At 64.2% G+C, this 56197-nt stretch carries 59 protein-coding genes and 1 rRNA gene (1 of these 60 cut by a window edge); 25 read left to right on the top strand and 35 right to left on the bottom strand.

Annotation, left to right across the window (positions count from 1 at the left end):
• A protein-coding gene (gene radA / locus C443_RS11695) for a DNA repair and recombination protein RadA (RefSeq protein WP_049944036.1) crosses the window boundary here: on the top strand, positions 1–730 show its 3' portion. It extends 320 nt beyond the left edge of the window; 730 of the gene's 1050 nt are visible here — the last part of the coding sequence; its start codon lies beyond the left edge, outside the window; its stop codon occupies positions 728–730.
• Positions 731–1152: 422 nt separating this feature from the next.
• Here radA and C443_RS11690 read toward each other — a convergent pair whose 3' ends face one another.
• Together C443_RS11690 and C443_RS11685 are read right to left on the bottom strand one after the other, a co-directional pair.
• Positions 1153–2205: an aldo/keto reductase gene (locus C443_RS11690; RefSeq protein ID WP_005536561.1), complete on the bottom strand. Its 1053-nt coding sequence runs from the start codon at positions 2203–2205 to the stop codon at positions 1153–1155.
• A 24-nt stretch (positions 2206–2229) separates the two neighbouring features.
• Positions 2230–3243 carry a CPBP family intramembrane glutamic endopeptidase gene (locus C443_RS11685; protein ID WP_005536560.1) on the bottom strand — a complete coding sequence of 338 codons (1014 nt, stop codon included), beginning with the start codon at positions 3241–3243 and terminating at the stop codon, positions 2230–2232.
• A 138-nt stretch (positions 3244–3381) separates the two neighbouring features.
• Here C443_RS11685 and C443_RS11680 point away from each other — a divergent pair, with 138 nt between their 5' ends.
• The 4 genes from C443_RS11680 to C443_RS11665 all read left to right on the top strand — a co-directional run bounded on the left by C443_RS11680 (position 3382) and on the right by C443_RS11665 (position 6212).
• Positions 3382–4287 carry an acyltransferase gene (locus C443_RS11680; protein ID WP_005536559.1) on the top strand — a complete coding sequence of 302 codons (906 nt, stop codon included), beginning with the start codon at positions 3382–3384 and terminating at the stop codon, positions 4285–4287.
• A gap of 50 nt (positions 4288–4337) precedes the next feature.
• Entirely contained in the window at positions 4338–5045 is a 708-nt protein-coding gene (locus C443_RS11675; RefSeq protein WP_005536558.1) for an Nmad3 family putative nucleotide modification protein, read from the top strand.
• Between the two features lie 73 nt (positions 5046–5118).
• On the top strand, positions 5119–5805 hold the full coding sequence (locus C443_RS11670; protein ID WP_004960255.1) for an RAD55 family ATPase: 687 nt from the start codon (positions 5119–5121) through the stop codon (positions 5803–5805).
• On the top strand, positions 5802–6212 hold the full coding sequence (locus C443_RS11665; protein WP_005536557.1) for a hypothetical protein: 411 nt from the start codon (positions 5802–5804) through the stop codon (positions 6210–6212). Before C443_RS11670 ends, C443_RS11665 begins: the two co-directional genes overlap by 4 nt.
• 117 nt (positions 6213–6329) lie before the next feature.
• On the opposite strand, the gene C443_RS11660 is transcribed toward C443_RS11665, so the two are convergent.
• Positions 6330–6617, bottom strand: coding sequence for a DUF5789 family protein (locus tag C443_RS11660; RefSeq protein WP_004516454.1), 288 nt, complete (start codon positions 6615–6617; stop codon positions 6330–6332).
• A 146-nt stretch (positions 6618–6763) separates the two neighbouring features.
• Here C443_RS11660 and C443_RS11655 point away from each other — a divergent pair, with 146 nt between their 5' ends.
• The 3 genes from C443_RS11655 to C443_RS11650 all read left to right on the top strand — a co-directional run bounded on the left by C443_RS11655 (position 6764) and on the right by C443_RS11650 (position 8329).
• Entirely contained in the window at positions 6764–7540 is a 777-nt protein-coding gene (locus C443_RS11655; protein WP_005536556.1) for a PHP domain-containing protein, read from the top strand.
• A gap of 54 nt (positions 7541–7594) precedes the next feature.
• A complete protein-coding gene (locus C443_RS21715; RefSeq protein WP_004516452.1) occupies positions 7595–7759 on the top strand; it encodes a DUF6757 family protein in 165 nt (54 codons plus the stop codon).
• A gap of 102 nt (positions 7760–7861) precedes the next feature.
• On the top strand, positions 7862–8329 hold the full coding sequence (locus C443_RS11650) for a cupin domain-containing protein (RefSeq protein WP_005536555.1): 468 nt from the start codon (positions 7862–7864) through the stop codon (positions 8327–8329).
• A gap of 28 nt (positions 8330–8357) precedes the next feature.
• Here C443_RS11650 and C443_RS11645 read toward each other — a convergent pair whose 3' ends face one another.
• The 7 genes from C443_RS11645 to C443_RS11620 all read right to left on the bottom strand — a co-directional run bounded on the left by C443_RS11645 (position 8358) and on the right by C443_RS11620 (position 13288).
• Positions 8358–9095: a type 1 glutamine amidotransferase gene (locus C443_RS11645; protein WP_005536554.1), complete on the bottom strand. Its 738-nt coding sequence runs from the start codon at positions 9093–9095 to the stop codon at positions 8358–8360.
• A gap of 170 nt (positions 9096–9265) precedes the next feature.
• Entirely contained in the window at positions 9266–9403 is a 138-nt protein-coding gene (locus C443_RS21710; RefSeq protein WP_004516449.1) for a hypothetical protein, read from the bottom strand.
• Positions 9404–9477: 74 nt separating this feature from the next.
• Complete coding sequence (locus C443_RS11640) at positions 9478–9663, bottom strand: hypothetical protein (RefSeq protein ID WP_005536551.1); 186 nt, start codon at positions 9661–9663, stop codon at positions 9478–9480.
• A gap of 6 nt (positions 9664–9669) precedes the next feature.
• Entirely contained in the window at positions 9670–10464 is a 795-nt protein-coding gene (locus tag C443_RS11635; RefSeq protein ID WP_049944035.1) for an aldo/keto reductase, read from the bottom strand.
• A gap of 117 nt (positions 10465–10581) precedes the next feature.
• Positions 10582–11565, bottom strand: coding sequence for a Gfo/Idh/MocA family protein (locus C443_RS11630; RefSeq protein WP_005536548.1), 984 nt, complete (start codon positions 11563–11565; stop codon positions 10582–10584).
• A gap of 30 nt (positions 11566–11595) precedes the next feature.
• On the bottom strand, positions 11596–12891 hold the full coding sequence (locus C443_RS11625) for a hypothetical protein (RefSeq protein WP_005536547.1): 1296 nt from the start codon (positions 12889–12891) through the stop codon (positions 11596–11598).
• A 109-nt stretch (positions 12892–13000) separates the two neighbouring features.
• Positions 13001–13288, bottom strand: coding sequence for a DUF7577 domain-containing protein (locus C443_RS11620; protein WP_005536546.1), 288 nt, complete (start codon positions 13286–13288; stop codon positions 13001–13003).
• Between the two features lie 185 nt (positions 13289–13473).
• Here C443_RS11620 and C443_RS11615 point away from each other — a divergent pair, with 185 nt between their 5' ends.
• Both C443_RS11615 and nucS read left to right on the top strand, forming a co-directional pair.
• A complete protein-coding gene (locus C443_RS11615; protein WP_005536545.1) occupies positions 13474–13911 on the top strand; it encodes a DUF6735 family protein in 438 nt (145 codons plus the stop codon).
• A gap of 9 nt (positions 13912–13920) precedes the next feature.
• Entirely contained in the window at positions 13921–14640 is a 720-nt protein-coding gene (gene nucS, locus C443_RS11610) for an endonuclease NucS (RefSeq protein ID WP_005536544.1), read from the top strand.
• A 79-nt stretch (positions 14641–14719) separates the two neighbouring features.
• On the opposite strand, the gene C443_RS11605 is transcribed toward nucS, so the two are convergent.
• A complete protein-coding gene (locus C443_RS11605; RefSeq protein WP_049944030.1) occupies positions 14720–14968 on the bottom strand; it encodes a HalOD1 output domain-containing protein in 249 nt (82 codons plus the stop codon).
• Positions 14969–15088: 120 nt separating this feature from the next.
• Between C443_RS11605 and C443_RS11600 the strand changes: the two genes are divergently transcribed.
• Positions 15089–15805: a helix-turn-helix domain-containing protein gene (locus tag C443_RS11600; protein WP_080505478.1), complete on the top strand. Its 717-nt coding sequence runs from the start codon at positions 15089–15091 to the stop codon at positions 15803–15805.
• Between the two features lie 9 nt (positions 15806–15814).
• Here C443_RS11600 and mutS read toward each other — a convergent pair whose 3' ends face one another.
• Complete coding sequence (gene mutS, locus C443_RS11595; RefSeq protein WP_005536541.1) at positions 15815–18625, bottom strand: DNA mismatch repair protein MutS; 2811 nt, start codon at positions 18623–18625, stop codon at positions 15815–15817.
• A gap of 117 nt (positions 18626–18742) precedes the next feature.
• On the opposite strand from mutS, the gene C443_RS11590 reads away from it, so the two are divergent.
• Together C443_RS11590 and thsB are read left to right on the top strand one after the other, a co-directional pair.
• Positions 18743–19132 carry a DUF7383 domain-containing protein gene (locus C443_RS11590; protein ID WP_005536540.1) on the top strand — a complete coding sequence of 130 codons (390 nt, stop codon included), beginning with the start codon at positions 18743–18745 and terminating at the stop codon, positions 19130–19132.
• A 174-nt stretch (positions 19133–19306) separates the two neighbouring features.
• A complete protein-coding gene (thsB, locus tag C443_RS11585) occupies positions 19307–20986 on the top strand; it encodes a thermosome subunit beta (protein ID WP_049944029.1) in 1680 nt (559 codons plus the stop codon).
• A 353-nt stretch (positions 20987–21339) separates the two neighbouring features.
• Here the strand turns inward: thsB and C443_RS11580 are convergent, their stop codons facing one another.
• Positions 21340–22203 (bottom strand): hypothetical protein, encoded by an 864-nt coding sequence (locus tag C443_RS11580; RefSeq protein ID WP_005536536.1) that lies wholly within the window; start codon positions 22201–22203, stop codon positions 21340–21342.
• Between the two features lie 76 nt (positions 22204–22279).
• Here C443_RS11580 and C443_RS11575 point away from each other — a divergent pair, with 76 nt between their 5' ends.
• A complete protein-coding gene (locus C443_RS11575) occupies positions 22280–23275 on the top strand; it encodes an alanine dehydrogenase (protein ID WP_005536535.1) in 996 nt (331 codons plus the stop codon).
• Here the strand turns inward: C443_RS11575 and C443_RS11570 are convergent, their stop codons facing one another.
• From C443_RS11570 to C443_RS11565, 3 genes are read right to left on the bottom strand one after another with little or no spacing between them, the layout of a single operon-like run.
• Positions 23276–23497 carry a DUF7535 family protein gene (locus C443_RS11570; RefSeq protein WP_005536533.1) on the bottom strand — a complete coding sequence of 74 codons (222 nt, stop codon included), beginning with the start codon at positions 23495–23497 and terminating at the stop codon, positions 23276–23278. It lies immediately after the preceding gene.
• Between the two features lie 43 nt (positions 23498–23540).
• Positions 23541–23708, bottom strand: coding sequence for a hypothetical protein (locus C443_RS21705; protein ID WP_005536532.1), 168 nt, complete (start codon positions 23706–23708; stop codon positions 23541–23543).
• Positions 23708–23893 carry a hypothetical protein gene (locus tag C443_RS11565; protein ID WP_005536530.1) on the bottom strand — a complete coding sequence of 62 codons (186 nt, stop codon included), beginning with the start codon at positions 23891–23893 and terminating at the stop codon, positions 23708–23710. Before C443_RS11565 ends, C443_RS21705 begins: the two co-directional genes overlap by 1 nt.
• A gap of 145 nt (positions 23894–24038) precedes the next feature.
• On the opposite strand from C443_RS11565, the gene C443_RS11560 reads away from it, so the two are divergent.
• A complete protein-coding gene (locus C443_RS11560; protein WP_005536528.1) occupies positions 24039–25430 on the top strand; it encodes a sensor histidine kinase in 1392 nt (463 codons plus the stop codon).
• 153 nt (positions 25431–25583) lie between these two features.
• Positions 25584–28271 (top strand): leucine--tRNA ligase, encoded by a 2688-nt coding sequence (gene leuS, locus C443_RS11555; protein ID WP_005536527.1) that lies wholly within the window; start codon positions 25584–25586, stop codon positions 28269–28271.
• Between the two features lie 32 nt (positions 28272–28303).
• Here the strand turns inward: leuS and C443_RS11550 are convergent, their stop codons facing one another.
• The 15 genes from C443_RS11550 to C443_RS11480 form a co-directional block, all read right to left on the bottom strand.
• Complete coding sequence (locus C443_RS11550) at positions 28304–28756, bottom strand: peroxiredoxin (RefSeq protein WP_005536526.1); 453 nt, start codon at positions 28754–28756, stop codon at positions 28304–28306.
• A 2-nt stretch (positions 28757–28758) separates the two neighbouring features.
• Entirely contained in the window at positions 28759–29166 is a 408-nt protein-coding gene (locus tag C443_RS11545) for an Hsp20/alpha crystallin family protein (RefSeq protein WP_005536525.1), read from the bottom strand.
• 62 nt (positions 29167–29228) lie between these two features.
• Positions 29229–30044: a prephenate dehydratase gene (pheA, locus tag C443_RS11540; protein WP_005536524.1), complete on the bottom strand. Its 816-nt coding sequence runs from the start codon at positions 30042–30044 to the stop codon at positions 29229–29231.
• Between the two features lie 104 nt (positions 30045–30148).
• Positions 30149–30988, bottom strand: coding sequence for an aldo/keto reductase (locus C443_RS11535; RefSeq protein WP_005536522.1), 840 nt, complete (start codon positions 30986–30988; stop codon positions 30149–30151).
• Between the two features lie 85 nt (positions 30989–31073).
• Positions 31074–31703, bottom strand: a complete 630-nt coding sequence (locus C443_RS11530; protein ID WP_005536521.1) for a hypothetical protein — start codon at positions 31701–31703, stop codon at positions 31074–31076.
• A gap of 140 nt (positions 31704–31843) precedes the next feature.
• The gene (lpdA, locus tag C443_RS11525) at positions 31844–33262 is read right to left on the bottom strand and encodes a dihydrolipoyl dehydrogenase (RefSeq protein ID WP_005536520.1); all 1419 of its coding nucleotides are present in this window, start codon (positions 33260–33262) and stop codon (positions 31844–31846) included.
• Positions 33263–33301: 39 nt separating this feature from the next.
• Positions 33302–33610: a hypothetical protein gene (locus tag C443_RS11520; RefSeq protein ID WP_005536512.1), complete on the bottom strand. Its 309-nt coding sequence runs from the start codon at positions 33608–33610 to the stop codon at positions 33302–33304.
• A 145-nt stretch (positions 33611–33755) separates the two neighbouring features.
• Complete coding sequence (locus C443_RS11515; protein ID WP_005536510.1) at positions 33756–35399, bottom strand: dihydrolipoamide acetyltransferase family protein; 1644 nt, start codon at positions 35397–35399, stop codon at positions 33756–33758.
• A 3-nt stretch (positions 35400–35402) separates the two neighbouring features.
• Positions 35403–36401, bottom strand: coding sequence for an alpha-ketoacid dehydrogenase subunit beta (locus C443_RS11510; RefSeq protein ID WP_005536508.1), 999 nt, complete (start codon positions 36399–36401; stop codon positions 35403–35405).
• A complete protein-coding gene (pdhA, locus tag C443_RS11505; protein WP_005536507.1) occupies positions 36398–37504 on the bottom strand; it encodes a pyruvate dehydrogenase (acetyl-transferring) E1 component subunit alpha in 1107 nt (368 codons plus the stop codon). The genes C443_RS11510 and pdhA overlap by 4 nt, the downstream gene beginning before the upstream one ends.
• A 172-nt stretch (positions 37505–37676) precedes the next feature.
• Positions 37677–38015, bottom strand: coding sequence for a DUF7521 family protein (locus C443_RS11500; protein WP_005536505.1), 339 nt, complete (start codon positions 38013–38015; stop codon positions 37677–37679).
• Position 38016: 1 nt separating this feature from the next.
• Complete coding sequence (locus C443_RS11495) at positions 38017–38385, bottom strand: helix-turn-helix domain-containing protein (RefSeq protein ID WP_049944034.1); 369 nt, start codon at positions 38383–38385, stop codon at positions 38017–38019.
• A 98-nt stretch (positions 38386–38483) separates the two neighbouring features.
• Positions 38484–39749, bottom strand: a complete 1266-nt coding sequence (locus C443_RS11490) for a hypothetical protein (protein ID WP_005536501.1) — start codon at positions 39747–39749, stop codon at positions 38484–38486.
• Between the two features lie 117 nt (positions 39750–39866).
• Positions 39867–40796 (bottom strand): lipoyl synthase, encoded by a 930-nt coding sequence (gene lipA / locus C443_RS11485; protein WP_080505477.1) that lies wholly within the window; start codon positions 40794–40796, stop codon positions 39867–39869.
• Positions 40797–40950: 154 nt separating this feature from the next.
• Positions 40951–41784 carry a class I SAM-dependent methyltransferase gene (locus tag C443_RS11480; RefSeq protein WP_005536499.1) on the bottom strand — a complete coding sequence of 278 codons (834 nt, stop codon included), beginning with the start codon at positions 41782–41784 and terminating at the stop codon, positions 40951–40953.
• Positions 41785–41972: 188 nt separating this feature from the next.
• Between C443_RS11480 and C443_RS11475 the strand changes: the two genes are divergently transcribed.
• Together C443_RS11475 and C443_RS11470 are read left to right on the top strand one after the other, a co-directional pair.
• A complete protein-coding gene (locus tag C443_RS11475; protein WP_005536498.1) occupies positions 41973–44342 on the top strand; it encodes a DEAD/DEAH box helicase in 2370 nt (789 codons plus the stop codon).
• 205 nt (positions 44343–44547) lie between these two features.
• Positions 44548–44787: a hypothetical protein gene (locus C443_RS11470; protein ID WP_005536497.1), complete on the top strand. Its 240-nt coding sequence runs from the start codon at positions 44548–44550 to the stop codon at positions 44785–44787.
• A 207-nt stretch (positions 44788–44994) separates the two neighbouring features.
• Here the strand turns inward: C443_RS11470 and C443_RS11465 are convergent, their stop codons facing one another.
• Positions 44995–45651, bottom strand: a complete 657-nt coding sequence (locus C443_RS11465; protein ID WP_005536495.1) for an HAD family hydrolase — start codon at positions 45649–45651, stop codon at positions 44995–44997.
• Positions 45652–45768: 117 nt separating this feature from the next.
• Between C443_RS11465 and C443_RS11460 the strand changes: the two genes are divergently transcribed.
• The 5 genes from C443_RS11460 (at position 45769) to pheT (ending at position 52899) form a co-directional block, all read left to right on the top strand.
• On the top strand, positions 45769–46491 hold the full coding sequence (locus C443_RS11460; RefSeq protein WP_049944028.1) for a topoisomerase DNA-binding C4 zinc finger domain-containing protein: 723 nt from the start codon (positions 45769–45771) through the stop codon (positions 46489–46491).
• An 87-nt stretch (positions 46492–46578) separates the two neighbouring features.
• Complete coding sequence (gene endA, locus C443_RS11455; RefSeq protein WP_005536492.1) at positions 46579–47589, top strand: tRNA-intron lyase; 1011 nt, start codon at positions 46579–46581, stop codon at positions 47587–47589.
• 131 nt (positions 47590–47720) lie between these two features.
• Positions 47721–49370, top strand: coding sequence for a tryptophan--tRNA ligase (locus tag C443_RS11450; protein ID WP_005536491.1), 1650 nt, complete (start codon positions 47721–47723; stop codon positions 49368–49370).
• A gap of 275 nt (positions 49371–49645) precedes the next feature.
• Positions 49646–51157, top strand: coding sequence for a phenylalanine--tRNA ligase subunit alpha (gene pheS / locus C443_RS11445; protein ID WP_005536490.1), 1512 nt, complete (start codon positions 49646–49648; stop codon positions 51155–51157).
• The gene (pheT, locus tag C443_RS11440; protein ID WP_005536487.1) at positions 51157–52899 is read left to right on the top strand and encodes a phenylalanine--tRNA ligase subunit beta; all 1743 of its coding nucleotides are present in this window, start codon (positions 51157–51159) and stop codon (positions 52897–52899) included. Before pheS ends, pheT begins: the two co-directional genes overlap by 1 nt.
• Before the next feature lie 33 nt (positions 52900–52932).
• On the opposite strand, the gene C443_RS11435 is transcribed toward pheT, so the two are convergent.
• From C443_RS11435 to C443_RS11425, 3 genes are all read right to left on the bottom strand, one after another.
• Complete coding sequence (locus tag C443_RS11435) at positions 52933–53412, bottom strand: RDD family protein (protein ID WP_005536485.1); 480 nt, start codon at positions 53410–53412, stop codon at positions 52933–52935.
• A gap of 39 nt (positions 53413–53451) precedes the next feature.
• Positions 53452–54504: a quinone-dependent dihydroorotate dehydrogenase gene (locus tag C443_RS11430; RefSeq protein ID WP_005536483.1), complete on the bottom strand. Its 1053-nt coding sequence runs from the start codon at positions 54502–54504 to the stop codon at positions 53452–53454.
• 104 nt (positions 54505–54608) lie between these two features.
• Positions 54609–54806 carry a hypothetical protein gene (locus C443_RS11425; RefSeq protein ID WP_004516407.1) on the bottom strand — a complete coding sequence of 66 codons (198 nt, stop codon included), beginning with the start codon at positions 54804–54806 and terminating at the stop codon, positions 54609–54611.
• A gap of 248 nt (positions 54807–55054) precedes the next feature.
• Here C443_RS11425 and C443_RS11420 point away from each other — a divergent pair, with 248 nt between their 5' ends.
• Together C443_RS11420 and C443_RS11415 are read left to right on the top strand one after the other, a co-directional pair.
• Entirely contained in the window at positions 55055–55363 is a 309-nt protein-coding gene (locus tag C443_RS11420) for a non-histone chromosomal MC1 family protein (RefSeq protein WP_004516406.1), read from the top strand.
• A gap of 669 nt (positions 55364–56032) precedes the next feature.
• Positions 56033–56197: ribosomal RNA gene (locus C443_RS11415) — 16S ribosomal RNA — on the top strand; the annotation flags it as partial.

Raw genomic sequence — 56197 nt, 5'->3', positions numbered from 1 at the left:
CGGTGAGTTCGGGGCCGGGAAGTCTCAGGTAACGCACCAGCTCTCGGTCAACGTCCAGTTGCCGGCCGAACACGGCGGGCTGGAAGGCAGCGCTATCTTCGTCGACTCAGAGGATACGTTCCGACCCGAGCGTATCGAACAGATGGTCAAGGGTCTCGACGACGAGGTACTGGCGGACACGATGGTCCTCCACGGCATCGTCGAGGAGGAGGCCGATGCAGATCCAACTGACGAGGATCTGCTTGATGACCTCGTCGCCTCCGTGCTGGAGAAGATCCACGTCGCGAAGGCGTTCAACTCCAACCACCAGATCCTGCTGGCCGAGAAGGCACAGGAGATCGCCAGCGAGAGCCAGGAAGAGGAGTTCCCCGTTCGCCTGCTCGCCGTCGACTCGTTGACCGCCCACTTCCGAGCTGAGTACGTCGGCCGTGGCGAACTCGCCGACCGCCAGCAGAAGCTCAACAAGCACCTCCACGACCTGATGCGGGTCGGCGACCTCAACAACACCGCCGTCGTCGTCACGAACCAGGTCGCCTCCAACCCTGACTCCTTCTTCGGCGACCCGACCCAGCCCATCGGTGGCAACATCCTCGGCCACACCTCCACGTTCCGGATGTACCTCCGGAAGTCCAAGGGGAACAAGCGTATCGTCAAGCTCGTCGACGCGCCGAACCTCCCGGACGGCGAGGGTGTCATGCGTGTCGAAGAAGACGGCCTGCTGAACGAGTAGTCGGGCTCTAGCAGTAGCGGCTAGCCGTCCCGCTCGATTACAGACCGCTTTCTCCGACAGTTTTGACACCTGCTACAGCTTCTGTTGGGACTGGTATGTGGACTGCTCCCGCACCTCGAACCCCTTCGTTTCATCTCGAACCGGCTCCCGTCTGGCGTCTTGCGCTCGTCAGACGCACCGTGGTGAATGTGAAACTCCGCCACCCCAATCGCAAGACGGCGGGACATCTCCTGTTGAAACAAGGGGGTGGCAGCCGAGAACCGACAGACGGCTGTCTGGTTGTCGGTGTCCTTCGGGGGTAAACTGTCGACTGGAGATTTCAGTGCCAAACCGTCGTTGTTCGGACGGTACGAAAAGCAGGTGAGTAGCGGTAGAATCAGTCGCCTGCTTGGTCTGTGCGTCGGCGCTCCAACGCCTCGCTGTCAGTCCCCAGCAGATTTCATCCCGGTGTCTTCGAGGTCCGCACCGCCGACCGACGAGCGCAGGGCGTCCATTCCGTCGTCGCGGTCGATACCGAAGTTGTCCCGGTACAGTTCCTGCACGCGGCCGTACTCCTCGTCGCTGAGCGGCGGCGTGTCGGGTGCGCCGCCCCACTCGTCGATATCGGCGTTCGTCCGGAACGTCGGAGTGACCGACGCCACCTCGTCGTTGTAGAGGAGCCACTGGATGGCGGCCTGGCCCATCGTTCGTGCTCCGTCACGCTCTAAGAACCGGATTTCTTCGACCTTCTCCCAGCCGGTCTCGTACCACTCGGTCGGTCGGTGCGAGCGGTGGTCGCCTTTACCGAGTTCCGTTTCCGGCGTCACCTGCTCGTTCAGCAGGCCCGAAGAATGTGGGACGCGAGCGAGCACCGACGTATCGGCGTTTTGCTCGCGGATGGTGTCGATGAAGTGCTGGCCGGGAGTCTGTTCGAAGAGGTTGAAGACGGTCTGGAGTGCGTCGAACTCGTTTGCGACCGCGGCGTCGCCCTCAGCGAGCCAGCCGATCGACGGGCCGAGCGCCCAGCCGATGGCGTCGACTTTCCCCTCTTCGCGGAGTTCATCGAGCGCTTCCAACACGTCCTCATCGACCTCGTCGACGTTGGCGTTGTGGAGCATCAGGAGTTCGACGTGGTCCATGCCGAGACGGTCGAGTGAGCGGTCGAAGGCGGTGTGGACCCACTCGGGCGTGATTTTCTTCGGGAGTTCGCCGTGGCCGGCCTGTGGGTTGTTGTAGAAGTCGTAGCCGATTTTCGTCGAGACGGTAACTTCGTCGCGGTGTTCCGCTAGCGCCTCGCCGATGATCTCCTCGCTGTCGCCGTGGCCGTACACGTCGCCGGTGTCGAAGAACGTCACGTCCTGGTCGAGCGCGTGCTGGACCATGTCGATAGCATCGTCGTGAGTACGGTCGCCCCACCAGTCCGTGCCGACGACCCAGGCACCGAATCCGACTTCCGAGACCTCGACGCCGGAGTTTCCGAGTGTCGCGTATTCCATACCCGATTTAGCGGCGCTGTCCACTTAGCCGTCTTGGTTTGTGGTGTCGGACCGCGTCCGGACGCGGAGGTCGGGGATGGCGATGTCCTCCAGCAGTGCCACTGCGCCGTACTCGCGGCGGACCCACCAGTACAGCGCGGCTCCGCCGACGGCGAGCAGCGGAAGGGCGACGAGTCCTCCTTCGGGGCCGAACTCGCCGCCGGTCACTACTGTGGGACCAGTCGCATCAGTAGAGAGCAAGGCGACACCCATCCGGAGGCCGCTGACGGGGAAGCCAAGCAGTGCCAGCGTGTAGTTCCAGGCGACGTGGAAACCGCTGGCGACCCCGAGTCGCCCGGTCAGGACGTAACACGCACCGAGCAGGAGCCCATAAAGGGTGATGTTGGTCACGCTGAGCAGCGACGCGCTGGGGTTCGTCCAGTGGAGGACGCCGAACAGTGCGCCCGTCAGCCCCGTTGCGGCGATGATTGCGCCCCGCTTGCCGACCCACCCGGCGAGCCCCTCAGCCGTGTTTGTCAGGAGGTATCCACGGACGAGTACCTCCTCGGTAGTTGCCTGGACGAGGAAGAACGCTCCCAGAAGGAGGACGGCGACCGGCGGTCCGAACGCGGTCAGCGGGAGCGGCCCGCTATCGATAGTTGCGAGGGCGACGCTGACCTCGATGAAGCCGACGGCCATCTCGACGAGCAGGACGAGCGTGGGAAGCCCCACCCCGAGCACGAGGCCGAAAGCCGCGTCGCGCCACCACTGGCGGTCGAATCCCAGTCCGTAATCCGGGAGCGTCCGCCGATCGAGCAGATAGCCGATCCCGACGGCGACGACGGTTCCGGCAGCAAAAATCGCGATCTGGCGCACGACAGCGACCGTCGGCGTCATGCGCACTACCGACGATGTCACTGCGATCACCCCCGAGAGGAGGACGAGGCCGAACCCGGCAAGAAATACCCAGAGCGTGACTCGCCACGGCGCCCGCAGCCGGCGCTCCCCGGGATTGACAATGTAGCGCCGTATCTCCATGATGAAGTCCGACCTGACCATGTCGTGGTCTGGAACGGCGGCGTCTTAACTGTGGCTTGCTCGCCATGCGCTATGATAGACAGTGTCGTGACACGAGTGTTACTGGGTAGGTTTCACGTAACGGAAACCCCTATCTGCCCGCGAAGCCACGTACTCGACATGACGAAGCGTCACGTGTCGCTGCCACCGCTCGCCGAGGAGGGGCTCAGGGCGTTCATCGACGAGGTCGACGAACGCCTCTCCGGCGACGAGGACACCTGCGATGTTGTCACTGACGTGCTGGTCGATCTCCACGGCGACCGGGACGCCTACGAGCGCTGGCAGGACGGCGCGGATATTTCCCCGGCCGAGCGGGTCCGGCTCCAGGGGTATGACCCCTGTAACACGACCCTCGAAAGCGAGTACTACGCCGAGAAAGACGAGGAGCGGTTCAAACGCTCGAAGCATCTCCAGTGGCTCTGGCGGCAGTTCGACGCGACGCCGATGGCGGACAACGTCGAATTCGCGCTCCGGTTCCGACGGATGCTCGCCGACCACCTCTTCGAGTCCTGTGGCGAGGGCTGTCGCTTCTTCAAGGGCATCTCGTTTACGTACGGCCACAACATCGAGATCGGCGACAACGTCGTCGTTCACGACGATGTCCACCTCGACGACCGCGGGAAGCTGACGATCGGCGACCGCGTCTCCATCTCCGACGACACTCACGTCTACAGTCACGACCACGACGCCGTCGACCAGACTCACGTAGATCTCTACCACACTATCATCGAAGACGACGTTCGCCTGACCTACGATTCGATGGTTCGAGCGGGCGTGAAGGTGGGGGAAAACGCCATCCTCGCCGCGAAGTCTATCGCCGGCAAGGACATCCCCTCCCACCACATCGCCGCCGGTACGCCGGCGAAATCCCTGACCGTCAAGGACGGCTGGGAGTCCGTTGCAGAACCGACCGAGGGGGCGAACGTCGACCGCCGCGCCGAGCGGCAACTGTCGTATGACCTCCCCGACGACCTCGACCAGTTCGACGAGTTCCAGCGCGACCTCTCGCTGCCCGACCGCCAGTAGTTGGCGGGACGCGTCGTCACTCCTTTGCTTGCACCCGCCGACGGTCACATATGCGAAGCGTCGCCATCAACGTCGGAGCCAACACGAACGAGCCCGGCTTTCGCGGCCCGCTGTTTCCCGACGGCTCGTTCGAGTACATCCCGATCCCCGAGTCGAAGCCAACCAGCGCGCCCGTACCGACCTACGGTGACCTCGACCTGCGGACCGACGTGTCCGCGGTGGCCGACCAGCCGGTCCACTTCGACCCGGAGTTTCCGGAGGCCGGCGGGGACCGCTACACGTACGGGGACGAACACGGCGTGAAGGCCGGCCCGCTGTCGGATCTGTCGGCCGGCGACTACCTCTTTTTCTACGCGACGCTATCGGTGGCTGGCGAGTGCCCGGGCTGGGCGTCACCGAAGTGGGGTGCCCACGTCATCGGTCACTTCCAGCTCGCCCGCGACGCGGTCTCTGGTGAGGAGTATCGCACTCTCTCGAGTGAAGAACAGGCCCAGTTCGCCTCGAATGCCCACGTGAAACGCGACCCATTCGACGCTCGCGTTCTCATTCGCGGCAACGCTGACGAGTCACAGCTGTACGATACAGTGGTCCCGCTGTCGGCACCGAGCGGGGGCACCGACGCGAACGAACTGGTCACCGAACTGTCGTCCGACTCGGGGAAGGGCCCGTGGTGGCGACGACCGATGCGGTTCGACGAGGCCGGTACGGAGCGACTGCTCGAACTGGCCGATAGCCACCCCAGCGCTATCGAACGCTGACGCAGCCGAATGAGTTATCACCGGTGAAAATAGAATGTGAAAGCATATGTCCAGACGGACTCAGATAGCTGATATGCGTCTCTCTAGTGGGGTCCCCGGCTTCGACGAACTCATTGAGGGGGGGTTACTCCCGAATCGTCTTTACGTGGTCAGCGGCCCGCCGGGCAGCGGGAAGACAACCTTCTGTTCACAGTTCATTACACAGGGCGTCAAGGAGGGCGAGACGTGCCTGTACGTGACGATGCACGAGACCAAGACGGAGCTGATGCAGGACATGGCCGGCTACGACTTCGGCTTCGACCGGGCCATGCAGTCTGATGCCATCCAGTTCCTCAACCTCGTCACCGAGAGCGGGAAGCGAACTATCACGCAGTTCGGCAACGAGGGCGGCCTGACGAATCGACTCGTCGCTTACATTAGACAGAACGACATCCAGCGGGTCGTCATCGACTCGACGATGCTGTTACAGCATTTCATGGCCGACGTTGAAGACGAGATTACGGGCTTTCTTTCTGCGCTGAAACAGACCGACGCGACGACACTGCTCATTTCCGAGATGACTGACCCGTCCTCCTACAGCGACGAGCACTACCTCGCCCACGGCGTCGTCTTCTTCCACAACTTCCTCGAAAACGGGAGCATGACCCGTGGCGTTCAGGTTATCAAGATGCGGGGCACCGCTATCGACTGTGACATCCGCGAAATCTCCTTTTCTGACGCCGGACTGCAGGTTCACACTGACCGGAAAGTGGAGACATGAGTCGCTACGAGCGTGAGTTTGGCACCGGCTGGGACACTCTCGACAAAGACGAGGCTACCGACCGGGCCTACGCCATCGGTGTCGCCGAGCGCCTCGGGGAGTACAACCGTGAGGAACTCGAAGCCATCTACGCCGAGATGAACTCGGCGTATCACAAGAGCATGGTCGAACTCGCGTACGACGAAGGGCGTAATGAAGCAAAGGAAGCGGCGGAGACGACCAACGCCGACCGGGACGCCCTCTGGGCTGACCTGATCAACGGCGAGAAGACGTACATCGACGAAGGAGAGGTGCCGACCGGCGGCCGTGACGGCCTGCCGTCGGCGCTTGATTCCTCGGAGCTGCTGGACAGGCAGTCAGTCGACAGCACTGACGCCGTCGACAGACCGGACTTTCTCGACCGATAGCTGCTCTATACGTGCGTGCGCTGACCGCCACAAACAGCGCTGTTGCTCGTCTGTGTAAAAACGATGGAGACGGGGAACCCGTCCAGAGCTGGGGTGACTGCAGGCCGTTCTGGGCCGTTAGAAGGAAACTTGGTCCGGCCCGTCTTCGCCCATGCAGATCGGGTCGCGGTCGGAGTAGCCTTTCCGGCCGATGGCCTTGCTCGACACGCCCGAGAACGCCGCGAACTCGGCGTCTTCCGCGCTTTCGAAGGTTTCCGGGGCCGACCGACTGAGTGCATCGCCCAGCCGCTCGGTGCCGTTTGGCAGTTCGAGTTCCATGTCGCCGTCACCCTCGATGATTTCTTCGGCGGAAACCGGGTAGTCGTATGATTGGAAAGCGTCCGTTGCGTTGCTTAGCATTCGCATGTCTATCGAAAGTTCATGGTTCCTAATAAATCTTCACTATAGATAATCATAATGTCCCTTAATGCGTATAAGGAACCCACGTTCCGTGTGTCCACGACTCATGACCTGACCAGAAGCGGCTTCCTGCTGGGAGATGTGGAAGTGGTATGGTCGTCGCTGACTTGCACGTACACACGACCCGCTCCGACGGGACACTCACGCTCGATGCGGTCCCGGCCGCCGCGAGACAAGCGGGCGTCGAGGTCGTCGCCGTCACGGACCACGACCGTCTCCAGCCTGAAATCGACGGCTCTGTCACCGAGCGCGACGGTGTGACGCTTCTCCACGGCATCGAACTCCGCGTCGAGACCGGGACCCAGCGACTGGATCTGCTGGGCTACGGCGTCGACCCGACCGAGGAACTCCGGGCCGAGTGTGCGCGCATCCAGCGGAACCGCCGTGAGCGCGGCGCGCGCATCATCGAGTGTGTCGAGGACCGCTTGGGCGCCTCGCTGCCCGTCGAGTCGCGCGACGGCCTTGGTCGCCCCCACATCGCCCGCGGGATCGCCGAGGTGTCGGACTACACCTTTCAGGGGGCGTTCGATGAACTCATCGGCGATGACTGCCCCTGTTACGTCCCGCGGGAGGTCCCGTCCTTCGAGCGTGGCTGTGCTGTCCTCTCAGACGCGTGCGGGCTGGTCGGCCTCGCGCACCCGTTCAGATACCCTGATACGGCGGCCGCGCTGTCCAAGTGTGCGTCGCTCGATGCCGTCGAACGGTGGTACCCGTACGGCCGCGCTGTCGACGACAGCCTCGTCGACGATGCTATCGAGCGGTACGACCTCGCCTCGACGGGCGGCAGCGATGCTCACGGCGAGACGCTGGGTGACACCGGCCTGGACGCCGCCGCCTGGGACCGAGTCGAAACGGCGCTCAACGTCTGACAACCGGCAGACGGAACCCGAGGGTTCAATGTCATCCGGGTCTACTATTCAGGTATGCAGTGTCACTACTGCGACCGTGAAGCCGACATCGCCGTCGAGAACGACGGCGTCAAGGTCGGTGTCTGCAAAACACACTTCCGTGAACAGATGGCGGAACTGGAGGATGCCGACTGGCTTGAAGACCTCGACGAGGAACTCGATATCGACCGACGCGAGTGAGCGCCGCTCCGTTTCTCTGCTTTTGTTGTGGCGTGTCCGTCGCGTCACCGCTGTGACCCGCTCTGACTAACCGTTAAGGACTGCCCGCCGTACATGGCAAGTATGGAGAAAGTCAACATCGACGCCGTCGAATCGCGGATGGGGCCGGCGTCGGTCAAGCGGGCGCTCGCTGGACCGCTCGGCACCGACGACATCGCGCTGAACTACTACGAACTGGCACCGGGCGAGTCCTTCGGCTTCGGCTACCACCGCCACCCGAATCAGGAGGAGGTGTTTCTCGTCCAGTCGGGCACAGCGACGTTCGAGACGGAGGACGGCGACGTGCGCGTCGGAGCCGGCCAGGCCATCCGCTTTGCTCCTGGCGAGTGGCAACGCGGTCGCAACGAGGGCGACGAGCGGGTCGTCGCGCTTGCGCTCGGCGCACCACAGGAAATGGGCGACACGGATATGCTTCGACACTGCGAGGACTGTGGCGGTCGCACGCACAACTATGTCGAGATGACGGACGACCGCGACGCGCTCGTGACACGCTGTGCGGAATGTGACGCCGAGACCGGCCGGTTCACCTGACGTCCGTAGACGCACCGCACCGACAGAATCAGTCGTCGGCAGCGGCGGAGGTGCCGGCGTCATCGGCAATGGCGCCGGTCGCGTCACCCGCGTGACGCGTGGCGAACTGCGTGAAGTTGTCGAACAGCCGCTTGGCCTCGCAGGCGGCGCGGTAGTTCTCGTCGGTGACGCCGTCCAGCACCGCTTCGATGCGCTCGTCGGAGAGTTGCTCGTCTTTGCCCTTCGTCACCGTCTCGGCCGTCTCAGGATCGTACTCGGGGTGGAACTGCACCGAGAAGACGTTCTCTTTCCGGAACCCGTGGACGCCGTAGTCGTTCTCGGCGAACTTCGTCGCACCCGGCGGCACCTCGGCGACATGGTCCGAGTGCGTCGTGAAGACGGTGAACGACTCGTCGACGCCGGCGAGCAACTCGTTCTCGCCGTCGTGTTCGACCGTCCGATAGCCGATCTCGTACTCGCCCATCGGCTCGACGGTCCCGTCGAGTGCGTGTGCGAGCAACTGGTGGCCGAAACAGACGCCCAGGAACGTGATGTCGCGGTCGATTGCGTCCCTGACCCAGGATTCGAGGTCCCGGATCCAGGGCTCGTCCCAGTAGACGGACGCGCGACTGCCCGTGACCAGACAGCCGTCGAACGCGAATGTGTCGGGCAGTTCGCGCTCGGTCACGTCGTATTCCACGAGGTCGGCGTCGAGTTCCCGCCGGAAGTTCCGGCGGTTGTCGTCGCCGTCGTGGGCCGCGTTCAGCAGGGCGATTCGTGGCCTCATTACCAATACGCAGCGGCTCAAATGGTAAAAACGTACGTACCGACGGCAGTGATTGCCGCTCGCAGTGACGGGGACGCCGGCGACGATGCGATCGCTGGAACAGCGGCTATCGGAAACGACTGGCCATTCAGAACTGTCTCGCTACGGGTCGTCGACGACTGGGATACGTGTTACGTCTGGTCCGCTTCCGGGTTGTTCGTCCGCCGATAGGAGCCCACCATCTTCCACAGCGTGTCGTTGAAGTCGTCGTTGTTGGCTTCGCTCTCGATCTGCCGGTACAGGTTTTCCGAGACTTCGATACGGGGCATCGAGTGTATATAGAGAGCGGGAGTAAATAAATCTCCGCTGACACGGAATCGAGTAAAAGCTTCAACGCCCCTCTCTAGGGGCCGTATAACCATTTGGCACCGAAAGAGACGAACCAGGCCATCCAGATGCAGAAGACGACCAGCCACGTCCCGTACTGGACTGTCGGGTCCGGAACCAGAACGTACGCCACGACAAGCAAAACCACGATGCTCGCCGTGGCCGTGGCGTCCCAGCGGTCCAGTGCGGGCGGGTCGACCATCTGGGGTTACTGCGAGATGCCGTAGGTGTCGTTGTCCCAGTCGTTGATGCCGGTGTCGTAGACCGCCTGCTCGCGCTCGATGTCGTCGATGCGCTTGCGGTCGGCATCGTCGAGGTCCCAGTCGAACAACGCGAGGTTCTGCCGGACGTGGTCGGGCGAGGACGACTTCGGTAGCACCACCACGTCGTTCTCGACTGCCCACTTCAGGATAATTTGGGCCGGTGACTTGTCGTATTTCGCTGCCAGGTCCTGAATGACGTCGTCGGCGAACACCTCGGTCCGACCCAGCGGCGCGGCCGCCTCGACGACAGTATCGGTGTCGCGGCAGAACTCGACGACCTGGTCCTGTGTGTTCCAAGGGTGGTACTCGATCTGGTTGACCGCGATGGGCACGTCGGCGACGTGCTGGGCGGCCCCGAGCTGGTACGCGCTGAAGTTCGAGACGCCGACGTTGCGGATCTGTCCTTGATCGCGGAGCGTGGCCATCGCGTTCATCGTCTCACGGATGGAGGTCGCAGGGTTGGGCCAGTGGACGAGATACAGGTCGAGATAGTCAGTTCCGAGACGGTCGAGCGACGCCTCACAGGCCTCAATGACCGATTCGTAGTCGAGGTGTTTCGGCAGTACCTTGGAGGTGAGGAAGATGTCTTCGCGGTCGTAGTCAGCGAGGGCCTCGCCGATTTCGGCCTCGTTCGTGTAGCCCTCTGCGGTGTCGACGTGGGCGTAGCCTACATCGAGTCCGGCCCGAACGGACTCCTGAACGGTGTCGCCGTCGATGTCCCACGTCCCGACGCCGACCATCGGCAGTTCGTCGCCACTCGGGAGTGTCACTGTTGGGGGTGTCACAGTACGTGTCTCACTCGCGGCAGTCAAAACCGTTTCGCGCTCGTCGCGGGACGGTACACATCCGGTCGTCTCTCACTCGGGACTGGCGACCTCAACTGGTTCGCCGGTGTCCGCGCTCCGGGCCAGCGCGTCCATGGCGCGCATGTTCCCAAACGTTTCAGCCTGGTCGACGAGTGGCGTCTCCCCGCTCTCGATGGCGTCCGCGAACGCCTCGACCTGCAACTGGTAGTGGTCGACCGGTTCGAACGTCTCGGTGACCTCGCGGCCGTCGACGCTGTACGTCAGCGAGACGGACTGGTCGTGGTCCGGGCCGAAGCAGTCCTTCGCTTCGAGCCAGCCGTCGTCTGCCTCGACCCGGTAGGACTCCCGTCTCGGACCGTCGAACCCACAGGAAATCGAGGCGACCTGCCCGTCGTCGTACGAGAGGATGCCGCTAAGGTTTGTGTCAACGCCGCTGTCTCGGGAGTCCCGGGCATGCGCAAACGCCCGGTCCGGCTCGCCGAGGAAGCCCCGGGCCGCGCTGACGGCGTAACAGCCCACGTCCATCAGGCTCCCACCAGCCAGCTCCGGGTCCAGTCGGATGTCCTCGTGGTCCGAGAGAGCGAACTTGAACGACGCGTCGACGGTGTGTACCTCGCCCAGTTCGTTTTCGACGATCTCCCTGGCCCGGCGGGTCCGTGGGTGGAACTGGTACATGAACGCCTCCATCAGCGTGACGCCCTGTTCGGCACAGTAGTCGAAGAGGTCCACTGCCTCGGCGGTGTCGACGGCCAGTGGCTTCTCACAGAGCACGTCGAGCCCGTGGTCGGCGGCCCGCTGACTCCATTCGGCGTGGAGCGCGTTCGGAAGCGGGTTGTACACCACGTCGATGTCTGCCTCGGCGAACATCGTCTCGTAGTCGCCGAAGGCACCATCGATACCCAGCGTTTCAGCCACCTCGCTGGCACGATCTCGGCTTCTGGAGCTGATTGCCGCGACCGTGTGGTCCGACCTCTGGATACCCGGAATCACGTCCTCGCGTGCTATTTTTGCCGTTGAAATAATCCCAAAGCGCATACCGATACCCGACGCCCCGCTGGTAAACAATTACCGACCTTTCGGCTCTGTCTCGACGCTGACTCCCTGTTCGGACGCGGCGGCCAGTTCGTCCGCCGGTGGCTCGCGTCTGTCGGGCACGAGCTCGGTGGCAACCTCGCGTGCGCGCTCGAAGTGGGCTGCTGCACTATCACACGCGGGCCCGGAACCGTCTTGCTTTGACTCGTCGTCAACCTCCCGTAGCGCCTGCCGCCCCGCCTGACGATGTGCATCGACCAGTTCGACGGCGATGTCTGCGAGCGCTTGTCGGAGCGACGCCCGGTCACCGTCGAAGCGGCGGTCACGGCCCCAGTCCAGTTCGTACGCCGTCCGGTAGCGGTCGAGGGCGTCTTCCCAGTGTGTGGCCCGCGCTGCCGGGTCTGCCGCGGCTCTGGCCGCGCTCGCAGCCACCTGTGCCGCGTCGACCGGGGCCGACAGGAGTTCAGTGTACTCTGCCTCGACTGCGTTTCGAGCGTCCGTGATGACTTCTGTGGGCGGCTCCGATGCCGGTACGGCGAGCGCTCGTTCGTACTCGGCCTTGGCCCGTGCGTACGCATCTGCAGCCCGCTCGTACGTCCGGTTCTCCCATGCGCGCCGGGCCGTGTCACGGTACTCGTCGCCCGCGCTGACATGGCGTCGGCGTTGACAGGTGTCGATCCGTGCTTGCGTTGACCGGAGGCGTCCATCGATGGCCGCTCTCGCCCCTTCCTCCAGCGCTTCGATGCATTTTCGCCCGTTGTCGAGCGCCTCCTGTGCGGCCGTGATATGCGTGGCTGCTGTATCGAGGTCTGTCGCATCCAGTGCTGTCACAGCAGCCTCGACCTGGGACTCTGCCCGATCAAGCTCGGTTAGCGTGCGCGTCCAGACCTGTGTGGCTTCGTCGACGAACTCCCGAACCGGCGTCAGGTCGCCCTTGCACTCGAACGCCCAGTGGTCTTCGTCGACGGTGACGATTTCGAGCGTCGACGTGCGGAGTTCCGACGTACAGCGTACGGCCACGATGTCTTCGTAGGGGAGCGAGATGCTCCGGTCACCGTCGTCGTCGCCGACGATGAACATGACACGGACGTTGGTTGCGAGCAGATACGCGCGGTAGTCGTCAGTCGGCGTGAGCGACTCGTTGTTCCCCTGGGCAGCGACAACGCCGGACCGATCGTTGTACGCGAGATAATGCGGCGTCTCTGTCTCCTCTAAGTACTGCCCCAGCGGCTGCTGAAGACGGCGCTTGCGCCCGAACAGCCCGTCGGCGTTCGCCCGGTCGAATCTCTCCGGTCGACCCGAGGAACGTACGTCGATAACAGTTTCCACAGTTGACCCCGTTCGTGACAGTATATTCAAATATCTCGTCGGAGAAATAAATTCTTTGGCCGACAACAGCGCTCAAGCCGGCTGGTTCGACCCCAGCCTTGCGACGGTGTCAGTACGGCTGGCTTCGGTCCGTCGGCTGGCGCTGCGGGCTACCGCTCGTCAGGTCGGCGGTGCACTGCCGGCAGAACTGGTAGTCCTGCTCGTTCCTCGCCCCGCAGTGGGGACAGTCGATGGATTCAGTGCTGTCGTCGGTGGCGCTGCCACGGCGCGGTTCAGTATCGCCCTGACCGGTCGCACCGGCTGGGTCACCCCGGTGCCGGTACGCGTACAGCATAGTCAGGACGTGGAGCCCCACGAGAAGCGCGATTGCGCCGTAGAGCCACTCGCTCACCATCATATGTAACGATACGTGAACGTACTACTTGAGGGTTGTGCCGAGTTACCAAAGGTCGACGATTTTGGCGAGTTCGGAAACGTATCTTGTGACTACCTGATGGGCAGACGCTGCGCTGTGGGCTAGCGTTCAAATACGACCACGCAGCCAAGGGGACCCATGCCCGCTCACACGCTCGGTGGTCCCTGATGGGTCGCCGAACGCTCGTGGCTGTCGCCCGTCCCGACGGCCGTTACGACTGCCGAAGTGCACACTGGGGGGTCGACGCCGACCCGGTGGTTCAGTCTCGTCCGCTCGGCACCGGGCTGACAGCGTCGGCTTTCCTCACTGCTATCGACGCCACCTACGAGCAGTTGGTCGTGCTCGACGGGTCGGTTCGGACCTACGCCGTCTGCTGGCTCGATCCGACGCTGTCGGACCTCGACGACATCGTCCTCGCCCGTACTGCCGACCCCGATACGTTCCGTCGGTGGTGGGTCGACCGCAAGGACGAGGCTTGTCGCGTCCTCGACAGCGATGGCTGTGGCCCGGAGACCGTCCGGCGTGCCCTGCTCGCGTCACTCCGAGACCGCGCTTCGTCCGTGCACTGCCCTGACGACGCGTCCTTTTTACGCGGGGACCGCTAATCGCCATCCGTGACTGCCGTCGAGACGCTGACCTACCCCGACCCCGCCGACGCGCTAGACCTCGCGTCGCGCAACGCCGACCGCGGCGCGCTGGTGACGCTCGTCGGTACCTGTACGGTCGAATACGAAGGACGAGCGGCCAGTTCGCTGGGGCTTGGCGACCGCCACGTGATGCTCAAGCCCGATGGGGCCGCGCTGGTCCACACCGACGAGGGCCAACAGCCGGTGAACTGGCAGCCGCCGGGCTGTGAGCACAGTATCAGCGTCGACGACGGTTCGCTGGTCGTCCGCTCCACGCGGTCGTCCCCCGAGGAGTTGCTCGAAGTGACCTTCGAGACAGTCGCCCACGCCGCCGCCTTCGACGTGACCGACTCCAAAGACCTCGCGCTCACGGGGACGGAAGCCGACCTCAAAGACCGTATCCTCGACGAACCGGCGCTGGTCGAGTCGGGCTTTACGCCGCTTGCGACCGAACGCGAGACTCCCGCCGGTGCGGTCGACATCTATGGCGAGGACGCCGACGGCCGGACGACGATACTCGAACTCAAGCGCCGGCGTGTGGGTCCCGACGCCGTCGGCCAACTGGGCCGGTACGTCGACGCGTTAGAACGCGACCTGCACGCCGACACTGAAGTCCGGGGTATCCTCGTGGCTCCGTCGGTGACTGACCGGGCGCGTCAACTGCTCGCCGAGAAAGGACTGGAGTTCGTCTCGCTGGAGCCACCGTAACTGACATTCGATCTTGGCCCGCGCGTCCGTCCTGCAACTGTACTGACTGCCGCAGTCGCCACACAGCCAGATAGCGGAGCTACTCTACAGTGACTGTTCCATCGGTATCGACGACCACGCGGTAGCCACTGTAGTCGAACGCTACGTGCCCGCTGGTGTTCGAATCGGTGATGCACGCCGTCAGTGCATCCGGATTGATAGTGTCAGCCAGTGGCGGGAGCGTCTCGACCGGCTGTCTCTCCGCGGTTGCCACGGCACGAACGACTGCGGTGATGATAGACTGATCGGTGCCGTGGACTTCTATAACAGTTGGTGATCTTCCAGACACGGTTCGCTGACCTCATGCCGAATTTATTCTGCAGATGTAAAGTTCAGTGTGGCTAGCATAGTAAACGCCGAACCACGATGCATGCCAACACTCTTCACGGGATGCCGACTACACCTGTGTATGTCCCGACAGCTTGGCGACAGCCGGGCGGTAACCCGTGTGGAGTTTGCCCTCTCTGATGGGTCGTATCCCTTTGTGTCGGTGTCTAAAACCGAATCGTGTGCAGTGATTCTTGAAAAATGCCTTCCGCAGACGGACGACATGTACGCGGAGTTTTTTTCAGTCGAGGGTGCTCGCCCCAGCCGGCTTGTCGAGCGCATCGAAGACGCCAATGGCGGTGAGGCGCGGGTGCTTGAACGCACTAGCGACGGTGGGCTCGTCGAAATCGACGTGCGAAATAACTGTCCCGTTGTCTCGCTTGCGGATGTCGGGGCGGTACCACAGACCGTCCGGAGTGTCGATGGTGAAGGGACTGTCGTAGCTGATGTCCCGGGTCAAATCGAGACGGGGTCGGTTATCGATTCGTTCCTGACGGCCCATCCGGAGGCCGAACTCGCGGCGAAGAAACAGCGTGAGTCTATCGTCCCACTGTTCGGGTTCCAGAACTACGCGTCCCACATCGAGTCACTGACTGACCGCCAGCAGGAGGTTCTCTCGACGGCCCACGAAGCGGGCTACTACAGCTGGCCCCGCGAGGCGACGGCCGCGGACCTGGCTGAAATCCTTGACATCTCGGAGCCAACGCTCCACAAGCATCTGCGGGCTGCCGAACAGAAACTCGTCGCGACCATGTTCGCCTGCCCGCACGACGAACGGGCCGCTGACGGAGATAGCTGACTGCTGCTGTTATTCGAGTCGGTCCTGTAGCTCGGCGAGTACGTTCATCGCCTCTATCGGCGTCATCGTCGCGACATCGAGCGAGGCCAACTGCTGTACAACTGATTCCGGGAACTCCTCCTCGACGGCGGCCCCGTTCGTCCGAAGCGTCTCCTGCGTGTGGCCGTCCGCTCCACCCTCTCTGGTCGAGGCCGACGCTGTTCCGTTCTCCGTCGGGCCAGTCGTCTCCGTGGCGGCGGAATCCGCGTCGGAGTCAGCCGCCTCGGCATCCACCAGAAGGTCCCGCGACCGTTCGACGACGGATTCGGGCACGCCGGCCATGCTCGCCACCTCGACGCCGTAGGAGGCCGCCGCGGGCCCGGGCGCGAGTTCGTGGTCGAAGCGAACGTCGCTGTCCTCGCGGCTGGTCTCGAAGTGGCGGTTGGTCGCGCCGGGCAGCGCCGCGGCGACGGCAGTTAGGTCGTGGTGGTGCGTCGCAAACAGCGTGTACGCGCCGATCTCGTCGTGGAGATGTTCGGTGACGGCGCGGGCGATAGCAAGCCCGTCAGCCGTCGACGTGCCGCGGCCGACCTCGTCTAGCAGCACCAGCGAGTCGGCGGTCGCCGCGTCGAGAATCGTCGCCAGCTCGGTCATCTCGATCATGAACGTCGAGCGGCCACCGGCGATGTCGTCGCTGGCTCCAACGCGGGTAAACACGCGGTCGAGAATCGGGAGGGCGGCCGCATTCGCGGGAACGAAGCCACCCGCCTGTGCGAGCAAGCAAATGAGTGCGACCTGCCGCATATACGTCGACTTCCCGCTCATGTTCGGTCCCGTAACGACGGCGAGGAACGGGTCTTGGATGTCAGGGGCTTCACCCTCGCTCTGTTCGTCGGTTGCCGTGTCACCCTCGTCCGGCTCCGAGTCGCCGCTTTCCCGAAGCGGACCGCTCCCCAGATGCGTGTCGTTGGGGACGAAGGCGTCCTCGGTCCGCTCAACGACCGGGTGGCGGCCGGCGGTGATGTCGATGCCGTCGCTGCCGACGGTGGGTCGGCAGTAGTCGTACTGCGCTGCGACTTCGGCGAATGAGACCAGTACGTCGAGGCGGGCGAGGCGGTCGGCCAGTGCTTGCACGCGCTCGGCCTCGTCGGCTACCTCGTCCCGGACCGCACAGAACAGGTCGTACTCCAGGTCGTCGGCCGCGCTCTCGGCGCGTAAGATCTCCTCTTCGCGCTCCTTGAGCTCCGGCGTGTAGTAGCGCTCGCTGTTTTTCAGCGTCTGGCGGCGCTGGTAGTCCTCGGGGACGGAATCGAGGTTGGCGTTGGTCACCTCGATGTAGTAGCCGTGAACGGAGTTGTGACCGACCTTCAGCGAGTCGATGCCGGTCCGCTCGCGCTCGCTCGCTTCCAGTTCGTCGATCCACGCCTTGCCGGACTGCTCGGTCGAGCGCAGCCGGTCCAGTTCCTCGTCGTAGCCCTCGCGGACGACGCCGCCCTCGGTCACCTGCTGTGGCGGGTCCGGGCGAATCGCCGCCTCAATTTCCTCGCGGGTCTCGGTCAGTGGATCGAGCGTCGCGTGCAGGTCCGCAAGCAGGCGGGCGTCGGCGTCGGCGAGCTGGTCGCGAATTTCGGGGACGACGGATAACGTTGCCGCCAGCGACCGGAGGTCACGGGCGTTCGCCCGGCCACGCGAGACACGTGAAATGAGTCGTTCGAGGTCGTACACCTCCGCGAGCAGGCCCGAGAGTGCCTCTCTGGTGGCGGGGTCGCGCTGGAGTTCCGCGACCGCGCCGTGGCGGGCCTCGATGCGGTCGGCGTCGAGCAGCGGCCGCCGGAGCCAGTCGGTCAGTTTCCGCCGTCCCAGCGCACACGCCGTCTCGTCGACTGTATCGACGAGCGTGCGGTTTTCGTGGCCCCGGACCGAGCGCCGCTCGAACAGTTCGAGACTTTCGACGGCCACGGCGTCCAGCAGCATGTACTCCCGCGGGTCGTACCGCGTAAGGTGGTTGAGGTAGTCGAGCGTGCCGGCCGGGTCCACGTCCGGGTCGACCGGCTCGCCGTCCGGGCCGACTGCGCCGCTGCTGCCGCGGGTGTACTCCGCATAGGCCAGCAGACCGCCACAGGCCCGGATCTCGGCGCCGCCGGCGAGCAGGCGCTCCGGCGGGCCGAAGTACTGCCCCACGCGGTCCTCGGCGCGGTCCCGGGCGAAGGCGTCCGCGTCGTAGCGCGTCACCAGACAGGCCGGCCCGAAGACGGCGTCCCGGTCCACGTCGATGTCTGGCCCGACGATGGCTTCTGCCGGGCCAAACCGGCTGAGTTCGTCGGCGACAGCGCTTTCGGAACCGACACTGGTCGCGTAGCAGTCTCCGGTCGAGATATCCAGTAATGCCAGCCCGTACCGCTCACCGGCGGTCAGAGCCGCGACGTAGTTGTTGTCCGCCCCGCCCAGCAGTTCGCTCTCCGTGAGCGTGCCGGGAGTGACGATTCGCGTCACTGCTCGCTCGACCACGCCGCTGACCTCGTCGGGGTCCTCGACCTGATCGGCGATGGCGACCCGGTAGCCCGCGTCCAGCAATGTCTCGACGTACGACTCGGCGTTGTCGATGGGGATGCCGGCCATCGGGTACTCGCCTGTCGAGTCCTCGCGCTGGGTCAGCGTGATCTCACACAGCCGTGCGACCCGTTTCGCGGCCGCACAGAAGGCCTCGTAGAAGTCCCCGACCTGAAAGAGGACCAGCGCGTCGTCGTACTGCCGGCACAGCTCGTAGTACTGTGCCATCATCGGCGTCAGGTCCTCTTCGAGCTCGGCCATCTTCTCGGGCGGGCCAAGCGCAGCGTCCATACCGGAGGCAACAGCCGGCCACTCATAGGCGCTCCGCTCTCTTGCCCGTGCCGCGATTGCGCGGAGTAGAGCGCGACCGGCCACTGATTTTTATGCCGCCCGGGAGACGTAGGCTGTATGTCACGTCGCGCCAACTACGCGCTCTGTCAGTTCCAGCAGCACCTCGGTCCGTCGGCGGACTCGCTCGACGTTCCGTGGGCCGAGTACACCGGTGATTCGACCGATCCGGTTTCCTTCGACATCCCCACCTCGTCGGCGGCGGACCCGTACGTCGAGATGCAGGTCTACGATGTCGAGGACTTCGACCACGAAATCGTCGTCAACGGTGAACCGCTGTCGGGGTTCGACATCGCGCTAGGTGAGGGGTGGCAGCTCTGGATGGACACGATCGCGCCCGAGCAACTGCACCTCGGCGAGAACACGATTCAGTTCCGCCGGGACACCGATTCGAAGGACGCATTCGTCGTCGGATCGGTCACGGTCCACTGGACGGAACCCATCGAGTGAATATATAAACAGGTCGCCGTCGTTCTGATGTGGCGTGCCAACAGCTACCACTACTAACAGCCAGTACCACCTCTGTCGGGTGATTTCACCCGTTCTAGCTTGGGCAACCGGTGACCGCTGAGCGCCCTATAACCCCTACTTTTATATAGAACCACATGCAATCTTCGCTTGATTATGAGCCAACGCCAGATGCAGGGCCAGCCGATGATCATCCTGGGAGAGGACTCCCAGCGGATGAAGGACAAGTCTGCACAGGAACACAACATCTCGGCCGCTCGCGCGGTCGCCGAGTCGGTACGCTCGACGCTCGGCCCGAAGGGGATGGACAAGATGCTCGTCTCCTCGATGGGTGACGTCACCGTCACGAACGACGGCGTCACTATCCTCTCGGAGATGGACATCGACAACCCGACAGCCTCGATGATCGTCGAGGTTGCCGAGACACAGGAAGACGAGGCCGGTGACGGTACCACCTCCGCCGTCGCCATCGCAGGCGAACTCCTCAAGAACGCCGAGGACCTCCTCGAACAGGACATCCACCCGACGGCGATCATCAAAGGGTTCAACATGGCCGCCACGCAGGCCAAGGACGAACTCGACGACATCGCTACGGAAGTCGACCCCGACGACGAGGAACTCCTGAAGAAAGTCGCCGAGACCTCGATGACGGGCAAGGGCGCGGAGCTCAACAAGGAGCTGCTCGCCCAGATCATCGTCGACGCGGTCAACGCCGTGACCGTCGAGGCCGACGACGGCTCCGTCGTCGCCGACCTCGAATACCTCAACATCGAGACCCAGACCGGCAGCTCCGCCGGCAACTCCGAGCTCCTCGAAGGCGCGGTCATCGACAAGGACCCGGTCCACGAGGAGATGCCGACCGAAGTCGACGACGCCGACGTCCTGCTCGTCGACACGGCTATCGAACTCGACGAGACCGAAGTCGACGCCCAGCTCTCCGTCGACGACCCGAGCCAGCTCCAGAACTTCCTCGACAAGGAAGAGGAGCAGCTCAAGCAGATGGTCGACCAGATCGCCGACACCGGCGCTGATGTCGTCTTCTGCCAGAAGGGCATCGACGACATGGCCCAGCACTACCTTGCCGAGAAGGGTATTCTGGCCGTCCGCCGCGCCAAGAAGTCCGACATCGAGTTCCTCAAAGAGGTTCTGGGTGCCCGTATCGTCTCCGACCTCGACTCCGCGACCGCGGAAGACCTCGGCCACGGCTCCGTCACCCGCGACGACGCCGAAGGCCTGTTCTACGTCGAGGGTAGCGGCGAGGGGGCCCACGGTGTCACTCTCCTGCTCCGTGGCTCGACCGACCACGTCGTCGACGAACTCGAACGTGGTGTCACGGACGCGCTCGATGTTGTCGCGTCCACCGTCGCCAACGGCAGCGTCCTCGGTGGCGGCGGCGCGCCCGAAGTCGAAGTCGCCCGCCGGCTCCGCGACTACGCCGACAGCGTCGAAGGCCGCGAACAGCTCGCCATCGAGTCCTTCGCCGACGCGCTGGAGATCATTCCGCGCACCCTCGCAGAGAACGCTGGTCTCGACAGCATCGACACGCTGGTCGACCTGCGCGCCGCCCACGAGGACGGCGACGTCAGCGCCGGCCTGAACGTCTTCTCCGGTGACGTCGAGAACACGCTCGACACCGGCGTCGTCGAGCCAGCCCACGCCAAGCGACAGGCGATTTCCTCGGCTGCAGAGGCCGCGAACCTGGTCCTCAAGATCGACGACATCATCGCTGCCGGCGAGCTCTCGACCTCCGGCGGCGACGAAGGCGGCCCCGGCGGCCCCGGTGGCGCTCCTGGCGGTATGGGCGGCATGGGCGGCGGTATGGGCGGCATGATGTAAGCGAGGGGCCGAACGAAGTGAGGGCCCTCGAATAGTGAGCGGCGAACGCAGCGACCCGCGAGCAACGTAGCTGATCGGACGCAGACTTTCTGAACGAACGCCCACGCAGCTCCGCTGGGCGTGCGTCGCTTTCGAACCGACCTGCAGACGATCGTTTCATCGATTACAGTCAGCTTCCAACTACGGCGACGCTGTGACATCGCCGATATCGAGACGTGAAACTGGAGACACAGTTAGGTATCTTACTGCGAAGTATCGACTGTCCCGGTCCGTTTGGTGGGACGGACTGGTGACAGCGGGTGGGGGCCGCTCTCCGTTTTGGACACTTCGACAGCGTCCAGCCGTCGCTCGCATCAGTCGGGCTGTGTTGTTCGGTTTTGACGGCGTCGGTCGTCGAACACCACGTCTGTCGTCCCGAGGTCACTGTAGCGGAGGATCTCGGTTACTCGGCGGGTCTCTGTTCTGTTGTTGATCGTGTACTGGAGCGCGTAACTCCGAACGATGCCGCTCGGCGTCACGGTTGCCGAGAAGGAGACGTTGGTCACACGGTCGACGGAGCGGGTGGCAATCGCGCTGCTGTCGGCCGACCCGGTTCCTTTGATGCGATACAACGAAACGCCGTACAGTTGCTTGATGACCTCATCGCCGGGGCGGATAGACGTGATGTTGGTGGCGGAAAGCAACGCCATGAGACGCCCGTTGAACGTGGGTTCGAAGAACAGTGCGGCCCGAGGTGAGTGCGGCGGGCCACCGATACCACGGCTGTCCGCGACCACCTCTGTCGATGTCGACCCGTTGACGGTCGTCCGTCTGAGCGCACGGCCGTCCCGCCAGGTGCTGTGAATCTCACGCGGTGTCACGCCCTGTCCGGTGACCGTTCGGGTGGCCGTGTACGACTCGTAACCCGCGCCGATACTGGCACGGGTTCGGACTCGCTTGTGCAGGCCGCTGCCGTTCATCACGGTTCTGGTGTGGTGGACTCGATAGGAGGTGTTCGAGAGGTGGCTGACGTGGGCGCGGCCGAGCGCGGTGGCGTTGACGACGCGGTCGCCGACGACGCCCGGGGCACGCTGTGCCGGAGATGTCGGTGCATCTGCAGTCGGGACCGGAGCTGGTGTCCCTGTCTCTCTAGCGGCCGCACCGTCCCCGAACAGACCGGTACACCCGGCGCTCAGCAGACAAAGACAGACCACAGCAACCGCCACCCCGCGACGCATACCGATGACTGGTTGCGTGGTGATATAACCTCTGTGACGGCGGAGGACTAAGTATCGTTGAGTGTCAACATACCGTATGCAGACGCTGCTTCTCGGCGCGGACGCGGTTGAGGATCACGCGGCGATGCCGGCAGTCATCAACGCGGTTGCCGCGGCCTTCGCCGCCGATGCCAGGGAGAGCACAATCATGCCGGCCAAGTCCTACATCGATTTGCCGCAGTACAACGGCGACTTCAGGTCGATGCCGGCCTACGTCAACGCCGAGACGTGGGATGCCGTCGCGATCAAGTGGGTCAACGTCCATCTGGACAACCCCCGAGATCACGATCTGCCGACCGTTCTTGGGACGCTCATCTACTCGGACCCCGAGACGGCGTTCCCGCTGGCTGTGATGGACGGTACCGTCCTGACGCGCTTGCGGACCGGGGCGGCGGCCGCCGTCGCGACCGACCACCTCGCCGTTGCTGACGCGGACTCGCTCGGACTGGTCGGGGCCGGCACGCAGGCGTACACGCAACTGGACGCTATTTCGGTGGTCCGAGACATCGAGACGGTGGTCGTCGCCGACCGGGATACAGAGAAACAGCAGGCGTTCGTCGACACGTTCACCGACCGGTTCGACGTGCGGGCGGGTCCCATCGAGGACGCCGCTGGCTGTGACGTGCTATCGACGATTACGCCCGTCGAGTCGCCCATCGTGGACCGTGAGTGGCTCGGCGAGCGCACACACGTCAACGCCATCGGGGCCGACGCCGCCGGCAAGCAGGAACACGACGAACGCACGCTCCTCGACGCGAAACTCGTCATCGACAATTACGAGCAGTGTACTCACTCCGGCGAAATCAACGTCCCGTGGGGCGGGGGTGTCCTGACCGATACTGACCTCCACGGGGAACTCGGAGACATCGTTGCGGGCACGCTTTCGGGGCGGACCGACGACGACGGGATCACGCTTTTCGACTCAACGGGGCTGGCTATCCAGGACGTTGCAGCCGCACACGTCGTCTACGAGAACGCCAGCGACGATGGCGACGGAACGGCGTTCTCACTTGTCGACACCGACGCGACCTGATTACGTCGAGGGAGTGAGCATCTCGGTCACTTTCGAGATGCCCCAGACGATGATAATAAACGGCAAGAGCGGGACCAGCAGGACGAGCAGGCCGGCGAGCATCCCCCAGCCGAACACGTCCATCTCCTCGTTGCGACGGCTACCCGTCCCCGGCGTGACCGACCGGAGGGCCTTCGGCAGTCGTCCGCTGTCTTCCGCCTCGTCGTCAGGTGATTTTGCCATACCTTCTCTTGCATTGAGACGTGTATAAGCCTAGGCCCGACAGTTACATCGCACCGGCGACGCCGCTGCCGATAGCGGCCCCGCAGTTGTCACAGGCGACGAGGTAGAACCGCTTTGAGGCAGTAAAGAAGCCGGTCGTCGACTCCATGTCGAGGAACTCCACGTCCTCCTGAGCGTTCATCTCCGCATCGCATTCGGGACAGTGAACCATCAGGCCGCACCTCCGTTGGACTTCGCGCCGGCGACGCCGCTACCGATAGTCACACCACAGGCTGCGCAGTTGGCGGTGTAAAAGCGCTTGGAGGCTTTGATGAAGCCGGTGACGGCGTCCACTTCGACGAAATCGATGTCGTCGGCCGTTTCGAGCGAGGTCTCACAATCAGGGCAGTGTACCATACATCCCTGATACTTGGCGAGTCCGGCAAAAATCTTGTGTGGGGTGCCGCTCTCTCGGACGGCGTCCCGGCGACGCTGCCGGTTCGACACGCCCGAAACAGTGACAATCCGCCACACGCAACAGTACGCTCACCGGGAACGCACCATGGGTAGCAAACCTGTCTTAGTCGTCACGACCGACGGGCTGGATACGTCGGCTCTCGAATCCGCCCTCGCCGAGACGCCGGCGTCGATCACGCAACTGTCGGATCTCACGGCCCTCTTTGATACGCTCACCCATTCGGCGTTCCATGCGCTTGTTCTGCCCGAAACAGTCGATGACCAGTCGGGAACCGATATCGCGTACGGCGTCAGGAAGCTGTTTCCCGACCTACCGGTGATCGTCGTTGGCGAAGACCCGGCGGCGGTCCCGGATGCCCTCGACGTGACGGCCGTTGAGCCGTCGGGCCATCTCGAAGATGCTGTCGCCGCTGCCATCCGAGACAGCCTCGACGCCGAGCCACCGACTGTCGCCGGACGCCCACCGTCCCCGATGGAGACGCTGTTGCTTTCCCTGTTCAACGAGATACCGGATCACCTGTACGCGAAAGACGAGCAGGCTCGACACGTCCTGTTGGGCCGGGGGTTCAACGAGCCGACCGACCGACTCGGCCTCACCGACGTCGAAGTTCCGGAACTGGCTGATGAGCACGCGAAAGCGGCCCTGCGTGATGAAATGGACGTCATCGAGGAAGAAACGGACCAGATCGAAGTAGAGGAATTCCTCGATCTCGACGCGTCGTACGTCCGCACCCGCAAGATGCCGTGGTACGATTCCGACGGGGACGTTCGGGGAATCGTCGGACACACGCAGGATATCACCGAACGAAAGCTCCGCGAACACGCGTTTCGCCGCCAGAACGAACGGATGGTGAAAGTCGCACTCGTGGCGTCTCACGAGCTCCGAAACGAACTCCAGATTGCCTACGGGCGACTCGAAGAGCTGGCCGACTGCGACGGGCCGACCGCCGACATCGAGGAGTCGCTCTCACAGATCTCTGCGATTATCGATACCGTGGTCGAACTCTCCACGAGCGACCCGAGTGGTTCTATCCAGCACGACGAGATCGAACAGGTCCCGAAGCGAAAACACGTGTGGCTCTCCCGTCTCAGTCGGGAGGTGTGGGACACGCTCGCTGACAGCGAGGCGTGCCTGACGTTCGACGGGGACACCCGTATCGTCGCCGATCAGGAGTCCGCCGGGCTGTTGCTCCAGATCCTGTTCCAGAATGCGCTCGAACACGCCGGACCGTCGGTCACCGTCACTGTCGGCACGACGGCCGACGGCTTCTTCGTCGCCGACGACGGACCGGGTATCGATGTCGAGCCGCCGGAGCGTGTGTTCGACGCGGGCCACACCGCCGTCCCGGAGAACACCGGGTTCGGACTCTACGTCGCTCGCCGAGTCGCCGCGGATCAGGGCTGGACGATCTCGATGTCGGAGAGCGAGTCGGGCGGCGCTCGATTCGACATCGGAAACGTCGACTGTCCCGGATAGCGGGCGGCTGGTCGACCTGCGGCGACGGTACCGCTCTGTGGTAAGCCAGTTCCCCGGATTCACACCCGCTCGGCCTGTGTGCTCGTGTGGCGGACCCTGATAGCCTCCCGAAGGGAAAGGTATAGCACGGTCGCTGCCGGATGTTCCGATATCATGACCACGACCGGTGAGGAACGCGAGCGGTGGTTCGATCACACGGAGATCGAGCCCCGGTGGCAGCGCACGTGGGACGAGGCCGACGTGTTCCGGATCGACGACGACGAGACCGACCCGGAGTACGTCCTGGCGATGTTCCCCTACACGTCCGGAAGCCTCCACATGGGCCACGTCCGGAACTACACTATCACGGACGCCTACGCCCGCTTCGAGCGGATGCGCGGCGAGAGCGTCCTCCACCCGATGGGCTGGGACTCCTTCGGTCTGCCCGCCGAGAACGCCGCCGAGGAACGGGACACCAACCCGCGGGACTGGACGATGCAGTGCATCGACTCGATGCGCGACCAGCTCACGGAGATGGGCTTTGGCTACGACTGGGACCGCGAACTCGCGACCTGTGAGCCGGAGTACTACCAGTGGAACCAGTGGCTGTTCAAGCAGTTCCGCGAGGAAGGGCTGGTCGAGCGCCAGGCCGCCGAGCTGAACTGGTGTCCCTCCTGTGAGACCGTCCTCGCGGACGAGCAGGTCGAAGGGGAAGAAGAGCTCTGCTGGCGGTGTGACACGCCCATCGAAGCCCGCGAGATGGACCAGTGGTTCTTCACCATCACCGACTACGCCGAGGAACTGCTGGAATCGCTTGACGACCTCGACGGCTGGCCGAACAACGTCCGGGAGATGCAGCGCAACTGGATCGGCAAGCAAGCGGGCGCGAGCGTCGCCTTCGAGGTCGGCGAACACGGCGCGGTCGACATCTTCACGACCCGTCTGGACACCATCCACGGAGCGACCTTCTTCTCGCTGGCCCCCGGCCATCCCGTCGCGCAGGAGATCGCCGAGGATAACGACGAAGTCGCCGAGTACATCGAGATGGCCGAGGAAGCCGACGAGGACGAACTGGACGTGACCTCCGGCGTGTTCACCGGCGAGTACGCGACCAATCCCGCCACCGGCGAAGAGATCCCTGTCTACGTCGCCGACTACGTGCTGACCGACGTGGGGACCGGTGCGCTGTACGCCGTGCCGGCCCACGATGAGCGCGACCACGAGTTTGCGGAGGCCCACGACATCGATATCGTGCAGGTCGTCGAACCGACCGACGATGCGGACGCCGACCCCGAGGATATCGACGTACAGGAAGCGGCCTACCCTGAAGACGGCGTGCTTGTCAACAGCGGCGAGTTCGACGGGCTGGCGAGCGCCGAGGCCCGCGACCGCTTCGTCGAGGAGTTCGACGGCGAACACAGGACGGAGTACAACCTCCGGGACTGGGGTATCTCCCGTCAGCGCTACTGGGGCACCCCGATTCCGATGATTCACTGCGACGACTGTGGCTACGTCGAGGTCCCCGACGAGGACCTCCCGGTCGAACTGCCGGAGTTCGTCCACACTACTGGGAATCCACTCGACGCTGCCGAGGAGTGGAAGCAGACGACCTGCCCCGACTGCGGAGCCGACGCGGTGCGGGAGACGGACACGATGGACACCTTCGTCGACTCCTCGTGGTACTTCATGCGGTACACCTCGCCGGGAATGGAGGCGGCCCCCTTCGACGCCGAGCGGGCCAGCGACTGGATGCCGGTCGACCAGTACGTCGGCGGCATCGAACACGCCGTGATGCACCTGCTGTACGCCCGCTTCTTCACGAAAGTGCTGGACGACCTCGACATGGTCAACGGCGTCCGCGAACCCTTCACCAACCTCACGAACCAGGGGATGGTGCTGGGCGAGGACGGCAACAAGATGTCCAAGAGCTTGGGCAACGGCGTCTCGCCACAGCGCATCATCGAGGAATACGGGGCCGATACGGCCCGGCTGTTCATCATGGAGGCCGCCCAGCCGGAGAAGGAGTTCGCTTGGAGTCCCGAGGGCGTCCAGTCCGCCCACAGCTTCCTCCAGAACGTGTACACGCTGGTCTCGGAGTACGCCGACGGGGAGGCAGGAACCGACGCTGACCCTGAGAACGGGGACGACATCGCGGACTACGTTGCCCGCGAAATCGACGCGACGGCAGCGAACGCGACGGCGGAGTTCGAGGACTTCCGGTTCAACCACGCGTTGCAGGCCGTGCGGGAACTGGTGTCGCTGCTGCGCCGGTATCAGGAGGCGACCACCCCCGACGCCGACACCTTCGAGCGCGGGCTGGCGACGGCGGCGAAACTGCTCGCTCCGGTCGCCCCCCACGCCGCTGAGGAGATGTGGGCCGAACTGGGCCACGACGACCTCATCGCGGAGGCCGAGTGGCCGGCCGCTGAGGCGCCCGCCGACTACGAAATGGAGCGTCAGCTGATCGAGAACACCCGCGAGGATATCCGAGACATTGTCGACACAGTCGGTATCGAGGATCCACAGACGATCACGCTCGCGGTCGCACCGGAGTGGAAGCACCGCGTCCTCGACCTCGCCCGGAACGCTGACGGCAACGTTGTCGGCACCGTCATGCAGGACGAGGAACTGCGAGAGCAGGGCGAGGCGGCCGCGGACTTCGCCAAGGAACTGGCCGGCCGCGCGCAATCGCTGGACGAGCAACTGCCGCCCGAGCGTGAGCAGGCGGCACTCGAACGGGCCGCGTGGCTCGTCGAACGCGAGTTCGGCGCTGACGTGATTGTTCAGAGTCCCGAGGAAGCAGACCCCGACCTCGTCGGCAAAGCCGGTCCCGGGCGCCCGGCCATCGACATCGAAGAATAGCTCGCAGTCGTCCGATTTTCGCCTGTCTCGGCCTAGTCGGCGCTGACCACCCCAGTATCGACGAGGTCCTCGAAGACGCTCGCCGCGTGGCCGTCGGGGCCGACCCGCTCGTAGACGGCGACGACGCGTTCCTTCGCGATGACGTACGTCGTCCGCTGGCTCCGGCCGTCGATGAGCGGCACGTCGAACGCCTCGCATAGCCGTCCCTCGGGGTCGGCCAACAGGTCGAAGCTGAGGCCGTTCGCTTCGGCGAAGTCGCGGTGGCTCTCCACGCCGTCGGTCGAGACCCCGTACACCGAGATGCCGGCGTTCTCGAATCGTTTTGCGTGCTCCTCGAACTGTTCTGCCTCCGTCGTACAGCCTGGGGTGTCGTCTGCCGGATAGAAGTACAACACCGTCGGCTGCTCGAAGCCCGGCTGGACCGCGTCGCCGTGCTGGTTAGTCGCTCTGATCGTCGGCACGTCGGTACCGGGTTCAAGTACCATCGTCAGTTGACGGGGATATCCGTCCCGTCGTCGTCCTCGCTGTGGACGACCTTCGACAGCCGTACCGTGAGGACGCCGTTGTCGTAGCTCGCGGTGGTCTCCGCTTCGTCGACGGCCTCGGGGAGGCGGACCGACCGGCTCAGCGACTGCTGCCGACGCTCGCGCTGGATGTACTGGCCGTCGGTCGATTCCCGCTCCTGGCTCGACGTGGCGCTGATTGTGAGCTTCCGGTCCTCGACGAGCTGAACGTCGATGTCGTCGCTATCGTAGCCGGGCAGGTCCGCGTGAACGACAAAGGTGTCGCCCTCGTCGACGATGTCGACTGGGACAGCGCCCATGTCGACGCCGAACTGCTCTCCCAGCATATCGAACGCGCGCTCGATCTCGCTGAACGGATCGCGATCAGACATACGTGTGGGTACACGGGCCCGGGACTTAACGCTTGAAGCAGGGCCGGCGGTGTCCCGTCGGCTCAGTTGACGACCGTCTTGGAGTCATACGACCCCAGCCGGCGGACCCAGCCCTTCCCGGCGATGTCTTCGATGTCGGCGAGGGCGTCCTGCGTTCGCTGCTCGTAGAGGCCGGCCGAGATGTCGATGTGGAAGACGTAGTCGCCCAACCGCTCACCGCTTGGCCGGGACTCGACGCGGGTGAGGTTGATGTCGCGGTCGGCGAACGGCTCCAGCAGTTCGAGCAGGAGTCCGGGGTAATCGACATCTGGGTAGACAATGAAGGAACTCTTGCCGCCGGCCTCGCTGCGCTCGCTTTTGGGGGCGACGACGACGAAGCGGGTGGCGTTCGACGACCGGTCCTGAATGTCCTCTGCGAGCACTTTCAGTTCGGTGCCGTTGGTCGCGTTCTCTGGGTGGCCGATAGCGGCGATATCAGCGTCACCGCGGGCGCGCTCGACGCCGCGGGCCGTCGATGCAACCGCCTCGACATTGACGCCTGGATAGTGCTCGTCGAGCCAGCCGCGACACTGGGCCAGCGCCTGGGCGTGGCTGGCCACCAGCGAGAACGAGTCGTCCTGTGCGAGCAGGGCGTGGCGGATCGGCGTGATGATCTCCTCGACGACGGCAACGTCGTACTCCGCGAAGGCGTCGAGCGATTCCGTGACGGAGCCTTCGATGCTGTTCTCGACGGGGACGACGCCGCGCTCGGCCTCGCCGTCGGCGACGGCTTCGACGATGGCGGTCACCGACTCGGAGAAGGAGATCTCATCGTCGGTGACTGCCTGTGCGGCGCGGTGGGAGTAGGTCCCCTCAGGACCCAGGGTAACAGTGGTCATACCCGGGGTACAGCGGTAGGAACCAAAAGAACCGTGGTCATCGGCAAGCGCTGTCCCGCCGCAGTCGCGGTCGTCGGACGCCATGCCGGTGGCGTCTGCCGGCTTCAGGATAACTGGGCGAGTTCCTCGGCAGTGAGGTCGATGGCGCTCGCGGCGACGTTCTGCTCAAGATGGTCGAGGCTGCTTGTGCCGGGAATCGGGAGTGTCACGTCCGAATGCCCCAGCAGCCACGCCAGTGCGATCTGGTAGGGTGTGGCGTCGTGGCGCTGTGCTATCTCCTCGATGCCGTCGATGTCGCCGAGGTCGCCAGCGCCGAGCGGGAACCACGGAATGAACCCGATACCGTAGCTCTCGCACGCCTCTAACACGTCCTCGTCGTCGCGGTGGGCGACGTTGTACTGGTTCTGAACCGTCGCGATGTCGACGATGTCGCGGGCCCGGTCCAGCTGGTCGACGGAGACGTTCGAGACGCCGACGTGGCGAATCAGTCCCTCGTCTTTCATCTCAGCGAGCGCGTGAATCGAGTCCTCGAACGACGTGTCGGGGTCTGGCCGGTGGTACTGGTACAGGTCGATGGGGTCCATCCGCAGGCGGTCCCGTGAGCACAACTGGGCGTTGCGCAGATAGTCCGGGTCGCCGTGGGCCAGCCAGTCGGCGTCGGTGTTGCGGAGCAGACCACCTTTTGTCGCGATGACGAGGTCCTCACGTTCGGTATCGAGCGCCTCGCCGATGAGCCGCTCCGAGACACCCGGGCCGTACGAGTCCGCCGTGTCGATGAAATCCACGCCGAGTTCGACCGCTCGCTCCAGCACGCTGTGAGCGTGTGCCTCGTCGTCCGGTTCGCCGATGATATCCTCGCCGGTGAGCCGCATCGCGCCGAAGCCGAGCCGGCGGACTGTGAGTTCCCCACCGATATCGAACGTATCACCCTCGTTTGTGACCATATAAACACGGTTGACCGCAGGCCTGAAAACAGCCCCGCCGACTCAGGTCGTCACCGCAACCGGTTCGATACCTCACGGTGACCGCTTATTCGCTGTTGCGGTGGAACAGCGCGAGGTGAACGAGGAGATATCGCGAGGCGTAAAAAACCGTCACGCTGGCGACGAAGGCGAACAGCGACACGGCCCCAACCGACAGGCCGAACCCGGAGTCGACGAACGGGTTCCGACCCGTGAACGCGACGTATGCGGACACTGCGTCACCGCCGCCCAGACCCACGGCGAACAGGCAAAGCGAGAGCACGATTGCCAGGCCGCCGGTTCCGAGACCGACGTAGCGGGCGAAGTCCTCGGCGTTGAGCGCCGCGTGCGCCTGTCGCTCGGTCAGCGGGGCGAGCCGGACCCGGTAGAGGACTGACCCGACGAGCAACGTCGCACCGAACAACTGCAAGGCCCCGCCGAACAGTCCGAGTAACAGCACTTTCGGCGAGGCGATGGCGGGGTCGATCGATGGCAAAAACGCCGCGGTGCTGTCCGGATACAGACCGTAGATCGGTAGTAACAGCGCCAGCGCACCAAGCAGGGCGCTCTGGAGCGCGAGCGTCCGCGGGACGGTCTGTCTGAGATACGAGTGGCGTTCGTAGCGGAGTCGCTCGTACGTCGTCCCCGAAATGATCGCCTGGGCGATGGTATCGTCGGGCTGTGAATCAGTAGACATATCTTACCGGTTCCTATTCACCGACAGTTTACTCAATCCATCATATAACCCTTTTGCACGGCGCAAAACTCTGTCGCTCTGACAGTAAACGCCAACAGAGTTGTTTTAGCTGGGCCTTTGCGAACCAGCCTGGCGCGTTCTCAGCGCGTGTGAACCGCTTCGCCGCATGCCGCCGCGGCCGCCTCGTGGACTGCCTCGGAGAGCGTCGGGTGTGTGTGGATTGTCCCAGCGATGTCCTCGAGCCGTGCGCCCATCTCGATACCCAGCCCGAGTTCGGCGATAAGCTCCGACGCTTCCGGGCCGACGATCTGTGCCCCGAGCAGGAACTCCTCGTCGGCGTCGGCGACGACGCGGACGAATCCCTCCTTCTCGTTGACAGTGAGTGCACGGCCGTTGGCCCGTATCGGCATCTGTCCGATGACCGGGTCGAAGCCCGCCGCCTCGGCCTCGCTCTCAGTCATTCCGACGGTCGCGATTTCGGGGTCGGTGAACACCGCGGCGGGAATCGCCTGATGGTCGAACGCGGCCGGTTCGCCGGCGGCGGCTCTCGCAGCGACCTCGCCCTCAGCCATCGCCTTGTGGGCGAGCATCGGTTCGCCGGCAACGTCGCCGACTGCGAACACCGACTCGAACGCCGTTCGGCACTGGTCGTCGGTCGGAATGACGCCGTTCTCGTCCGTCTGGAGATCGATGTTCTCCAGCGCGAGCGTCTCCGTGACCGGTTCGCGGCCGACCGCGACGAGACACTTCTCGGCGTTGTACTCGGTGACCGCGTCGTCTTCGTCGACGGTCTTGACACGAATGCCCTCGTCCGTCTCCTTCCAGTCGTCGGCCGCCTCACCGAAGTTGAAATCGATCCCCAGGTCCTCGGCGCGGTCGCGGACGACCGCTGCGATGTCGTCCTCGTAGCCGGGCAACACGTCATCGAGCATCTCGACGACGGTGACCTCCGCGCCCAGTTTCGCGAACACCGTCGAGAGCTCCATGCCGATGTAGCCCGCGCCGACGACGAGCAGCTTCTCGGGGACCGATTCGAGCGCGAGCGCGTCCTTCGACGAGAGGATGTGTTCGCCGTCGAACTCGAAGTCCGGGACCGTCATCGGTCGGCTCCCTGTGGCGACGATGGCGTGTTCGAACGACAGCGATTCCGAGCCCTGTCCCTCGCCGCCGTGGGCGACCCGGACCGTCCCGTCATCGACGAACTCGGCTGTCCCTTCCACCAGATTGACGCCGGCGTTCTTACACAGCGATTCGACGCCCCGTGTCAGCCGTGTGACGACGCCGTCTTTCCACTCTGTCATCCCGGCCATGTCGACGGCCGGGTCCGCGAATACGCCCATCGACTCGGCCTGCCGGGCGTCGTGGGCCACGTCCGAGGCCGAGATGAGTGCTTTCGAGGGGATACAGCCGTGGTTCAGACAGGTCCCGCCGTAGGCGTCCCGCTCGACGAGCGTCGTATCCAGCCCTAATTGCGCGCCCCGGATCGCGGCGACGTAGCCGCCCGGACCGCCGCCGATAACAAGCAGTTCCGTTCCCGTAGTGACATCTCCGACGACCATAGCGGTGCCTCGTCCGGGTCCGTGAAAAGCTATCGCCCTTCACTTCGCTGTCGTGTCTCGCGTGCGCCGCCGATACAGGTAGTACCCGATGACTGGCACCGACACCGCAAACGCTGCAAGCAGCGTCGTCCCCACCCCGTGGACGATGCCGCCAAGCGCATACAGCGGTGTCGGGGTCCAGTCCCCGTCGGTCCGCCTGAGCTGTCGACTGTCGAGAAAGAGCCCGACCGTGAGAAGCAGGCTGAACAGCATACCCGCCCAACTGGCGAGGACAGTCAGGGCAAACGCGCCGAGGAACGTTCCGAGACTCCCCTCTCCGGCCGATGCTGACGACACGAACAGTTCCATTGACAGCCGGGAGAGAGCCATACACCCCGGCGGCAGGACGAACAGCGCGGCTAATCCGTACCAGATCCATGTGTCTCTCGTGGAGGGCATCACCAACCCTGTCGTTCCAGTGACCTGTTTCGGTTTCGATTGTGAACCCGAGCGGCTACTCTAACAGGAGTCGCGTCGGGTCCGCCAGGTACTCCTTGAGCGTGTTGACGAAGCGCGCGGCGTCGGCCCCGTCGATGACGCGGTGGTCGATCGCCAGCGAGAGTGGGAGCGTGGGTTTCGCGACGACTTCGCCGTCTTCGGCCACCGGCCGCTCTTTCAGCGCTCCGATCCCGAGAATCGCCGTCTCGGGGACGTTGATGATCGGACTGGCGTACTCGCCGCCGATGGCCCCGAAGTTCGTGACGGTGAACGTTCCACCCTGCATCTCCGAGCGCTCGATGTCCCGCTCTCTGGCCCGCCCAACGAGGTCATTGATTTCGCCGGCGAGTTCGACTAGCCCTTTCCCGTCCACGTCGTTGACGACCGGGACGACAAGCCCGTGGTCGGTTGCCGCCGCCACGCCGATGTTGTGGACGTCTCTGTAGACGATTTCCTCGTTTTCGGTGTCAAGCGCCGTGTTGAGCACCGGGTGCTGCTCCAGCGCTGCGGCGACGCATTTCACTACAAACGGTGTGTACGTCAGGGTGACATCACGTTCTTCGGCGAGTGGTGCGAGTCGCTCACGGGCCTCGACGAGGCCGGACACGACTACCTGGTCGTGGTGGGTCGCGTGGGGCACTTCTCGACGGGAGCGCGCCATCTGCTCGCCGATAGATCGGCGGACGCCACGGTACGGTTCGCGGCGCTCGCCGTCGCCTGTCTCGACGGACGTCGCTTCGGCCCCAGTGCCGCCCGCCTTGGCTGCCCTCCCTGTCGCGCCGCCTTCGGCGCTGATGGCTTCGGCATCGGCCGCCTGTGCAGCCTGCTGGGCCTCCGCGTACGTCCGGACGGCGGCCTCGTCGACGTAGGGCTGACCGTCCCGCGTCTGGTCGGTCGGGACGGCGTCGATATTCACGTCGAGTTCGCGGGCGGCCTTTCTGGTGGCCGGCGTCGCCAGCGTCTGGTCGCGACTGGCGGCTTCCTGTCCGTCGCTGGAGACACTTCTGACGGCTGACTTGACAGCGGTCCCGTCGTCTGTATCGCCCGCGTCGGCCTGTGAAACTGCTGTGGTCGGCCCGTCTCCGTCATCGGACGCCTTCGAGACGACCGATGTCGGGCCGTCGTCACTGTCGGCCGTCTCGCCGGCTGACGCTGTGGCCGCCTCGACATCCCCCTCGGTGACGCGACCGCCCGGTCCGCTTCCGTCGACGGCTGCGATATCGATGCCCTTCTCACGGGCGAGTCGGCGTACGCTCGGCGAGGCGAACACGCGGCCGTCGGCCGTGCTTGTGCTTGTATCCGACTGTTCCGATGTGTCAGCCGCTGCGGCTTCGCTCGTAGCGCTGTCTTCCTGCTCCATCCCGGCTTCCGACGGTTCGGCTTCGTCCGTACCGCCGGCCGCCGCGTCGTCCGTCTCGGCGTCGCCCTCTTCGGCAATGGTGATGAGCACTTCGCCGGTCTGTACCATCTCGCCGACTTCGGCGTGCAGTTCCTGTACGACGCCGTCGACCGGTGACGGCACGTCGACGGCGGCCTTGTCGGTTTCCACCTCCGCGAGGACCTGATCCTCGGTGACGGTGTCGCCCGGCGAGACACGCCAGGTGAGCACCTCACCTTCTGCGACCCCTTCACCGAGGTCCGGGAGATTGAACTCGAACATGCGTCAGAACTCCACTGCCTCTCTGATACCGTCTTTGATGCGGGCGGGTTCGGGGAGGTAGTAGTCCTCTAACGCGTACAGCGGATAGGGCACGTCGAAGCCAGTCACCCGGGTAATGGGGGCCTCCTGATACAGCAGGACTTCCTCCTGAATGGTGGCGATAATCTCGCCGGCCAGCCCACCGGTTTTGGGCGCTTCGTGAACGACCGCCGCTCGCCCGGTCTTTTTGAACGACTCGACGATGGTCTCGGTGTCCATCGGCGACAGCGTTCGCAGGTCGATCACCTCGGCGTCGATGCCCTCCTCGGACAGTTCCTCGGCGGCTTCGACCGTCGGCCGGGTCATCGCACCCCAGGTGAACACGGACACGTCGCTTCCTTCACGGCGGGTCTTCGCCTCACCCAACTCGACCGTGTATGGGTCGTCGGGAACCTCCTCGCGGAACGATCGATAGATGAGCTTCGGTTCGAGGAAGATAACGGGGTCCGGGTCGCGGATAGCCGCCGTCAGCAGCCCCTTCGTCTCCCGTGGCGTGGACGGGACGACAACCTTTAATCCCGCCTCGTGGACGTAAAACGACTCCTTGGACTCGGAGTGGTGCTCCGGCGCGCGGATGCCACCGCCGTACGGTGCGCGAACAGTCAGCGGGCAGTTGTATCGGCCGCGGCTCCTGTTCCGAAGCCGAGCGGCGTGACTGACAATCTGGTCGAACGCGGGGTACATGAACCCGGAGAACTGCATCTCCGGTACTGGCCGGAGTCCGTAGGCTGCCATCCCGATGGCTGTCCCGACGATGCCGGCCTCCGCGAGCGGTGTATCGATGACCCGGTCGTCACCGAACTCCTCGTGGAGCCCCTGTGTCGCCCGGAAGACGCCGCCGTTTTTCCCGACGTCTTCACCCATCACGACCACGTCTTCGTTCCGCTCCATCTCGCCGTAGAGCCCGTCACGGACGGCCTGTACGAGTGTCAAGTTCTGTGTGTCTGCGTCCTGTGTACTCATTCCAGTAGCACCTCGTCGCCGTGTCGCTCGCGTAGGTCTTCGAGGTAGTCCAGTTGCTGTTCGAGTCGCTGTGGCATCTCCGCGTACACGTCCGCGAACATCTCCTCCGGTTTCGGCCGCTCGGTCGCCTCAGCCTCGTCGATGGCCGTGGCTACCTCGTCCTGAACCGATTCGTCGATGGCGTCGACCCGCTCGTCGTCGAGCAGGCCCTGATCCCGGAGGAACGCCTCCATCCGCGGGATTGGGTCTTTCTGCTTCCAGCGCTCGACTTCGCTGTCATCGCGGTACACCGATGGGTCGTCAGCCGTCGTGTGTGCGCCAAAGCGGTACTGCACCGCCTCGATCATCGTCGGGCGGAGTTCACCCTCTGGTGGGTCGTGTGCCTTGTCCACGGCCTCGCGGGTCACCTGATACACCGCCAGCGGGTCCATCCCGTCGACCTGGACGCCGTCGAAGCCGTAGGCGTTAGCCTTCTGGGCGAGCGTCTCGCTGGCCGTCTGGCGCTCCCGTGGTACCGAGATCGCCCACTGATTGTTGTTACAGAAAAACACCGCTGGCACGTCGAACACACCTGCGAAGTTCAACCCTTCGTGGAAGTCGCCCTCGGAGGTCGCACCGTCTCCGAAGTACACGAGGGCGGCGGTGTCATCGCCCTTGAGCTTCGATGCCCACGCGGCTCCGGTCGCGTGCGGAATCTGCGTCGCGATTGGAACCGCAAACGAGAACGCTTGGACGTCTTCTGGCGGCGAATTACCTGACTCCGATCCCATCCAGTACAACAGGTCGTCCGACAGAGGCCATCCCTTGACGTACATCGCGAGATGCTCCCGGTAGCTCGGGAAGGCCCAGTCGCCGTCTCGCAGCGCGAAGGCGCTGCCGACCTGCGAGGCCTCCTGTCCCGACATTGGGGGGTAGGTTCCCATCCGGCCCTGTCGTTGCAAACTCACCGCCCGCTGGTCGAAGTGCCGGCCGAGTTTGAGATACCGGTACATCTCCACCAGTTCGTCGTCCGAGAGGTCCGGGACGGTCGCGCCGTCGACCACTGTCCCGTTTTCATCGAGAATCTGTACCCTGTCCGTGGGGTCGCGTTGGAGGACACTCATAGAAACCGCCTCCGTCGAAGTGGCATACGACGACTGTTCACTCGCACTACGTTTAGAGCTTTCGCGGCGCTGAAAAATATCGCCGACGTGGGTATTACTGGGAATATGGGTGTCTAAGCCATGCTACATCGATTTAAAATCTGCCTAATTTATCAGTGATAACTCCGATGTATCAGTTGTTAGCGTGGACATCGGCCCGCGTCAGATACAGCGAGTAAGCAATACAGAGCAGCCCGGAGAGTTGGATCAGTCGCACGACTAACCGGAAGTAATCCTGATAGACGAGGGGGACCGACCCAGCCTGCAACAGCGCGTTGCCGGCGAAGGCCGTCGCGTAAGTGACGCCGAACAGCAGTACCATCCCGATAGAGAGGTACCGCATCGGGGGGCTGTCGTGGCGTTGGAGCCCGCGGTAGGCCTGATAGCCGATATAGAGGCCGACGAGCGCGGTCGCCGCGGCGGCGGTGGTCGTTGCGAGCTCGAGTGTCGTCAGTGAGTCGTGAAGCGCCATCTCAGAAGTCCTCCCAAAGCCTAGTGAGCCGGTCGGCAACGTCGTTGCCGCGTCGTTCGAGGTCGAACCGGAGTTCGCCGTTGCGCAGACGTATCGACACCTCGTCTAATGTCGCGACGTAGACGGTGTCGTGGTGGCCATCGGCCCGCGGGCGGGTGCGTTCGTCGACGAGACCGGCCGCTGTCAGGCGCTCGACGCGCCGGTAAATAGTCGCCTGCGAGACATCACAGCGCTCGCTCAGTTCCTTCGCACTCAGCGCGTCGCCGCTCGTGGCCGTGAGGATCGTCCGGACGTGCTCGTCGTCGAGCAGGCCGACGACGGCCTCGAGCGTCGTGTCGTCGGGCACGTCCGGGTCGTCGGGTAGTGTCATAACTTGCGGTGTGGAGTCGCGTGCGTGTTCTCGCACGCGGGAGGGCAGTACGTCAGCGGGAGAGGGCGGAACGATATCGGGGCCGAGAGACGTCGTAATCATTCGAATTCGTGTTTGTAGACGGTTGCGGACCAGCCACTATCCGAGTGGATGATGATACGAACCCCGATTCCGGCATCGTCGTCGGTCTCGGGGGCAGCGGTGGAGACAGTGAACGACTCGCCCGGTTCCATCCGGCCACCGAGGTGGCCGATGTCGATAGTCGAGGGGTCGAGGTCGCCGATGACACGGAGGGCGTCGGTCGGGACTGAGTCGCCGGCGTCGTGGTGGATGGTCACCTGCTCAGCGTCGGGGTCGTGTGTCGCGCGCCAGGCGACGGCGGGAAGCTGGGACGTCTTTTGGGCCAACGTCTCGTTCACGTACGAACGCTTGATGGCCAGCGTTATTGTCGCAACGCGACCCTCGACGGTGACGTCGACGGCGCTAGCGTGGCGACGGCTCGGGAGGCTCATGGTCGGATAGTCGTTTTTGAGTGCCTCTTTCACTGCCTGCTCCGAGACATCGTACTCTTCGGGGAACAGCCACGTCTCGACAGTGTAGACGTCCTCGCCGTCGTGTTCGAGCCAGCCGGCCCAGCCGACGGTGTCCTCGAGCATCCCGCCGCCCGTGATGCTCTGGATGCCACGAAGCCACAACCGCCCCCAGCGTCGTTGTCCGGCGCTCTCTGTGAGCGTGGCGACGTTCGCGTCGCGCTCGTGGTATCGCGGGACATCACCGCGGCCGGCGTCGACGGTCGCGGTCACGACCGCTCGTGCGTGCGGGCCATCCCCGAACACGATCGCCTCGGGGCCGAGAGCGACCGTCCACGGGCGGTCGCCTCGCTCGTACAGGTCGTAGCCGGCGTGGGTATCGACGCGTTCGTAGGCCGTTTCACGGACAGTATCCCTGACCGCGGCCGGGTCGATGTCGCCAACCAGTATCGCGGTCATCCCCGTGCCATACAACTGTAAGAACGTGATGTCCATGTCGTCGATGTCGACGCCAACGTAGTCCATGTTGGAGACGACGGCCCGACGGGCTGCGCTCGACCGTGCCCAGGTCGGGGCATTTGTGGGCGGCGGCACATGAACGATGGCGCTGTAGCCGTCGCTGGCATCGCTCGCGTCTGGTAGCGCCGACGGCGCTGGAAACCACTCGCGATACGACGGCGGCTCCGCCTGCGGGACGTCGATGGAACCGTACTTGAATTGCGTCCCAAGCGGAGGCAACCCGTTACACCCCGCGAGGATGCTCGCAAGTGTCGCACCGCCCGCCCGGAGTACCTGGCGGCGGGGAGTCGTTCGGTCGTTGCAGTCTGGCGTCATCCACTCAGTGCGTCGGTGGCAACGTTGGTAAATGGGGCTCTCGGTGTGCCCTTGCTGCAGACCGTGACAACGTTTAAATACTGGAGCGTGCCTGAGTGGTGCGTTCTGCTGGCGTCGCTAATTGCTCGCTCGCGCACGCTCTCGAGCGACATCCACGTCTTCGCCGTCCCGAACTACCGCCTCCACGAACAGCTCGCCGGCACGGTAGGACGACCGGACCATCGGACCCGAGGCACAGTACAGGAAGTCGAACTCCTCCTCGGCGACCCGCTGCCAGGTGTCGAAGGCGTCCGGATGAACGTACTCCGAGACTTCCAGATGTGACCGGGAGGGCTGGAGGTACTGGCCGAACGTCACCACGTCGACGCCGGCCTGCCGGAGGTCCGACAGCGTCTGGTACACTTCGTGGGCGTACTCGCCGACGCCCAGCATCAGGCTGGTCTTGCTGTAGCAGTCGCTTTCGCGGTTGACCTGCCGAAGGACAGAGAGAGACTGCTCGTAGCCCGCCCGGCGGTCCCGGACCGGCCACTGGAGGCGGTCGACCGTCTCGATGTTGTGGGCGATGACGTCCGGTTCGGCGTCGATGATCTTCCGGACGAGGTCCGGCTCGCCCTGAAAATCGGGGATGAGACACTCGACCAGAATCGACGGGTCACGCTCTTTGATCGCCCGTATCGTCTCGGCGAAGTGGCCCGCGCCCTGGTCGGGCAGGTCGTCGCGGTCGACGCTGGTCAGTACCACGTAGTCCAGTCCGATCTCCGCGACGGCGTCGGCCACCTGCTGTGGCTCGTCTGAGTCCAGCGGGTCCATCCCACCCGTCTCTACGTCACAGAAGTTACAGCCCCGCGAACAGCGGTCGCCCATCAGCATGAACGTCGCCGTTCCCGGTCCGTCGCGCCCGCTCCAGCACTCCCCGAGGTTGGGGCAGTTGGCTTCCTCACAGACCGTATTGAGGTTTCGGTCCCGGAGCGTCTGCTTGATATCGGTGAACCGCTCGCCCGACGGTGGCCGCATCTTCAGCCAGTCAGGCTTGCGCGAACGACTCATTACCAGTAATTAGGTTGGGTTGGTCAAAAACGTGCGGGGGTCACGTGCTCTGTCACACCCGGGTGGAAGGACAATCGGACGGTCAGGCGGCCCAGCCGAACCGACCGCCACCTGCGTACTCAAGGACATCAATACTACTGCCCGCGTGCCCACCTCAGGCACGACAGACCGCAAGCATATGTGCGGACATATCCACGACAGTCCGGTCCGTCCGGAGTTCGTCTACGAGCGCCTGAACACCGGCCCGCTCGTGTGCTGACAGTTCGTCAGCGGTCTCTCGGAGCGATGGAGCGGCAAGTACTGACGCCAGCCCCTCCAGTCCGACCAGCGTCTCGACCGTTATCCCGCCCGCCTCCAGCAGCGCCTCGAACTCGTCGGCGCGGAAAAAATGGGTCTCGGTGAACGCCGCCTCGTAACTGAGCTGTGCCACGAACGAACGGTCGTAATCACCCGTTTCGGCGAGTTCGTTCGCGTGCACGAGGTGTTCCGACCTGCCGACCAGCGAGAGCACCAGCCAGTTGAGCCGCCCTATGACGGAGGCGAACACCGGACTCTCGGCTTTTGTCACCCGGTGAAGCTCCCGCACAGCGGCCGTCCGTTCGTCAGCGTCGAGTATATGCGAAAGCGGCCCACCCAGACACAGCGTTGCGTCGAATACGTCCCGGTCAAACCCGAGGTCGCGCACGTCGCCCGCCTCGACGGCCACCCGTTCTTCGTACCCATGCTCGGCGATTTTCTCCTGTGCAATAGCTCGCTGGCCCTCGCTGGGGTCGACGAGCGTGACATCGTACCCCTGTTCAGCCAGCCAGACGGCGTACCGGCCAGCACCGCCGCCCACGTCGAGGACGTGTCCCGCGTCGGGGAGGTTCGCTTCGAGCTGTGCAACGGTTCCCGACCACTCCAACTGCCCGTGTAGCGTGGCTGTCAGGCGGTCCCACTCGCTCTCGTCGTTCTCGTCGTAATAGCTCTCGGGGTCGCTGATAGGCATACCAGCGCACTATCAGCCGGCTGAGTTAATTTTTGGGCAGGCGTGTGGGACGCTCGCACCGACGGGTCATGTCACGAAACCAGCGGATGGACTCGCTTCTTGCACACGTTCGCTCCCCCATAGAAACGCCTTTGCCGTCGCGGAACTGCGACTGTGACGTGTCATCCAGAACCGACAGCGAGCCGACTGTGGCGGTCGCGGAGGTGCTCCCCAAGTTTGCCGACGCCTTCCCGTTCGAGGAGTTCAACCGGATGCAGTCGGCGGCCCTGCCGGCCCTGCTGAACCGCGACGACAACGTCGTCGTCAGCGCGCCGACAGCCAGCGGGAAGACCGCGCTGGCGGAACTGGCCATCTGCAAGACGCTCGCCGAGGACGGGACCGCGCTCTTTCTCGCACCGCTTCGTGCGCTCACGAACGAGAAAGAAAGCGAGTGGGAGCGGTTCGAGGACCTGGGCTACTCCGTCTACGTCGTCACCGGCGAGCGGGACCTGAATCCCCGCCGCGCCGAGCGGGCCGACATCCTCGTGATGACGCCGGAGAAAGCCGACTCGGCCACCCGGAAACACGAAACCAGCCGCTACTCTTTCATAACTGATGTGGACTGCTGTGTCATCGACGAGGTCCACCTGCTGGATTCCGACCGCCGGGGGGCGGTGCTCGAAGTTACCGTCTCGCGGCTCCGCCGGCTCTGTGACCCGCGCGTCGTGGCGTTGTCGGCGACGATGCCGAACATCGACGACGTGGCCGACTGGCTCGACGCGCCCGATGAAACCACGTTCGCCTTCGGCGAGAAGTACCGACCGGTCCCACTCAACGCCGACGTGAAGACCTACTCCCACGGCGAGAACGCCTTTGCCGACAAGTACCGTCGGCTCTACCGGGCACTTGACCTCGCCGAGCCACACATCCGCGAGGAGGGCCAGGCGCTCGTGTTCGTCTCCTCGCGCCAGGACACGGTGCAGGCCGCCAAGAAGGCCCGCGACGAGATTACTGAACGCGACATCCCCATGGGCGCACGCGGGGACTACGATTTCCACAACGACGCTGCCGAACTCTCGAACGATACGCTCCGCCAGTCCGTGCTGGACGGTGTGGGCTTTCACCACGCCGGCCTTGCACGCGAGGACAAAAACAGAGTCGAGCAGTGGTTCAAGGAGGGCAAGATTCAGCTCCTCTTCTCGACCTCCACGCTCGCGTGGGGCGTGAACCTCCCCGCCCGCTGTGTCGTCATCCGCGACACCAAACTGCACGACCCACTCGAAGGCGAGGTCGACATGAGTCCGCTTGACGTACTCCAGATGCTCGGTCGTGCGGGCCGACCCGGCTACGACGACATGGGCTACGCCTGGGTCGTCTGTGACCGCTCGGACGCCGACAAGTATCGCCGTTTGCTCCGGGACGGTAAGGAAATCGAGTCCCGATTGGCGGCCGAACTTGACGCCCACCTGAACGCCGAAATCGCACTGGGCACCATCGACGACGTGGACGACGTGATGGACTGGCTCGCAACGACGTTTTACTACGCCCGCTCGCAGTCGGCCCCCGAACAGTATGACGCTGGTAGCGACCTCCGGAACCGGGTCAGCGACACGCTCTCCGCGCTCGTCGACGAGGGCTTTGTTGAGCAGGACGGTCTCAACGTTGAGCCGACGCGGCTCGGCCAGCTTGCTTCGAAGTTCTACCTCCGGCTCTCGACCGCACGCCGGTTCGCGGATGTCGCTGAACGCTGTCAGGACGCCGCCGATCCGGACTCCGCTGTCTCCGTCGACGCGGACGACCTGCTGACTGCGGTGGCCGGCGCAACCGAGTTCGACAGTGTCAGCGCCCGCTCCGACGAAGAGGACGCTGTCCACGCGGTGCTGGGAGACAGCGTTGACGACAGCCTCGACGCCGGCCAGCGCAAGGTGTTGGCCATCCTCCGCTCGGGCATGACCGGGACGACGCCGACAGAACTCAAAAGCGACGCGTGGGTCATCCGCCAGAACGCCCTGCGCCTGCTCGCGGCGATGCGGGAGTTCGTCGACACGCTCGGTCCAGCCCGCTACGCGAACCTCGCCTGTCGGGTCGAAGCTCGCGTCGAACACGGCATCAGCGCCGATGCTGTTGGGTTGACGGCTATCGACGGTGTCGCCAGCGGCCGCGCAGGCAAGCTCGCCGCGGCGGGGCTCACGTCGCCCGCCGACGTGGTCGAAGCCGGTGAAGACGGGGTTGTCCGTGCCGGGCTCTCCGAGGGCGTTGCCGAGCAAGTGCTTGCCAACGCCCGCGACCTCCCTGTTGTCTCCATCGACTGGGGCGAATTCCCCGATACAATCGCTCCCGGTGACAACGATATGCGGGAGGTGACGGTGAAAAACACTGGTGGCAGCGCCCGCGCGGGCCTTCGGGTCACGGTTAACGGGCGTGAGATGACCACCAAGCCGTCGTATCTCGGTGAAGCCACGCTTCCGGTCGCTGTCTTTGGTGCGGACGCGGACGAACTCACCTTCACTGTCGAGGTCGCCTTCCCTGCGCTGCCGCTCCCGACGATTACCGAAACCCGATCAGTGCTTGTCCGATAACCGCTGTTTCTACTGTCGCTCTGAAACCCACTCAAATAACTGGATAAAATTTATAAACGATTTTCGAAGCGTTATGGCTCTCTGTGAAACATCGCTGAAAGGTGCTGAACTCCGGTTAATATTCCGAAAAGAGTTCGAATTCTCCCCAAGGGTCTGGCGTTTATATGGGGGAATGGGTTCTTACGAAGAACTGAGGAAGCCCACAATGTCCAGTGCATCGCCCTTCCGTTCCCCGACGGACGCCGTCCCAAGTAGCCTTGCCCTCCGATCACTCACTCGTCCCCTGCAATTCATCGCGTTCTGGCTGGCTATCGTCACGCCACTGGCATATCCGCCGCTGCTGCTGGGCGGACTGGACAGTCAGAGCTTCCTCATCTTCGTGGGTGTCGTTGCCCTCAACGTCTTCGGCCTCCTCGCGGGCCGCGGATACGGTGACCCCGCCTGACCTGGCCGGGTCTTCCTCCCCTCCATGCTGGCATTTCCGGCACGCAGCTTTCTGGTTTCGTGCCCTTGAATCTCTGCTCACCGTACTAACACCTGCCCGGTATTGTCTCTCGGTCTCTGGTTCAGTTCCGTATCGGTTCGCTATTTCCAACCGCATCTGGCTTCTGGCATTTCTCAAACACCGCCTCAAAGACACTCTACTCGGCTGTTACACACCGCCTAACAGCACCTGTCGCAGAGACGCGGTGTCGTCCGCGATCTCGTGGACCATCGACAGGTCAGTCTCGTCGCCGTCACCGCGGAACCCGACAGTGGTCATCCCGGCGGCGACGGCGGCGCGTGCGCCCGCGGTGGAATCCTCGACGGCCCAGCAGTCCTCAGGCGTGACGCCCAGTTCTGCCGCACCGCGCTCGTAGATGTCCGGCTCCGGCTTGCCGGGGCCGTCGATGTCGCCGGCGCTGATGGCGACGTCGAACTTCGAGAGGAGGTCGAAGCGCTCGTCGGCCACGTCGATCCAGGCCCACGGTGCGGAGGTCGTCAGCGCTAGCGCCACGCCGGCGTCCCGCAGGTCGTCGAGCAGTTCGTGTGCCCCGTCGAGGACGGTCGCTTCTTCGCCGTAAATCCGCTCGCCGTGCTCCTCGAACAGACTCTCGAACATCTCGCGGCTGATTTCGAGGTCGTACTCGGCGGCGAGGTCCGGATACACTTCTCGGTAGTTCCGACCGGTAATCGCGGACAGGGGGATGTCGTCGTTCGGTGCGGCCGTCGGGAGAATCTCCTCGCGCTGGGCACGGACCCAGTGATCTTCGGACTGGACGAGCACGCCGTCCATATCGAAACAGACCGCAGCAGGCGGGACACTCATTGCTTTGCTGTCGCTCAGCGACGGCTTTGGCTGTTGCGACTCCGGCAGCAACGACCACGCTACGAAGCCCCGTCCACCGACTGAGGTTTAAATACTGGAATGTGGACAGGTCAGTCCATGCACGACGGAACCCGTGTGATTGCTGGCGAGTGTACGACTGTCTTCGAGGGACCGCGCGAGCGGGAGCAGCGCGGCGACGTGCTCGTCGTCGTCAAACCGGACAACACTGTGCTCGTTCACGATGCCGAAGGATATCAGCCGGTCGCGTGGCTCACGCGCGCCGAAAGCGTCACCATCGACAACGGAGCGGTGACTGCCCGCGACGGCGACGAACTCCTCCGGGTGGTCACCCACGACGAACACGGCAGTGCCCGCTACCCGGCCTCGAACGCCGGCGTTCCGGTACGCGACTGCCCCGACTGTGCCGGGACGCTGGTCCGTGCCCGAAGCGAAGTCACCTGTACCGGCTGTGACGCCGTCTACGGGATTCCGAGCGATGCCGCGGTCACTGGCGGCCGCTGTGACGACTGCGGACTCCCGACGCTTCGGGTGGAACGCGGCCGAGCCTTCGAACTGTGTCTCGACCGGGAGTGTGACTCACTGGACGACGCGGTCACCGCGGCCTTTGACCGCGAGTGGGACTGTCCCAACTGCGACGGCGACCTGCTGATTCTTCGCCGTGGCGGCCTGCTCGCCGGCTGTGAGCACTACCCTGACTGTGACACCGGCTTCTCGATTCCGTCCGGCGTCGTCGTCGGCGACTGTGATTGCGGCCTGCCGCTGTTCGAAACCGCTGGCGGCACGCGCTGTTTGGACAGTTCCTGCGAAGAACGGGGGTGAAGGCTGGGCCTCCACACCTGCACCATCCAGTTTCGCTGACGGCTCGGACCCGTAGGGGCTTTGTCGCCGCGGGGGCCACGTCAGAGCATGGAACTGACGCTTGAGGGCGATGTCGTGCGGGCCGGCTACGAGGCGCGCGAGCGGTTCTACGATTCGCGCGGCTACGGGAAGGTTCGTAGCGGCGACATCGACCTGGCACCGGTGGAGGCCGCACACCTCCTCTACCGCGGGGATATCGAAAGCATCGACGGCATGGATTTCCGGGGGTTCCTCGGGTCGGCGGCCGTCTCCGAGGTCGACTTTGCCGTCTACAAAGACCTCCGTGACCGCGGTTTCTACCTCACGCCGGCCCGCGAGGGGTGGGTTGACGACCCCACAGGCACGGACTTCGTGGTTTACCCGCGTGGGAAGGGGCCGTGGGACGACGAGGTCGCCTACCGCGTCCGGGTTATCGGCGAGCGCGACACGATTGTGGCCACTGATCTGGGCGGCTGCGTGCTGGCGGTCGTCGACGAGGAGAGCGAAGTCACCTTTCTTGATACCGACCGGCGAGATGTCGAGGGGACCAGTGACGCTGTCGTCCCGACCACGGAGGGGGAACTGCTCGCCGAGCGGGTGGTGTGCTGGGAACCGCCGGCGGAACTGTACGAACAGGCGTTCTACGGGCAGCAACTCGGCGACGACGGCGCGGTCCAGCTCTCGCTCGTGGAAGCCGCGTATCTCGCACAGGAGGATTTGCTTACGGTCGATGGCGGGGCTGATGCTGTCGTTGAGCGGGGCCGCGAGGTCGAGGGCGACCGCTTCGACCGCCGGCTGGCCGTCTATACGGCGCTGCGAGCGAGCGGCGTTGCGCCAAAGACCGGCTTCAAGTTCGGCGCGGACTTCCGGACCTACGCCGCCGTCGAAAGTGCCGAGAACCTCGGGCACTCGGAGCTACTGGTGCGGGTGCTGCCGGCCGACCACCGCTTCGAGCCGCGGGACCTCGCGCTGGACGTGCGGCTCGCCCACGGCGTCCGGAAGACGATGGTGTTCGCGCTCACGACGGACGACGGTGACGGCGACATCGAGTGGATCGCCGTCGAGCGACTGACCCCCTGAGTTGACCAAGCGCCGTGGTCGGCCGGTTGGTGTCTGTCCGCCGGTCCGGTCGGCGCACCGAAACGAACCCTTTTTGCGCCGACCGGAACCAAAGCACCTGTAACGTGGCTCATCGCGAGCCGACCACACCCATGACAACGGACGACTCCCACCACGACGACGCATCGCCCGACGAGGACCGCCGCCAGTCGGGCGGAGCGTGGCGGGAGCCTGACACCCGCTCCGGCGGTGACCCGGTGCTACCGGACGGCGGCACTGAGGCCGAAGGGGCTGACGAGGCGACGCTCGACCCGTGGGGTTCCTCGACTATCGCCGACTACCGCAAACTGTTCGAGCAGTTCGGCATCGAGGAGTTCGACGAGGTGCTTCCCGAAGTCCCCAACCCTCACTACCTGATGCGGCGGGGCGTCATCTTCGGCCACCGGGACTACCGACCGGTCGCCGAGGCGATGCGCAACGACGACCCCTTCGCCGCGCTGTCGGGGTTCATGCCGACCGGCGACCCGCACATCGGCCACAAGCTCGTCTTCGACGAGATCATCTGGCATCAACAGCAGGGCGGGGACGCCTACGCACTCATCGCGGACCTCGAAGCCCACAGCGCCCGCGGGCTGTCGTGGGACGAAATCGACGAGCACGCGACGAACTACCTGTTGTCGCTGCTTGCGCTTGGCTTTGACCCCGACGAGGGCACGCTGTACCGCCAGTCCGACAACCGCGAGGTGCAGGACCTCGCGTTCGAACTCGGGGCCGAGGCGAACTTCTCGGAACTGCAGGCCATCTACGACTTCGACGGCGAGACCGACATCTCCCATATGCAGTCGGTCGTCACGCAGATGGCTGACATCCTCTACCCGCAACTGGACGAGCCCAAGCCGACGGTCATCCCCGTCGGCCCGGACCAGGACCCGCACATGCGGCTGGCACGGGACCTCGCCGCGCGGATGCGGTACTTCGGCGTGACGGAAGCCTTCGCCAGTTTCGAGGCCGACGGGGTCGAGCGGACACTGCTCCGGCAGGCTTACGACGCCCGCGAGGACTACGCCGAGGACGCCGACCGACCCCGGTGTGGCGAGGCCGCCGACTGGCTGCGCGAGCACCAGCCAGCGCCCGCCGACGCCCGTGAGTCCGTCGTCGCGAAACTCGACGAGGCCGGGAAGGAACCGCTCCGACCGCGGATCCGATTCCTCGACCGCAACGCCACAGACGAGGCTTTCGAGGCGCTCATCGAGGCTATCGACGGCGAGAAGCGGGTGTACGACGAGCACATCGATACGTTCGACTTGGACCACGCCGAGGCCGAGGAACTGGCCCGGCAGGTCGAACTCGACAACGGCGGCTACGGCTTCCAGCCGCCGTCCTCGATCTACCACCGGTTCATGACCGGCCTCACCGGCGGCAAGATGTCCTCGTCGATTCCAGCCTCCCACATCTCGCTGCTGGACGACCCGGAGGACGGCTACGACAAGGTGAAATCGGCGACTACTGGCGGCCGATCTACTGCTGAAGAACAGCGCGAGAAAGGCGGCAAAGCCGACGAGTGCCCAGTGTACGAGCTGTACGCCTACCTGCTCTCGGGCGACGACGACGAGTTTGCGAAAGAAGTGTACGACGAGTGTGTCGGCGGCGAACGCCTCTGTGGCGGTTGTAAAGAACAGGCCGCCGAACTGATGGAGCAGTTCCTCGAAGAGCATCAGGAGAAACGTGCGGAGTGGGAAGACAAGCTTGCGGAACTCGATATCGACCTCGACTCCGACCGCGCGCCGACGAGCGCGGACTGAGAACCGGCCCCCACCGCTCGTTTCGTGTCGAGACGAGCACACGCACAACGTTTATATCTGCCAGTCACAACCGCTCAGACATGGCATCCGAATCCCACCGTGCCGGCGTCGCTCGCCAGCTATCCGATAGTCCGGGGTTCGGCTTCTTTTTCGCTGCCTGACCGCGTGTGGACTCTGACGGCGTCGAGAGGCGTGGTCGGACGAAACCGCGAGCAGGAAGTGAGAACCGTTAACTGAGCGACCCGCGGTTATCCCCACAAGACCGAGACACCCGTATGAAACGACCACAGGCACAGGTGGCCGTCCTGCAGGCCGCCGACGCACAGGAAGACAGGCGCATCGACGACGTGGCTGCGGAGGCTGACCTCAAGCCGGAAGCGGCCACCAGAGCGGCGTTCGAACTCGAAGCCGACGGGCTGGTGTCCGTCTCCGAGGAGACGCTCGAACACTACGAACTCACCGACGAGGGCGACCGGTACGTCCGGGAGAGTCTGCCAGAACAGGACCTCTACGAGGCCGCTATCGACGCCGGCGCGGCCGACGGCCCGGTCCAGATGGGACAGGTCATCGGCGCGTCCGGCCTCGAAGGCGGCGCAGTCGACATCGCGCTCTCGAACTACGCCCGCAAGGCCTACGGCAGCATCGACAGCGGCGAGATCACGGCCAACCAAGACGCCGATCCCGGGTCCGACCCCGAGATGCTGGCGCTGGAGGCTGTCGCAGACAGGCGCGTCGACGACGCCGACACGGATGCGCTCGACCAACTGGAACGGCGTGGCCTCCTCGACGTGCGTGAGGAAACCGTCCGCTCGGTCCAGCTCACTGACGACGGTGTCACCGCGCTGATGGAAGGTGTCGAAGCCGCCGAGACGGTCGACCAGCTTACCCCTGAGATGCTCACCAGCGGCGAGTGGGAGGACGTTGCTTTCACCGAGTACAACGTCGAGGCCGACGCCGAGGACGTGAGCCACGGCAAGGAGCACATCCTCCGCCAGACGGCAAACCGCGTGAAGGACACGCTCGTCGGCATGGGCTTCTCCGAGATGGAAGGACCTCATGCCGACGCTCAGTTCTGGATCAACGACTGCCTGTTCATGCCCCAGGACCACCCGGCCCGGACCCACTGGGACCAGTTCGCCCTGGCGGAGCCCGAAGAGATCGGTCACCTCCCTCCGGACCTCGTCGAACGGGTCCGCTCGGCCCACAAGGAGGGCGTCGGCCCTGACGGCGAGGGGTACCACTCGCCGTGGACCGAGGATATCGCCCGCGGGATGGACCTGCGCGGCCACACCACCTCGCTGTCGATGCGCTACCTCTCGGGCCATCAGGTCGGCGAACTCGACCCGCCCGAGCGCTACTTCAGCGTCGAGAAAGTGTACCGAAACGACACGCTCGACCCGACGCATCTGCTGGAGTTCTTCCAGATCGAGGGCTGGGTGATGGCCGAAGAGCTCTCGGTCCGGGACCTGATGGGGACGTTCACGGAGTTCTACGAGCAGTTCGGTATCACCGACCTGGAGTTCAAGCCCCACTACAACCCCTACACGGAGCCGAGCTTCGAACTGTTCGGCACCCACCCCGAGACCGGCGAGGTCGTCGAGGTCGGCAACTCCGGAATCTTTCGCGACGAGGTGCTCACGCCGCTTGGCGTCGACTGCGACGTGATGGCGTGGGGTCTCTCGCTCGAACGACTACTCATGCTCATGTACGGCTTCGAAGACATCCGCGACGTGCACGGGACGCTGTGTGATCTTGAACTGCTGCGGGAGACGGAGGTGATCCGCTGATGCCAGTCGTCGATGTCGACCCTGACGAACTGCGGTATCTGACCGGGCACGACGAGAAAGACGACGACGAACTCAAATCGGACCTGTTCGATCTCGGCCTTGAATTCGAGGGCTGGACCGAGGACGATGAGTTCCAGTTGGAGTTCGCGCCGGACCGACTGGACCGTCTCTCCGTCGAGGGCGTCGCGCGGTCGCTGCGCTACCACTACGGTGACGACCGCGGGGTGGATATCCCCAACACGAACAGCGCCGACTGGACCATCGAGGTTGAGGACCAGCCCGATGAGCGTCCGTATGTCACCGGCGCTATCGTCCGCGGCCTCGACATGGACGAGGCCGCGCTGGAATCGCTTATCCAACTACAGGAGAAGCTCCACGCGACGATGGGCCGCAAGCGGGCGAAAGGCGCTATCGGCGTCCACGACCTCACGATGCTGAAAGGGGACTCGGTCACGGACGAGACGGGCAAGTCCATCACCTACACCAGCGCGGACCCCGACGAGGCCACGTTCGTCCCGCTGGACGCCGACGCGGAGATGACCCCCAGCGAGGTCATGGCGTCCCATGAGACCGGCCAGACCTACGGCGACCTCGTGGCCGATTTCGACCGTGTGCCGGCCATCTACGACGCCATCGGCCTGTTCTCGTTCCCGCCGGTCATCAACGGCCGCCGGACCGAGGTCAGCGTCGACTCCCGAGACCTGTTCATCGAGATGACCGGGACCGACCAGTGGACCATCGACCACATGTGCAACATCGTCTGCTACGCGCTCGCCGCCCGCGGCGGACAGGTCGAGAAGGTCGACGTGTCCTACGCTGATGACGCGCCTGGGGAGTATGCTGGCAAGACGCTGGAACGGCCGGACTTCTCGGTGCGGACGAAGACGGTTACCCACGACCGCATCGAGTCCATTCTCGGCGTCTCGCTGGACAGCCGCGAGGTCATCGACTACGCCGAGCGGGCCGGTCTCGACGCCACCGAAACTGAATCCGACGACGGTGTGGCATACGAAGTTGAGGTCCCGCCCTACCGCGTCGATGTCATCCACCCGCTGGACACCATCGACGACATCGGCCGGGCGCTCGGGTTCAACAGCCTCGAACCGACCTACCCCGACGTGTCGACGGTCGGCGGCCGCCACGAGCGGTCCAGGCTGGAGGACGCCGCCCGCGACGCGCTCGTCGGACTGGGCTTCGAGGACCTGCTGAACTTCCACATGATAAACGAGGTCGAGAACTTCGAGCGGATGGGGTTGGACCCCGACACCACGGGCGGGGATGTCGTCGGTCAGACCGACCCCGTCACCATCCAGGAGCCCTACAGTGAGGATTACACCATCCTCCGGACGTGGGCGCTCCCCTCCATCATGATGGTGCTCGAGAACAACACCCACCGGAGCTACCCGCAGGACCTCGCCGAAATCGGGCTGGCCGCCGGTCTCGACGACTCGGAGAACACCGGCATCGCCGAACACCGTACCGTCGCCGCCGCGCTCGCGCGAACGGACGCCTCGTACGAAGACGCGAAGGCTCGTCTGCAGGCGCTCGCCGACGCCTTCGACAAGGACCTCGAAACGCCACCAACCGTGCATCCGTCGTTCATCGGCGGCCGCGCCGCCGAGGTCGTCCTCGACGGGGAGTCGGTCGGCGTCATCGGTGAAATTCATCCGAAACTGCTTATCGAACACGATCTGGAGCTGCCGGTCGCCGCCTTCGAGTTCCGTCTGGATGCACTGGAGTAAGTCCGGCTGAGCCGGCGCAGCGCTCCCTCGGCTCTACCTGTCGCTCGGATACACGTACTCTACGTCGCTCGGCTTCTCGGCTTCCTCTTCGTCGGTCTCGATGACGATGGTCGAAGAGAGCTTGTTGAACAGCCGCAGCCCCTCCTTCTCGTAGGCCAGCCAGCCGACGAGGATATCGAGGGGCAGCAGGAACGCCTTCCCGAAGCTCTCGATGGCCGCTGTCACGTAGTCGATGGCCTCGCCGCGTTCGTCCGTGACGGCGATGTTCATCACTATTTTCCCGACCGACTGCCCCTGCCGGCCTTCCAAGACCGTCCAGTAGACGAACAGGCCGAGCCCGTTCAGACCGGTGAACGGGGAGGTAACTGAGAGGCTGCCGGTCAGGAGTGAGAACACGCCAGCGGCTTCGCCCAGTGCGGAGAGGACGACACCGACGAGCAGGATGTCGAGAAGCCACGCGAGAAAGCGGTCGTCCCAGGATGCGATATGCAGCGTGCGGCGGGTGTCGGCCATGTCGCCGGTTCGCTGCAACTGTACTTCAAGATTTGCCAGCTACAGGTCCGCGCCGACGGCGTCCTCGACCGAGTCGAAGCCGTCCTCCGCGAGCAAGTCGAGGAGTCCAGAATTGATTTCGCGTGCGGTGGACGGACCGCGGTAGACCAGGCCGGTGTACAGCTGGACGAGCGAGGCCCCGGCGCGGATCTTCCGGTATGCGCCCTCCGCCGTCGAGATGCCACCGACGCCGACAACAGGCACGTCGACACGCTCGGCAACGAACCGAACCATCTCGGTCGCCTCGTTCTCGATTGGTTTCCCTGAGAGGCCGCCTGTCTCGACCGCGTTCGGCGAGCGCAGGCTGGCGGGCCGGTCCGTCGTGGTATTCGTTGCGACGACGCCATCTAGATCTAGCTCGGTCACTATATCCAGCGCGTCCTCGACCGCCGGTTCGGGAAGGTCCGGTGAGAGCTTCACGAGCAGCGGGGCTGCGCCCGCGTCCTGTAGCTCGCCGAGGATGGCCTCCATCGCGTCGCGGTTCTGCAGTTCCTCGAACCCCTCTGAGTTGGGACAGGAGACGTTGACGACGAAGAAGTCCCCACCTTCGGCGACGTGTTCATACGTGGTTCGGTAGTCCTCTGGGGCCTCATCCGTCCCGACGTGTTCCGTCTTGGCGATGTTGACGCCGACCGGGAACGGGGCGTCGACGTTCTTCAGTCGCTCGCCGATGACGATGGCCCCGTCGTTGTTCAGTCCCATCCGGTTGATTATCGCCTCGTCCTCTCTGAGCCGGAACATCCGCGGGCGGGCGTTCCCGGTCTGTGGCTCGGCCGTGACACCGCCGACTTCGGCGAAGCCGAAGCCCAGTGACGCCAGCGCACTAGGGATGGTGGCGTTCTTGTCGAAACCGGCAGCGACTCCGACGGGGTTGTCGAACGTGTAGCCGAACGCCTCCACTGCGAGCCGGTCGTCAGTGACGGTGTAGCGGTCGGCCATCGCGTCGGCGATTCGGGTTCCATCAACTGCCTCTAACAGTCGATGGACGCTCCGGTTGGCGGTTTCTGCTGGCAGCGAAAACAGGAGTGGTTTCGCGATATCGTAAGGTCTCATTGTGTGGGTGTTCGGGTTAGCTCGAAGAACGGTGGTGACTGACCGATTTCGGGCGTCGGCCCAACAGCCCCGCCCAGTGGCACTGTGTCACCGTCGATGGTGCCTCAAAAGTCGTGTTCGACCTCTTCCGGGTCGGCTTTCTGGATAATAATTTTGTTGTCGCGGACGCGGACGAACACTTCGTCACCGATCTCCATCCCGGCGACGGCTAGCTCGTCTTCGTGAATGTTGATATGTACGTTGTGGTACTCGCCGTCCTCATCTTTGGCGCCACTCGGGCTGAGCTTCTTCTTTCGCACCATCGCGCTATCCTACTCCGCACTTCACCGCAGGATACACTTAAGTCTACCGTGCCGCCGGTCGCTGGCTGGCGGTTTTGTGGACGCGCGTGACGATTTCGGCCCGAATATCTGGCTTAAGCCAGCCGGTTTGCAGGTTTGAACTGGTACGCAGCGGCACCACTGTATAAAAGTATCCCCCGACGGAGAGCGGATTGGGGGGTATATTTATGTTCTGCCATGTGCTGAATTGGCATGGAGCGGTGAAATCCATGGCACCCGACAGTGACAAGCGCAACTTCGCACTGCGCGAAGACGGTGACGAATCGAGCGTCTTCTCGGGCGGAACACCTCGGCAGGCTGCGCTGAAGGCAGCACGTCGACTTGAGCCGGCCGACGGTGAAGATCAGGCTGACCCTGAGGAGATACGACTACGGGAGAAAGGAACCCACAAAGTCCACATCTACGAAGCGTGGGCATGGGTCGAGGAGGCACCCGACGACAAACCCGACTGGATGCCCGGCGATATCACGAAAGGGAACGTCTCGAAGCAGGGCGTCGAACACCTAGACGAGATCTAGGTCGAATTCCCGACATTTTTGCTGACCTTCGAAGTTGACGCCGTGACAGTGACATACGCATCCACGTGCGCGCGAGGAGATAGGGGGCATCTGTCACAGCTATCTGTTCCGTAATCCATACTCCCTGTCCATACACGTGTGGGACACTCACACCCGTGTAATCGCGGCCCGCAGACGATCTCCTTCGACGGGGTTAAGTGTGGCTCACCCATCGAAATGAAATGCGAACGCGGTCAGGGGCCGACGCCCCCGAACGAACGCACTCGTTCCGATGCCCTTAAGTGTAACAGGGCGTTCGGAATGAACGCGAAGGTCGCTCGCGTCGTGCGGTTCGACGCGAGCCCGATCCGACGCCCTTAAGTGTAACAGGGTGTTCGGAATGAACGCGAACAACGTTCGGTCGGGGACATTGAATCCCTGCCGACACGGGCCAGGCGGGATCGACTCGCCAACGAAACTCGAAGCCTTTATGGTGGCTTCGAGACAACAATCAGGTCCGAAGAAATGAGGATTCCACCCCTGCGGTCCGCCGTCAAGATGGGATCTGATGTTAGCCCTGATAGTTCGGTGACACTCGGTCGACGGGTGTCCTCGAACACCCTTCGATAGCGACCACACCCATTATATGGGTGTGATCCCGCCTAACCCCCCGGCCTTGTGCCGGGATACATTCCGGTTGATCCTGCCGGAGGCCATTGCTATCGGAGTCCGATTTAGCCATGCTAGTCGCACGGGCTTAGACCCGTGGCATATAGCTCAGTAACACGTGGCCAAACTACCCTACAGACCGCAATAACCTCGGGAAACTGAGGCCAATAGCGGATATAACTCTCA

This window comes from Haloarcula argentinensis DSM 12282 (genome assembly GCA_000336895.1).
GTDB lineage: Archaea > Halobacteriota > Halobacteria > Halobacteriales > Haloarculaceae > Haloarcula > Haloarcula argentinensis.
This window is presented reverse-complemented; position numbering and strand designations above follow the sequence as displayed.

Excerpts from the sequence above, each read along its gene's own strand:
- C443_RS11690 (WP_005536561.1), bottom strand. The coding sequence starts at position 2,205 with ATGGAATACGCGACACTCGGAAACTCCGGCGTCGAGGTCTCGGAAGTC.
- C443_RS11685 (WP_005536560.1), bottom strand. The coding sequence starts at position 3,243 with ATGGTCAGGTCGGACTTCATCATGGAGATACGGCGCTACATTGTCAAT.
- C443_RS11680 (WP_005536559.1), top strand. The coding sequence starts at position 3,382 with ATGACGAAGCGTCACGTGTCGCTGCCACCGCTCGCCGAGGAGGGGCTC.
- C443_RS11675 (WP_005536558.1), top strand. The coding sequence starts at position 4,338 with ATGCGAAGCGTCGCCATCAACGTCGGAGCCAACACGAACGAGCCCGGC.
- C443_RS11670 (WP_004960255.1), top strand. The coding sequence starts at position 5,119 with ATGCGTCTCTCTAGTGGGGTCCCCGGCTTCGACGAACTCATTGAGGGG.
- C443_RS11665 (WP_005536557.1), top strand. The coding sequence starts at position 5,802 with ATGAGTCGCTACGAGCGTGAGTTTGGCACCGGCTGGGACACTCTCGAC.
- C443_RS11660 (WP_004516454.1), bottom strand. The coding sequence starts at position 6,617 with ATGCGAATGCTAAGCAACGCAACGGACGCTTTCCAATCATACGACTAC.
- C443_RS11655 (WP_005536556.1), top strand. The coding sequence starts at position 6,764 with ATGGTCGTCGCTGACTTGCACGTACACACGACCCGCTCCGACGGGACA.
- C443_RS21715 (WP_004516452.1), top strand. The coding sequence starts at position 7,595 with ATGCAGTGTCACTACTGCGACCGTGAAGCCGACATCGCCGTCGAGAAC.
- C443_RS11650 (WP_005536555.1), top strand. The coding sequence starts at position 7,862 with ATGGAGAAAGTCAACATCGACGCCGTCGAATCGCGGATGGGGCCGGCG.
- C443_RS11645 (WP_005536554.1), bottom strand. The coding sequence starts at position 9,095 with ATGAGGCCACGAATCGCCCTGCTGAACGCGGCCCACGACGGCGACGAC.
- C443_RS21710 (WP_004516449.1), bottom strand. The coding sequence starts at position 9,403 with ATGCCCCGTATCGAAGTCTCGGAAAACCTGTACCGGCAGATCGAGAGC.
- C443_RS11640 (WP_005536551.1), bottom strand. The coding sequence starts at position 9,663 with ATGGTCGACCCGCCCGCACTGGACCGCTGGGACGCCACGGCCACGGCG.
- C443_RS11635 (WP_049944035.1), bottom strand. The coding sequence starts at position 10,464 with ATGGTCGGCGTCGGGACGTGGGACATCGACGGCGACACCGTTCAGGAG.
- C443_RS11630 (WP_005536548.1), bottom strand. The coding sequence starts at position 11,565 with ATGCGCTTTGGGATTATTTCAACGGCAAAAATAGCACGCGAGGACGTG.
- C443_RS11620 (WP_005536546.1), bottom strand. The coding sequence starts at position 13,288 with ATGATGGTGAGCGAGTGGCTCTACGGCGCAATCGCGCTTCTCGTGGGG.
- C443_RS11615 (WP_005536545.1), top strand. The coding sequence starts at position 13,474 with ATGGGTCGCCGAACGCTCGTGGCTGTCGCCCGTCCCGACGGCCGTTAC.
- C443_RS11600 (WP_080505478.1), top strand. The coding sequence starts at position 15,089 with ATGTCCCGACAGCTTGGCGACAGCCGGGCGGTAACCCGTGTGGAGTTT.
- mutS (WP_005536541.1), bottom strand. The coding sequence starts at position 18,625 with ATGGACGCTGCGCTTGGCCCGCCCGAGAAGATGGCCGAGCTCGAAGAG.
- C443_RS11590 (WP_005536540.1), top strand. The coding sequence starts at position 18,743 with ATGTCACGTCGCGCCAACTACGCGCTCTGTCAGTTCCAGCAGCACCTC.
- thsB (WP_049944029.1), top strand. The coding sequence starts at position 19,307 with ATGAGCCAACGCCAGATGCAGGGCCAGCCGATGATCATCCTGGGAGAG.
- C443_RS11580 (WP_005536536.1), bottom strand. The coding sequence starts at position 22,203 with ATGCGTCGCGGGGTGGCGGTTGCTGTGGTCTGTCTTTGTCTGCTGAGC.
- C443_RS11575 (WP_005536535.1), top strand. The coding sequence starts at position 22,280 with ATGCAGACGCTGCTTCTCGGCGCGGACGCGGTTGAGGATCACGCGGCG.
- C443_RS11570 (WP_005536533.1), bottom strand. The coding sequence starts at position 23,497 with ATGGCAAAATCACCTGACGACGAGGCGGAAGACAGCGGACGACTGCCG.
- C443_RS21705 (WP_005536532.1), bottom strand. The coding sequence starts at position 23,708 with ATGGTTCACTGTCCCGAATGCGATGCGGAGATGAACGCTCAGGAGGAC.
- C443_RS11565 (WP_005536530.1), bottom strand. The coding sequence starts at position 23,893 with ATGGTACACTGCCCTGATTGTGAGACCTCGCTCGAAACGGCCGACGAC.
- C443_RS11560 (WP_005536528.1), top strand. The coding sequence starts at position 24,039 with ATGGGTAGCAAACCTGTCTTAGTCGTCACGACCGACGGGCTGGATACG.
- leuS (WP_005536527.1), top strand. The coding sequence starts at position 25,584 with ATGACCACGACCGGTGAGGAACGCGAGCGGTGGTTCGATCACACGGAG.
- C443_RS11550 (WP_005536526.1), bottom strand. The coding sequence starts at position 28,756 with ATGGTACTTGAACCCGGTACCGACGTGCCGACGATCAGAGCGACTAAC.
- C443_RS11545 (WP_005536525.1), bottom strand. The coding sequence starts at position 29,166 with ATGTCTGATCGCGATCCGTTCAGCGAGATCGAGCGCGCGTTCGATATG.
- pheA (WP_005536524.1), bottom strand. The coding sequence starts at position 30,044 with ATGACCACTGTTACCCTGGGTCCTGAGGGGACCTACTCCCACCGCGCC.
- C443_RS11535 (WP_005536522.1), bottom strand. The coding sequence starts at position 30,988 with ATGGTCACAAACGAGGGTGATACGTTCGATATCGGTGGGGAACTCACA.
- C443_RS11530 (WP_005536521.1), bottom strand. The coding sequence starts at position 31,703 with ATGTCTACTGATTCACAGCCCGACGATACCATCGCCCAGGCGATCATT.
- lpdA (WP_005536520.1), bottom strand. The coding sequence starts at position 33,262 with ATGGTCGTCGGAGATGTCACTACGGGAACGGAACTGCTTGTTATCGGC.
- C443_RS11520 (WP_005536512.1), bottom strand. The coding sequence starts at position 33,610 with ATGGAACTGTTCGTGTCGTCAGCATCGGCCGGAGAGGGGAGTCTCGGA.
- C443_RS11515 (WP_005536510.1), bottom strand. The coding sequence starts at position 35,399 with ATGTTCGAGTTCAATCTCCCGGACCTCGGTGAAGGGGTCGCAGAAGGT.
- C443_RS11510 (WP_005536508.1), bottom strand. The coding sequence starts at position 36,401 with ATGAGTACACAGGACGCAGACACACAGAACTTGACACTCGTACAGGCC.
- pdhA (WP_005536507.1), bottom strand. The coding sequence starts at position 37,504 with ATGAGTGTCCTCCAACGCGACCCCACGGACAGGGTACAGATTCTCGAT.
- C443_RS11500 (WP_005536505.1), bottom strand. The coding sequence starts at position 38,015 with ATGGCGCTTCACGACTCACTGACGACACTCGAGCTCGCAACGACCACC.
- C443_RS11495 (WP_049944034.1), bottom strand. The coding sequence starts at position 38,385 with ATGACACTACCCGACGACCCGGACGTGCCCGACGACACGACGCTCGAG.
- C443_RS11490 (WP_005536501.1), bottom strand. The coding sequence starts at position 39,749 with ATGACGCCAGACTGCAACGACCGAACGACTCCCCGCCGCCAGGTACTC.
- lipA (WP_080505477.1), bottom strand. The coding sequence starts at position 40,796 with ATGAGTCGTTCGCGCAAGCCTGACTGGCTGAAGATGCGGCCACCGTCG.
- C443_RS11480 (WP_005536499.1), bottom strand. The coding sequence starts at position 41,784 with ATGCCTATCAGCGACCCCGAGAGCTATTACGACGAGAACGACGAGAGC.
- C443_RS11470 (WP_005536497.1), top strand. The coding sequence starts at position 44,548 with ATGTCCAGTGCATCGCCCTTCCGTTCCCCGACGGACGCCGTCCCAAGT.
- C443_RS11465 (WP_005536495.1), bottom strand. The coding sequence starts at position 45,651 with ATGAGTGTCCCGCCTGCTGCGGTCTGTTTCGATATGGACGGCGTGCTC.
- C443_RS11460 (WP_049944028.1), top strand. The coding sequence starts at position 45,769 with ATGCACGACGGAACCCGTGTGATTGCTGGCGAGTGTACGACTGTCTTC.
- endA (WP_005536492.1), top strand. The coding sequence starts at position 46,579 with ATGGAACTGACGCTTGAGGGCGATGTCGTGCGGGCCGGCTACGAGGCG.
- C443_RS11450 (WP_005536491.1), top strand. The coding sequence starts at position 47,721 with ATGACAACGGACGACTCCCACCACGACGACGCATCGCCCGACGAGGAC.
- pheS (WP_005536490.1), top strand. The coding sequence starts at position 49,646 with ATGAAACGACCACAGGCACAGGTGGCCGTCCTGCAGGCCGCCGACGCA.
- pheT (WP_005536487.1), top strand. The coding sequence starts at position 51,157 with ATGCCAGTCGTCGATGTCGACCCTGACGAACTGCGGTATCTGACCGGG.
- C443_RS11435 (WP_005536485.1), bottom strand. The coding sequence starts at position 53,412 with ATGGCCGACACCCGCCGCACGCTGCATATCGCATCCTGGGACGACCGC.
- C443_RS11430 (WP_005536483.1), bottom strand. The coding sequence starts at position 54,504 with ATGAGACCTTACGATATCGCGAAACCACTCCTGTTTTCGCTGCCAGCA.
- C443_RS11425 (WP_004516407.1), bottom strand. The coding sequence starts at position 54,806 with ATGGTGCGAAAGAAGAAGCTCAGCCCGAGTGGCGCCAAAGATGAGGAC.
- C443_RS11420 (WP_004516406.1), top strand. The coding sequence starts at position 55,055 with ATGGCACCCGACAGTGACAAGCGCAACTTCGCACTGCGCGAAGACGGT.